The following is a 57671-nucleotide window of genomic DNA, read 5'->3' on the forward strand; positions in this document are numbered from 1 at the left end:
TTTTTTCATTTATTTGATGCGTAACAGATATTGTGAAATCGCTTGATGGATAAGCATTTTCCGTCTTATTAAGGATTTTCTATGAATAATCTAGGTTATAATAAATTATTTTCTCTTTCGGGGGGTGATATCATGAGAAAATTAAAAGATCAGGATTTGAGGAACTTGTTATTAAAAGATCTTCATAATATATATCGAGATGACAATTCAACAAAAATAATTAATGAAATGGGCGTCCTTCACGGCCAATCACGAATAGATGTTGCAGTTATTAATGGCATTTTGCATGGTTTTGAAATTAAGAGTGAAAGCGATAACTTGCTCAGGTTGCCTTCTCAAATGGAAGATTATAATAAGGTATTTGATAAAATGACTATTGTGATACAACGGAACCATTTGAAAGAAGTTAGGGAAGTGATACCTAAATGGTGGGGTATCTGGTTGGTCACCTACTATCAAGGCGATTATAGAATTAGGGAAATCCGGAAAGGCAAAACCAACAATAATGTAGATCCTTATTCATTAAGTCATTTGTTATGGAGGGATGAGGCACTAGAAGTTTTAAAAGAAAGAGGCTTACAAAAAGGACTTTTAAGCAAGCCTCGGGAAGAATTATACGCCAAAATTTGCAATTCAATAAGCCTTAGTGAAATACAGGGAGCTGTTAATCGTTGGTTGAAGGTTCGTGAAGGTTGGCGAGCTCATTAACCACAAGTGTTAGATGATGATTTGTACCAACTTTCCTCCAGGTTTCGGCATTACCTGTTCTTTCAAGGCCATTGGCGCAGTTAAATATATAATCATCACCATAAGAATAATCCCTGCCACAATATATAGGATGAGAAACGACCCTTTCACACAAACCCCTCATTTGACCCCATTTTCCATGTTTAAAGCTGTTAACGGAATACCCCCTGAATATAAGGTATTCATTCTCAGTAGTATACCTAATGTTAGCTGCCATTTTCATAAACCTAGGGTTTATTTGGGTATATTCTGGATTAGAGATAATATAATCTCCAAAAGAAGGATATCTAGAAATTTTAGATTGTATGATGGATTTATATAATTGCCATTCTGATCTTGGTATACTGCCGTCGGTTCCTGTTTTAATTAAGGATAAGCTTTCAGGAATTGTTGTACCAACGAAACTTAATGTTCTCCAAGATTCAAGTTGCGGAAATGTTAAGAGGGATCCTATGACTAATCGGGATAATCTTGAGGTATACTTTGGATCTAATTCTTTGTAATCAACTATTATATCAATTTCTTGCGGCGGTAAATCAAATTTGTTAAAAATCTTTTCAATAACGGTTTCAATGTCCTCTATCTCATTATCATATAAACGAAGGCAAAATCCAGATTCGTATTTTGAAACAATCGAATTCATTGCAGCATAATAATTTGGTCCGTTATTATATTGTAAAACTGGAACGGCCGAAATGCCATCGGAATCAAGCAAGTTAAAGATATATTCGAGAGGATGTTGCCCGTCTTCCATTATTTCATCATCTTCTGGGCAGACTTGGGAGGCATCGATAAAAACAAGCCCTGAATTATTCCAAGAATTTTTGATTTGTTTGTTAATGTCCCCTAAATGTTCATCTAACGTCTTTTTAGGCATTTCCTTATCGAAGTCCCATTCTATTGGGGGGATTTCGATCACAGGAGTCATAGATTCTTTGATTGAATCGGTTAATTTTTCTAGTGCACTTTGCTCACCTCTCTTCCACCTTACTATTGGAACATAATGGTTTGCATTGAACATGGTCATTCCTCCTTTTTTTCAATAAAATATACGGGGGAAATCCCTATTGGTTTCAAATATTCAGTAAATAATTTTAATTGGTTAACAATATAGTAGACCTTATACACCGATTCCTATGGTTCCCAATACTCCGCTTATTATCAATTGGCTTTTCCGTTGCAGGTTGGGTGACACCGGATTTATATTCGGTACGGTAGCCCGAGCCCACTTCAGTCCCTTGCGTGCTCGACCAAGACCATTCACTGCCGCCGTAACGAATAGCTCTCTCTACTTCTCCGGCTACTTCATTTTCCTTAATGCCCGGTTCTAAGATATTCATCGCCGCTTCCATACCCAAATCCGCAATTCTAGCAGCATGCCGAAGATATTTTATTTCCGCATCGTCTTTTATAGCTAGTATATTATCGAGCATAGGTACAGCATTCACCCATTTTGCGGCGGGCAATAATTCTTGAAGAACAATATATTCATTCGCTAACAACAGACCCGGTGCCAATTGCTGAAGGACACTGTAAGTCGCTAAATGCCATTCTGAATTCCCTGCCAGCTGAATTTGGTTAGATGCTATAAATTCTAGATATGGACACAAGGACCTAAGCATTTCCACCCCAGCCCCTCCCTTCTTACCATCCTTTGCCCTATGCGAACGAAAATGGCAATTTAACGTTCACAAAGCCCTGACACTTCTTTATAATAAAGGGTGGATATAAGTGTAAATTTATCCTTTTTATACTCGCAATAACACATACATATTAAGAGCAAAGTTTTTTGGGATCCGAATGATCATCTTAGATTAGGAGGTTTTCACTCTATGAAACATAAGAAAAAGGTAATTGTACTTGGAATAGGATTAACATTGCTATTAGGGGGGTGCGGGGGCATGGATGGATCAAAGCATAAAGCAGACGGCAACGGCGATACTTCTGAAAATAAGACTAACGATAATGAATACATCAGTGTTCAGGACTATACGGGCCAGGGTTACGAGCTCAAAAATGGTGAAGCAACTGACAAAATCGCTGAAGCTCACAAGGATGAGATTGATAAGGCTGTTAAAAACTTTTTCCTAGATAAATATAAAACAAAGGTGGAGGTTCATAACATTGTTGGCAATAAAGACGGTGCCACGGTGTTTGTGGAATCTGTTGGTGAACCGCATTTTTACACATATGCCATTGTTCCGATAGATCGTGAAACCAAGCAAGTTAAGTATGATGGGGTTTGGTCACAAGAGGGGCAAGTTGAGGATGCCATTATGGGCGGTATTTTTGCCTTAATATTTGATAAAGAGATAGTTAATCTGAATAATTATTTAGACAGTATCGTGAAAAAATACCCTGTTACAGGAAAGTCAAAAGAGGCTATTGCAAATGTGAGTGCTACGGGATATAGTACTTCCTATTATTATATTACCACCTATGGCGATGTGTTTAACAAACTTTTAGAAGCTTATTTAAAAAACCCCAATCTCAGTAAAAAAGAATGGAAAAGACAATTTAATAGAACTTCCTACAAACCCAAGGGAGTTTTAATAACAATACAAATGTTTATGAAGGAAAAGGGTGTTAAACCCGATAAAAAAATATTAAATCAATTAGTATCTGATATTGAAAATAAAGATGGATTACCACGCGGATCTTATTCCATTCTACTAAATGACAATCGCATAAATAGAAAAACTGGAGATGGGACAAAAGACAACACCCTTGAGCATTCATATCCAAACGATATTATTAAAAAATAGAAAGAGAGGTTACCCTCAATGCCCCAAGATAAGGTTGACCCTGTGCATAATATAGAACTTATTAATAATGATAAAGATTTAGTTGAATTAGCGGGCTATCATGCGTATAAAACCCCGGCTAGGGATAAAAAGATTGTTGTTAACGGCTATAATTATCGTGTAATTGATATAAATTACAACGGGCGGGGCGGGTTAGATGCTTTGACTGTTGTCAATACCTCAACTGATGATATATCCATTGTCTTTGTAGGAACGGCTGATAATAAGGATAAAATTACCGATGCACAGCTTTTAAGCGACGTCCCCCCTGCACAGATAAAAGCCGCTAAAAAATATTTCAATGACATGAAAAACAAGTATGAAAAAAACGGCCATAGAATTACCTCCGTCACGGGTAATTCCCTTGGTGGCGGACTGGCGAACGCGGTGGGTATCGAGCATTCTGATGTAAAGGTCGTCACACTTAACCCTGCCCTGCTCCCTGATAATATGATCGACCCGGACAAATCTTATGACAACATTACCAATTACTTCAGCCAATATGACCCCCTGACATTGGCGGAGAAATCCGCGGGGTTGGGTGAACGGATTCCGGGTAAACATTATATTATTAACAACGGGATTGCTAAGTTTAGCAAACTCGGTACAAACCACACAGGGTATATACGAGGGGAAGGTAAGACTGGAGAAAAGGGGCAGTTTTACACCATTGGAGTTGAAGGTGAGCCGGGCTTCGGGAGAATTTATATTGCTGCTGATGATAGTATTGTGACGAGCATCTGGACGGGCAAGTCGCTATACAGGGGCGGATCGGGCAGGATTGATATTAACTACGAAACTCTGAATACACTTTCCATCGCCTTGCATGGCAATGTGACAGACAGATTGAAGCTTGTCCAGGAATATTTGGGCCATTCGGTGGCAATCGTCGATGAAGAACAGAGTCAATATAGACATCGTGTCTCATCGCTTCAAGAGACTTTCTCTGAAGCGATTGAAAGCTCTTTTGGCTATGGCATCGCGGTGTCGGAAAGCATGCTCAGGATGGCTGTTGATAAACTTATTTCTTTACTTAATGTTGCAGAAGGACACTGTAAGTCGCTAAATGCCATTCTGAATTCTCCGCCAGCTGAGTTAATTGAAAAGTTAACATCAACGGACATTAGTGTTGAAAGTATTTTTAGAGAATTAAAGGGGCATTTCTACAATCTCAAAGATCATATTGATGACTTTGCAGGCGCCATTAAACACACCATCCACGAAAAGGTCCCTGCCTTATTTGAAAATGAAAAATTTACAGATGCCATAGTTGGCGAATTAAAAGCTCACTATGACATCATTGCCAAGAATAAGGATGCTGTATTACATCAATTAACTGAATTTCAGGGCCAAGTCAAAGAAACAGCTGATGCGTTTAAAGACCGTGACGAAGGCCTAGCGGGTGCCATTAAAACGAATGCCTCTCCGGGAGAAACTAAAACCGTCCAGCGAGCAAATATTTATAAGATCGAAGAGTCTCCTTATATGCTGGAACATATGCGAATAAAGCAGCTATTCGTAGACTTCTCCTTCTCGAGATTTAAAAACGACACGCACGTGTTATTAATTCCGTTATTAAACATATTGGAAACCACACTTTTTACGATCGAAAACGGACTGGAAATATTGTCCGCAACGATTAAAGGAGCAGCCAAGATCGCTTTTCATGGTAATTTGGTAGGCTCACTGATAAGCAAATTTACTAGCTTTGATGACAAAATTAAAGGCGTTGTTAATAAGGCTTTAGAGCCGCTTGATGAAATTGCCGCTGATGTTGAAGGGATTAGAAATGCCGTCGGCAGCTTAATCACCGACTACCCCACTTTGCTCGCTAATTTCAAACCATACTTTGATAATGCCGCCTTTCAAATATCAAACTACCACAATGTCTATTTGTACAACCAGGCAGCTTTATCTATTCTGGAAGAGATGGCATTGCTCTTCAGTGATATCGTTAGTCAGCTTTCACATCATGAAGCGAAAGCGATCGACACACTGTGTGACATATCCAAGAGTGTTAAAGGAAATATGCAGCTTCTAGATGAGCAGATAGCGCGCGGGACACTCATTTAATTCTGACTGGGTTGTTCCGCGCAAGCTACCTTAGCTACGCCATAAAGGCCAACTTAGATAAATGGCATACCGCTTTCAAATTTACAAAGTTAACGATACTGCCAGTCCATAAATCAAAAAGTCTTTCGGTTGACGCTAACGCAACAGAGTTATAGTTTCCTTAAAAATTATTGCCTCTTTTATAACCCGCTTTTTTGAACAATAAATTCCCCGACACGGACCATTTGATCAGCATCATAAATTTCATCGAACTCTAATTTTTTCACGCCATATTGGATCTTCAGTTCCCTTTCTAACAGCCCATCCTTTTCCCAATTGACGGCTTTAATCGTCTGGTATCGGAATTTTTGCTGAAAGTCCAAATCCTTATTCGTAAACCACACTCTTTTATTTGTTACAATGAGATAGCCTTTGATTTCCTTTTTGCTGGACTTATCAAATTCACAGTTTAAGAAGGTTATCCCTTGTTCGTCTTCTTCAAAAACCTTATTAATAAGGTTCCGGAAAAATGGTTTGTTTGCCTTTACCTCATCATACTCGTACTTTGTGTAATCCAGGCTTTCGACAGCTACAACCTTTGAAAGAAGCGCTAAAACGTCATTGTGTTGCCTTTCTTTCTTTATCTCTCGCTGCCTCGCTTGTTCAGCAGCACGTTCTTTGGCCAAATTCTTTTTGGCTGCCTTTTCTTCTTCCTTCTTCAGTCTGTAGGTTGCTACCTTTTCCCGAACCTCTTCCGGATCTTGTTTTCTTGCCAGGACTTTGACGAACGCGTCCTCAACCTTATAACACACTTTTCTATAAACGCCCAATTGCCTTCCTCCCTACGAAACCATTTTTCTTGCGACATAGAGCCGGCGCGCCAGCCAGCTGGCTATAACAACAACAATCCCCAGCGAGGTTTGTACATTTTCTTTTTGCTGTTCCGATTCATATTCTTTAGCGCCTAACTTATAATAGTGTTTGTAAATCACTTTAGACGCTATGTATTTCTTAGGGACGTGAAGGGTTTCTCCGCTTGCTCCCATGTCATAAGCGGGCTGCCCAATTTTATCAACCCCGGTATTTGAATCAAAGCCTTCTTTATACCATTTAATGTATTTATCCTTCGGCAGATTAGGCTTCTTATATTCAAGCCTTTTAAAGGCGGCGTTATACCCTTTATCATAATAAATCTTTTTTAATTCCGTCTGACCTTTCTCGAAACCCTTATTATAAGCCTCAAGGTAACTTCCCTTTAAGTCATCCGTGACTTGGGTTTTATCATTTTGTCCCGCTTTATAGCCGAGAGCAAAGAGGCTATCTTTCTTTTTCTCATCCTTTTCTTTTATAGCCCTTTCAAATCCGGCAGCAAACGCCGATTCCAATGGCTCATTTCCTTTATACTTTGCCGGAATTTCCTTTTTGTCTTGTTTTCTGCCTAACGCATACCCGTCTTTTTCAGCCTTATCTTTCTCAGAACCTATCTTTTCGCTTCCTTCTTCATAACCTTTGTCGTAGCCCGTTTCATAGCCCTCTTTATAAGCCGCTGAACCCTTTGATATCACCGGATTCTTTTCATTTTGTTTATAACCGTCTCTTTTGCCTGCAGCGTAACCCGCGTTCTCACCATTTTCCTTGTCCCGGTCCGCATTTTGTTGTGCGATTTGTTCTGGGCTTCCATTAATTTTTGACGTGTCATAACCATCAGGTGCTTCACACGGAATACCATCGTCAACACTATTGCCCCAACCGTCCAGCCTTTCCGGATCGTTTGTTTTCGAATAACCTTTGGCGTTCCAGTATTCGACCACTGCGTCATAACTTGAGAAATCAGAGCAGTCTTTATCTGATGATTGTTGTGACGATGATGGTGTTGATGTTGTTGAAGATGATGGCGAACTTGGCGTAGAATTGCCGTCGGACGATGACTCCCCTCCGCCTTTGTGGTAATGGTATCCCGTACACAGTCCCTTCGCCTTCGACTTTTCAGAGCAATTATGTCCCCCATTGCTGTCTAACCTGCCCGGATGCCCCTCTGCCATTTCCTGAAATGAAAAGAACACTAAAAATAAAACCAGCAAAGCAAAAATCCCTTTCACTTTACATCCCCTTTCTCTACAGAGTTTATTGAATAGTCATAATTTTATTTTATCTGACCTATGACTATTGATATAGTGAATTTTTACCTATTTATTAAAACTTTTAACAGATTTGAAAAAGGGGAGATATAGTAACCCATTGTTCAGAACCTTTAGTTTAATTCAACTTAACCCACCTTCACCAGCCCTGACTGAATAATATACCGATATGGCGCATCACCGACAAATTTAAAAGGATAACAGGTCGAGATCGTTAATGAAGGTTTATCTTTTTTTACAACTACGGTTTTATCATCGGCCTTTGTGATAAATATTTTTTGGATTTGATAGACGTATTCCCGGCCTTTGTAGTCCAAATAAATAAGATCACCAATCCTTGAATCTCCCATCTCAGTAAAAACGGTATCTCTGTGACCGGCCAATAATATATGCCCGGTTTTATCCGGAGTAACCGTCCATTGGCTATCATGCATACCCACGCCCTGTTTTAATGTGTCAGGTCCTGTTCCCCAATAGACGGGATATTTCTGCTTAATTGAAGGAACTTTTAATATCCCTATTTTCTCGCCTTTTGTTAAATGTTCCGCGTGGCTTTCTCCTGGTACCTCAGTTAATCTCTTTTTAACCGTTCTATCATACTTTAAATAGTGATTTAATTCGTCATGGCTCATGGACTGGATCGCCTGTCTTTGCTCCCACCAATTATAACCACTTATTAAAACGACTGCGATCCCTATTATAAGTAACAGTAATCCTATAAATTTAACTTTTGTCATAGATTTCTCCCCCAAAGTTAATAGGCAGGCTATGTCTATAACCTGCCTATCATGGAATGGAAAAGCTACTCTTTTTTTAATTCACAGCCCTTTTTCGGAAAAATAATAAAGCACCTAAGAATGCAATTATCGCACCAACCAGAATCATGGTCGGATAATGAGTAGCTGTATTAGGCAGACTGCCTCCTTCATCGTTATCGGAGGAAGTGCTTGAGCTATCTGTGTTACTTTTATCATCGCTTGTGTTTGCTGCAGTTTTATCTGATGTGTTGTCTTTTGAAGTTGTTGCCTTGTCGTCGGAAGTTGATGCTTTATCATCCTTATCAGACTTATCAGCCTTTTTAGATGCTAGGAATGCATTATACTCATCTTTTGACACTTCACAAGGAATGCCATCGTCTACTTTGTTTCCCCAGCCATCAAGTCTCTCAGGATCATTTTCAGCAGTATAATGATGTGAATACCAATATTCCATAACTGCCTTGTGGTCACCAGAAAAATCTTTACAATCTTTGTCCCCTGCAGCATCAGCTGTATTGATATTATTAAACATAACGAATGTCAAAAAGGCAAGGCTTAATAGACTGGTTAAAAACTTTTTAGCCATTTCGTCAAATCTCCCCTATTATCTTCACATTTCCATTCCATATTACAAATATTACGTATTAATTACAATTACAACAACATACTTTTTTCCTATTTTTTCTTGTTTCTTGAAATTAATATAGAATTTTGTGAATATGGCATAAAAAGATTGCCCTATTTTCCTGTGCAAGGATAGTCATAACATTTGATGGTGTTAATCCGCTTAATTACACCACTAACGCTGTTTGATCAATGACTAAAATCGTCTAAGATAATACTTCTATAAATCCTAGTCTTTCGCCCTTAGATCAGTACGCAAAAAATAAATTTTCGCAATATGTAAATATATACCTCTTTATGGTCTGTAGACTGTGTTCAGTTCCTTTCAGAAAATGGATAATGTTGCTAAAAAGGAGCAGGACTTTGGACACAGGAGAGCAACGATTAAGACAAGCTATTGGAAAAACGATTAGGGCAAGGCGATTAATGAAGAACTTAACAATAGAAAGACTTGCAGACCGCTCAAACGTGGATGATAAATATTTAAGCGAGCTTGAGCGAGGCAAGAAGAACATCACTCTGAAAACCCTTTTCAAACTTGCCGCCGGTCTCGATTTGGATAATCCTAGTGAACTTCTGGACGATGCCAAACGGGAAGCTTATCCCCACATGAGGAATGAGAGGAACTAAAGCCTTTCCTCTTCTTCCCTTTCCCAACATCACGCCGATGCAAGAAACCAATAGCCATCACAATCCCAAGCGTGTCAATACCCATGTCAAGTATTCGCCCATTTCGGTAAACACGGCGAATAGGATGGAAATTCCGACCTTTTGGTTTGTTGAAAAGTGTTTTTTAATATGACCTTGGTAACAGAGTTCTTAGTGTCAGGCAATACAATTTCATCAAAAATATAACCCCCAGCTAGGACAATTGTGACAACGGCATTGCCCTCATAATTCGGGTAGCCACAACCTGCAAAGGCGGAAACAACAACCACAATCACCTCAACACCAATATTCACTTGAAAACTCAACAGTATTAAAAAAACCCACTAAGCCGGATATAGTCCGGCTCAATAGGTTTACTTCGGGTGGCCTTATACTTTGAAAGTCATTAACAAATCAGACATTAAATTGATCTTCCGAGTTGTATGCCGAAGGAGCAGTGGGGACTCCTCTATTTAACTCTATTCTATTAACTATTACGAAGGTTACAAGACTGGCAATACATCCGGCAATTACTGCCATGATTCCGAATGGTTCTTTAGCTAATTGCCATCCAAGCCCCACGATCGTTCCGAAAACAATAGAGTACAAACCCGCTTTTGGCGTAACCTTATCCCATAGCAGCCCCAGTAGATAAGCAGCAAATGGGCCAGTCGAACGAAGCGTAAACGCAAAAACAAGTAATGGAATAATTTGTTGACTAAATAATGAAATTCCGATTGCCAATATACCAGATAACACAACTATTAATTTACTTAATTTAAGCTCTTTATCAGGATTAACCGGCCTCTTTAAAACTGTACTATGAATATCTTTGACATAGACACTTGCAACAGCAAGTAAATTTCCTGAAGCACTGGACAATGTAGCTGAAATAACTCCGGAAAGAAGAATACCGGAAATAAGTGGTGGTAATAGTTTGACAGAAACAGTAGCTAAGGCATCATTTGCGTTTATAGCGGGGAACACTGATAAAGCAATTAAACCTAAAACAGCAGGGATGAATGCATATAATGTCATAAGGATGCCGCATAATAGGGAACCTGCAACAGCCACCTTCTGATTCTTAGCAGAATAATAACGCTGTACCGCTTCCTGTCCTGTTGAAAAGGTCATAAAATACATTAATGTCAACCCAATAATGGTCCCCCATCCAATCTTTGTGAAGCCCAACTGTTCTTTAGGAATATTCGAAAATACAGTATCAACTCCTCCCGCATTGTGGAAGGCAAACGGGACCGCAATAGCAAAGCCAATAACGATGATAAAAAATTGAACAAAGTCAGTAAGGGTGACACTCCACATTCCGCCCAGATAGGTGTAAAATACAACGCCCAAACCAACTATTAAAATAGCCCAAGTTAAATCAAAGCCCGTTAAAATATGAACAATGGAGGCGGTTGCAGTAATTTGGACAGCAGCTAGAGCAATAGATGCTATGAAAGATAAGAAACTAGAAATGGCATAACTGCCTTTACCATATCTCCTTCCAATTATTTCTGGCACTGTTGTAGCCATTGCTTTACGCATATACGGAGCAACAAAGGCTACTAGCAAAATACCAACTCCAGCCGCTACAACATACCAGCCAGCGGAAAGGCCCCAATCTCCGTATGCTTTAGACGCAACGCCGACTGAGCTACCGCCTCCAATCTCAGTGGCTGCCAGTGTCCCCGCTAGCATTATTGGACCTAAGCGACGGCCAGCGAGATGATAATCATTGCTATCTTTGATCTTAGTTTTTGCATATAAACCAATTCCAATCATGGCAGCCATATAAACAATAATAATTGTCCAAATAATCCCCATAAATCATCCTCCTTATTAAGCCAAATAATTGGCTTAAATGGTTAGAGACCAATTGATAGCTTACTCCCTTGTTAGAGAACCTAATGTTACAATATCCCCTCTTTGTCTTTGATCTTTACCCATAATCCCCTCCCAATTCGTTTTAAATTAATTTTATACTTTCAGTGGCTCAACTTGATAACTTCTTCGGATAACTTCTCCTGCTGGTTTTCTATAGGCTTCTTTTCCTTGTATAACCACTTCCCCATTCACAATTACCGTATCAATTCCAGCATTAAACTGACGTGGATTTTCAAACGTTGCGTGATCAATAATTTGATCCGGATCGAATATAACAATATCAGCTGCCAATCCTTCTCTCAAAATCCCTCTATCTTGTAAACCAATAATTCTAGCAGGCTGAGAGGTCATCCGGCGAATCATACCTTCTAATGGAAGAACTTTTTCCTCTCTTACGTATTTTCCTAGAATACGAGGGAAAGAGCCGTATGCCCTTGGATGTGGCTCACCACCTAATAAGCCGTCACTTCCGATTGTTCCTGCTGGATGGGCAAGAATGTCTTTGACAGACTTTTCATTCATAACAAAGTCAATCATCCCAACGCCATTTTTCTCATGGAGAATTAAATCAAGTGCAACCTCTACACAATTGTCACGTTGATCTAATTCAGCAATTTGTTTAACTGATTTCCCTACACAATATTGCTTTGTTTCAGACTCTACCGAAGTAATAATAATTCCATCCCAGCCGGCCCATTTCGACATGCTGTCCCATCCCTTGAATCCAGTTGCCATCTCTCGCATCATTTTTTCCTTAAGTTCACTGTCCTCCAAACGTTGCAACAGCTGATCCGTACCGCCAGCATGCACCCAAGGAGGAAGAATAGCACTCAACATCGTACTTCCAGCAGTATATGGGTACTGGTCAAACGTAATTTCAAGCCCTTCTTCACGGGCCTGGTCAATCTTCTTTAATACATCCGGTGTCTTATGCCAGTTATCTTTTCCACAGTTTTTTAGATGTGAAAAATGGAGATGGGCACCTACCCTTTTCATCATGTCAACAAGTTCTTGCATAGATTCTAAAATCTCATCGCCTTCACTTCTTTGATGGATAACAAGAGGTACCCCATACTCCGCGATGACTTCACATAAGGCTTCCAATTCTTTCATTTCAGCAAAACAGCACGGCGGGTAAATTAATCCCGTCGATAAACCAACGGCTCCCTCGTCAAGTGAACGGCGGAGAACATGCTGCATTTGCTTAATTTCCTCATCGGTAGCAGGTCTGTTATCGAGACCCATCACTTCCATTCTGATATTCCCATGCGGCGCAAGAACAGCTAAGTTATAACTTGGTTTATTTTCTTCAATTTTATTTAAGTAATCCGAAACGGTTACCCAATCCCATTCAATTGGAGGGCTTCCGTCTAATCCTGCTAAATTCTTTCTCCAAGTGGACACAAAGTCTTTTGGCAGCGGTGCGGCAGCAATACCATCTTGACCAAGCAAGTCAGTTGTAATACCCTGACGCACCTTTGCTTCAATCAACGGCTCATCCAGAATCACCAAATCTGAATGGGTATGCATATCAATAAAACCAGGAGTTACGACTTGATGTTGCACATCAACCTCCTTTTTTGCTTGGCAATTTGTTAATTTGCCTATCTTAGCTATTTTTCCACCTTTTATAGCAAGGTCCCCGTAATACCATGGAGATCCAGTACCATCAATAATTTTCCCATTCCGAATGATAAGGTCATACATTTTTAATCGTCTCCTCTTTTTTTGATTGAATAGATGTTAACGCTCTCATAATTCCCGTATATCCTTCTGTTGCTTTCACTATTTGTTCGATCTCGATGTACTCATCATCCACATGGGCTTGAGATTCTAACGAAGGGCCAAATCCAATTGTTGGAATGTTGGCTTCACCAGCAAAATGGCTTCCATTTGTACAGAAGGAATAATGGGATAGCTCTGTTTGAAGTCCAATAGCAGACAATTCCTTTAATGGAAGCTGAACGAAATCCTTTTCATCCTCATATAACCAGCCTGGGAAAAATCGTTCGCCACTGATCAGAGCTCCTGTATAACAGTGTTCCTCACCGTAAGCATATTTAACAGTTGCTTTAAAACTAGGGTCCTCAGATTGAAGCTTGTCAATTAATTGCTGAATTGTCGCTAATACAGATTCTTTGGTTTCTCCAACTAACAAACGGCGGTCAAAAGTAGCCGTACATAATGACGGAACAACGGAAGCACCAGGATAAGGTGATGATTTAATATCTGTTAACTCAAGAATTCCTTTTCCCAAAGTCTCATCTTCTGCTACAGGTAATTCTCGAATTTTTGCAATCAGTTTCACCATCTGATAAACAGCATTATTTCCTTTTTCGGGATTAGAGGAATGAGCTGGTTTTCCAATCGTTTCAACGACGATTTCCGCACGGCCTCGTTGGCCGCGATTTAATTTTAAATGGGTTGCTTCACCAATCACGACATAATCCGGATGAATAATTTCGCTTATTCTTCTTGTAGAAACGCCTTCAAAGCACTCTTCATGAACACTGCATGAAACAATCACTTTACCAGGAAACGATTTGTCAGTATCCTCCGCAAAATTCACTGCGGCAGCAATCATAGCACTGACTGCGCCCTTCATATCAGAGGTTCCACGCCCATATATTTTTCCATCCTTGATTTCCCCTGAATATGGATCTACAGTCCACCGCTCCTCAGTAACCGGAACTGTATCAATATGACCGTCAAGCAATACAGTCGGCCCTTCATTCTTCCCTTTCATCACCAGCATCACATTTCCAAGTTCATCCACAATAACATCATCAAAGCCGTTTTGCTCTGCATGGCTTTTAATTTCCTTTGCCACTAAATTTTCTTCACCTGAATAGCTTTTCAATCTTACTAATGTCTGACAAAGATTAACCACTTTTTGTTTTCTTTCTTCTGACAACATCATTTCTTCCCCCTTGCCATTATGATTAATTTAAAGAAAAGAGCAGTTCTTTGCTTTCAACTTTCTAATAGAAAGAAGCAGAAGAGCCGCCCCGCACCACTCCTTATTTAAGTGGGCAGCTTCCCTCCCAAACCACCTTTCTGTAATGCACCGGATCAGTATCTCCTTCTGTACTTATGAGCAGGATTCGGGATTCGGAATCCAGTGATAACTCCACACATACTTTCTGATTTTCTTTAAACTTTCGTAAATAATAGAGTAAGCCAAGTGGTGCTGAACCTGATTCACCCGAGACTACATGAGGGTCATCCTTCATTGGACTTCCATAAATTCTCATCCCTAAAGCTGCTATGCTGTCATCGCATGAAAAGGCGGCTTTTGCATATTGCTTTAAAATCCGAAAAGCTCTAGTATTTGGTTCGCCGCACGCAAGACCTGCCATAATCGTATCCATCATTCCTGTAACAGTTTCCCGTTTACCTTCTTTATTAGCAAATGACTTATAGTAGCAATCAGCTTGATCAGGCTCGACAACCACTACAATAGGAGGATTCCCTTGATAATGTTGTACCATATATGCAGTAATTGCAGCTGCGAACGAACCAACTCCGGCCTGAAGAAAGATGTGCGTCGGCTGTTCCCCTCCATCTCTCAGGAGCTGCTCAACAATTTCTTTCCCCATGGAGGCATATCCCTGCATAATCCAAAGCGGAATATGATCATAACCTTTCCAAGCCGTATCTTGAACCATAATCCAGCCGTTTTCGGTTGCGACGTCCGCGCACATTCTGACAGCATCGTCATAATTTAATTCAGTAATATGAGCTACGGCACCTTCATTTCGAATGGCTTCAAGGCGAACCCTTGCGGAGCCCTTTGGCATATAGATAACCGACCGATGACCAAGTTCTCTTGCTGCCCAGGCTACTCCTCTGCCATGATTTCCATCCGTCGCGGAAATAAAGGTCAATTCACCTAACTCTTCTTTTACTCTTGGAGATTGTAATTCTTGAAATGAAAGCTCCTCTATTTTCTTGCCTAATCTGTCAGCAAGGTATTTACCGACTGCATAGATTCCACCCATCACCTTAAAGGCATTAAGCCCAAATCGGTATGATTCATCCTTCACTCTTATATCAGCAACATCTAAATACTCAGCAAGATTCTTCAGGTGGGATAATGGTGTTTCGGAGTAGTCATTATGCGTTTTTTGGAAATCATAAACACCTTTAATCTTCTTTTCTTGAAAAAAATGCAATTCCTGATCGTTATATACAGGGTCATAAAATACATTTTTGACCCATTTAATATCCGACTTAATAGTATTCTGCATGATTGGCCCCCTATTTTTTTATAGCTATTACCTCTATTTCTATTAGCGCACCTTTCGGTATCGCTGCTACCTCAACACAGCTTCTTGCCGGTTTATGAGTTGTAAAATACGAACCATATACTTCGTTTACACTTTGAAAGGTTTCAATTGAATCAAGGAAAATGGTCGTCTTTACAACATCCTCCAACCTAAGATGTAATTCAGATAATAAGCCGGAAATATTCTTCATAATCTGGTTTGTTTGCTCCGCGGCATTAAGACCTACGATTTCTTCTGTTTCACGATCTAATGGCAGCATCCCTGATAAAAAAACGAATTCGTTTGCAATAACAACTTGAGAATAGGGGCCAACTGCAGCTGGTGCTTTATTTGATTGGATTTGCTGTATCATTTCGTCATTCCTCCCTTTGGCTTATACATATAAATAATGCAATATTCATGCCAAAGTGATGAACCTTAAATTAGAGCGTTTTTTTAAAACAAGGAGAGACCATTTTTGTATCAATTTGATACTTAACCAGCACAATAATTTAAATAATCAGATCAATGCTGATAAAAAATCAAAAAGTATCAAATTGAGATTAAGTCTCAATTTGATACTTTTTGATTTTCCTAAATAAAGTTGCTCTTCCTATTCCCAACAATTTGCTAGCTTCCTCAATATTGAGATCTTGACTTTGTACATACTGAAGTGCTTTTTTAATTAGCTCTTCCTCCATGTCAACTAAAGAAAAAGATGGGGAAGCAAGCGGAAGACTCTTTTTGTCAATTTCTAATTTCCTATGGATTAGTTCTGCCGCAACTTCCATGGTAACCCATCCGTTAGAGATAAAGTTAAATAAATATTCTATGAAATTTTTTAGTTCTCGGACATTACCCTTCCAAGGATATTTTACAATTAAATTTTTCACATCCCTTCCAAGCCCTAATACATTTGCATGGAAATAATCATTAAAATAGGAAACATAGTATTCACTAAGTGCAAGAATATCTTCTTTTCTGCTTCTAAGTGGCGGTATCACGATAGGAATGACATTTAAGCGAAAAAATAAATCCTCTCTGAAAGTTTTGTTGTTGACCATCTCCTGAAGATCCTTATTAGTTGCAGCAATCACACGTACATCCACAGGTATAGGAAGGGTTCCACCAAGACGTTCAATTTCCCTCTGCTGAAGAACGCGTAATAATTTCACCTGCAACAGCTGGGGCATTTCTCCAATTTCATCCAAAAATATTGTACCATTTTGAGCTAATTCAAACTTACCTACTTTACCCTTATTATTTGCTCCTGTAAATGCCCCTCTGTCATATCCGAATAATTCACTCTCTAACAGATTTTCTGGAATTGCACCACAATTGACAGTAATAAAAGGATTTTCTTTCCTCATACTAGAAAAGTGAATAGCTTTAGCAAACTCTTCCTTACCAGTTCCGCTTTCCCCTTGAATTAAAATGGTAGAATCTGATTGAGAAACTCTGTAGGCATATTCTTTTACCTCTATAATTTGTGCGCTGACTCCGATAATTCGATTAAACGGTTTTCTTTGTTCTTCTGTTGCCATTTCTGCCAGATTTCGAATATCATTGACATCCTGAAGACTAATAAGATACTCAGGCTCCCCAACAGAAGACAGCATTTGTTTTGTTAAATATAAAGATTTTTCGCCCTCGTTCGTGATAAGAGTGACCGTTTGTTTGGAAAGCGCTTCATCCCAAACAAATTCTCTGAGTAACTTTTGTACCTTTTGCGGGGCAAATTTGTCCTCTATTTCCAATAGTAGCTCCGCTTTCAGATTCATTTCACTTATCTTCCCTTTATCATTAATTACAATCATTCCCTCATTTACAAGGTTCATCAACTTGACCATTTTTTCTGAAGTCCTTGTAAGCTGCTCAAGTGAGTAGTGTACATGTAATTTACTTGAAAGAAGATCGGCCATTTTTCCTAAAAAGGTTAAGATCCCTTCCTTATTTTCAAAAAGGCGCTTCCTTTGTTCTTCATTAAACGCTAGTAGCCCGATTACACCAATTGCTCTATTTTTATATGTAATAGGCGTACTGATCTCTCCTGTTTCAGAACAATTTTGATAGAATCTACACCGTTCACAAACTGCGTCGAACCCCGGATTGGTTACGATAACTGCCTGCCCCGTTCGTATAGCGGATTGATAGGCCAAGTCCCCTTCCATTTTGTGAAGAACACTCACCTTTTGTTCCCCAGTCCCTGCCACCCTTATAAAACGGTGATTAGCAATTTCGACCTCAATCTTTAATACAGCTGCTATTGCATCAGCAATACTTTGGACGATAGGTTGAATATCCATCAAATCCATATTCACACCTCCAAATGTAGTTTGCATAATTTTATTAGACTTCGGATCATACTCGGAATTCTAGCATAATAGAGTATTTTGATACATACCCAAAGCTTCTATGTTTATAAGACTTAACTATATTTTCAGTTAACTTGGTTCGGAAAGATTGCCCTCAAATAGAGCAAATCAATCAAGCACCTTCTTTAATCTCAAACTTCGTACTCGCGAGTCCAATGACTTCTTTCGTTGGATCATTATCCTTAAACTGAACTGCTGTTACCGTGTATATCCCCGGCTTTAGCAAATCACCTTCTAGATCAAGTGTTGTTGCTGTCTCTTCACCGACTTGCTCAGCCTGGACAAACTTTTTATTTACATAGATATAGGTTTGTTTATCCCCTTCGAAGTTGGACAAATCAATATCAGTCTGGGTAAAGGATGTATTCTTGTCCACAAACAATACCGGCACATTGCCATTTTCCGATGACCCCGCCGGTGTTTCAATGACAACCTTCCCATTTCCTTTTGCTGTGGTATCGGATGGGAAAGGATACTTGCTTTTCTTTTCCGAAGCCGCTTGTTCCTTCATCTGCTTTTTAACTGCCTCCGGAACGGGCGTTTTAAAATTTGACCTAAGATCTTTAAATGCCTTCCTCATCTCTTGGTCACTCGATTCCGGTGAATAGCTGAACAGAACCTTATGATTCATCACCGCAAAAATAGATTCATGCAACTCCTTGTTGTCATCCAGGCTATGCAATAAAACAAGAGTTGCCTCCTTGCCGTCTTCTTTCTGTTTAATGGATTCAATCACTTTATAATCTGATTTTTTATCCTCCGGTGGCGCAGCAGCACCTAATTTATAAATATCCTTCGTTTCATCCGCTACATAATCATCCACTGCCTTAACGCGGGTATCCTCATCCTCGCTGTCGTAGCCAGCGATAAACTTCAACACCATCTTCTCATCGGCATTTAAATGCTTTTTACCTTTTGAAGCCTCAGCCTTCTTCTCTTCCGTCTCATTCTTCTTGTTATTACTTGATGTCTTATCTGAACCACAGCCAGCTAAGACTACACCAAATAACAAAACTGCAGCTAATGCAAAAATTAACTTTTTCAATTCTCTTTCTCTCGCTTCCCTAATTTCTTTTATCTGAATACCCCTCTGGATGCCCCTGATGCCATCCCCAAGCCGACTCAATAATATCCTCCAACTTATATTGCGGCATCCAGCCTATATCCGCTTTTGCCTTATCCGATGATGCAACAAACTTAGCCGGATCTCCCCGCGCGCCGATCGGCATACTCAATCGTTGTCTTAATGCCCGTGACCTTTTCGCAGGCTGCTATAATTTCCTTAACAGAATAACCTTCACCGATTCCTAGGTTATAAATTTCATTCTTATGTGTACCATTTAACAGAGCTTCGAGCCCTAATATATGAGCCTGCGCAAGATCAGTCACGTGGATATAATCGCGGATACAAGAGCCATCCGGTGCATCATAATCAGTTCCAAATATCGATATCTTTTCACGCTTGCCTTGCAAATGCTGAAGAACCAATGGAATCAAATGTGTTTCCGGGTGGTGATCCTCGCCTATCAAACCACTATCATTAGCCCCGCTGCATTAAAATAGCGGAAAACCACATAGGAAAGATCATAGGCAGTAGAAAAGTCAGCCAAACATTGCTCCACCATTAACTTTGACTTTCCATATGGATTGATTGGCTGAGTTGGGCTGGCCTCCGTAATAACGTCCACTTTCGGAACCCCGTAGGTCGCTGCTGTTGATGAAAACCTTTTCTTCTCTAATACTCGAGTAATTTATATACCGAATTTTAACAGTATCAAAGATACGCTTCAAACATCCAATTAAATGGAAATCTACACATCCTGATCCCATTTAGTTTTTACCTGGTTATTCCTTAAATCGTTCTGCCGTAACATTTTACCTATAAAGAAGCCCGTTAATATCCAATAAAGTGACCCTTGAATAGCAACCAAATATGCTTCTTGAGTCATACCGAATATTATAAAACCAAAGGTAAAGAGCAATAGAAATAGTGCATCAGTATAGTTTCTTTTAAAGTTAACAAAGCAAAAAAGGATAATTGACCCAATTAGGATGATCCACAATATAAGTCCTACGACTCCGACTTCCACTAATAAACGTACATATTGGTTATCTGCTTGCAACGTAAACGATCCTACAATAACCTGCATAAAACCCTTGCCATTACCGAAAATATATCCTATTGTGTCGCTATGAGAAAGGTAATTACCCCAATGGTTTAATCTTGTGTCAGTGCCTTCCTCAATACGAGAAAAACGATCAAATATTGAAGTCCCCAAAGTTGCAAATAGCTTATACCCTAGGGGAATAATAGCTGAAGATAAATAAATTGCAATAAATATCTTTTTATAATTCCATTTTTTCCTACATAAAGAAATAAACAGATAAAGTAAAAACGTTACTATCAAAACAAGGGTTGCTGTTCTTGAAATGGTTGCAACTGTAAGAATTGCTGATATACACGAACCAACTGAAAGAAAAAGTGAATGGCTTCGTTTTTCAGCTGTCGAACTCATGTACATAAGAAATATAGTTATGATAAAAAATACAACACCTGATTGACTTGGGTTTTGCACACTAATAATTCCAATCCCGTAATATCCTCGAATATTTCCGGTGACCAATTGGAATAATCCCCACAAGATTGTGATTAACGATGCTATGAAAAATGTCTTTCTAACTTTACTAGAGAATCCTTCCTTATTTCTGGCTAGGTAGTAAAAAGCTATGAAATAAATAAAATATTGTATTTCTTTAATAAAAAATAACAAATAGATTGACTGAAGATGATCAAATACAACTCTTACCAAGCTAATAAACAGGCTATATATTAAATAAGCAAACACCCATTTTATTATTGGCGGCGCATTTAACGCTCTTTTCCTTCCATATACAAATGTAAAGATCAAACCTAAAGTAAGAAAGATAACTATAAAATCGTCCAACCTAAAACCTATTCCAGAAAGTGATATCCCAGGAATAAGGATTAAGCTCAATATTAAAAACTGGCTAAAAAGAGATAACATTTTGTTCCTTTTTACCACCGTAAACACAAAAAATAGCACCGATATAAACAAAGAAATGCCTATTATAAAAAAATCCATTGTGCCATATACTGACAAAACACCTATCGATATAGACACAAATAAAGCTAGAAGCAGTGATAATATGTTGTTTTTTTCTAGAATCATTATTTAATTAGCCCCTTTTATCACCAGTTAATATTTTACTATGTTTTGCTTGTTAGCCACGCCATTATTAATTACCTCCTGGAAAGAAAATTTGCTTTTTATATTGGAACGTTCCCTATACCCGGTCAGAGGATTAATAGTAACCAAGTATCATGGCTTATTCCGTATTATTTGAACGGAGAATAAATACCTGGAAACTTCGGTAATAACAGAAACACTATAAGCTACATCGAGATAGACAAGGGGGTCCGCTCACGTAGGAATCCAAATGAATCAAGCTAGTTTCTAAAATCAGTGTCCAAGTTTGCTTCCAAAAAAAATTTCCACTTATTAATTATACCTATGATAACTGTAAAAATTTGATAGTAGAACTATATTAATTCATCATTCCTTTGAGTTTTAATCATTATAAATAACTATTTTTATTTTGTTGTTTAACCAACTTCCTTACATTAAAAAAAATTAAAAGTAAAAGCAAAATATATGATATTGACATAGCCAGTCCATATAAGGAAATTGCTATCTCTACACCCGCCCCAATATACTTTGGTAAAAAAAATGCAGAGAAAACTAGTGTTATCCTTATTATTTGCCAAATCAATTGTTGCACCTGACTCCCCAATAGTTCCAATGTCTGTGATACAGGCGAAACAATAAATTCCATTAAATACATTACACCTAAAAGTTGTACAAATACTCCTGTTTTATACCAAGAATCCCCAAAGATAAAAGCAAACATTTTGGGACCGAAAAATATTAAAAGCAAGGTTGGTAAAATTCCAATTAAAAATAATCTTTTAGTTGTAACTATTAAAAGCCCTTTTAATTTATCTGGTGAATTCTTTGCTAAGACAGGTACCTCACTAATATACACTTGGGTTACAGCTTTACCAAGCAAGGCTATAGGAGCCCCAACTACCCTACTTCCAAGAGAATACCATCCAACTACGCTTGAACCATATAAAGGTGCCAAAACAAGGGGGGGAAGTTGAAGACCGACAACATTAAAAAAACCTGACCAACTTGAAATTAAAGGGAAATTTTTATATTTTAAAGCTACATATATCCCTTTTTTAAATTTAAACTGTTTTAGGTAATCAAGACCGTCCTTCAAAACTGCCTTTCCTAAAGCACCACTCCCCGCAATTCTTCCAAATGCATCTCCAATCAATAATCCAATTGGCCCACTCGACATTACACCAATAAGCAATTGAGTTATAGACATCCCTAAGCTTTGACTAAACTTCGTCTTTGCTATTTTTCCATACTCTTTCTTTCTTATAGCCCAGTAACTTAAGACATTGTAAACCCCTAATCCAAAAACGCTTATTGGAAGGATATACATATATGGTATCAAGGATACAGCGTTTAAATAGGTAAATAGTGCATCTCCAAGGATAAATAAGAATACGAATAACAAAAGGGTTAATAGAAAGTTTAGAATTAACGCTAATACTACCACGTGTAATGCTTCTTTATCATCTTCAGGTAATAAAATTGCTAATTCATATCTAAATGAAGAATTGACGCCTATAATTGCAATAGCAGAGGTGAAAATTGCCATCACTCCAAAATCTATTGGTCCATAAATTCTTGATAGAACAGGGGAGATTATAAATAATATCAACTGACCCAAAGCAGTTCCACCAACCAATAGAATAATATTTTTAAGAAAATTATTTGATTTAAACTTCTTAATAATTTTGTGATGTAATTTCATTTTTAAATACCATATGACATTAGACCCAAACCAAACTATTGTTTTTTTCGTTCTTCACATGCCCTAATTTAAATTCTTTCGCTTGGTTTAAATCTTTATATGCATTCCTTGTTCTATAGTTATAAATCTTTTCATAGTTAAAATTACTATGAAAATTAATAATTAATCTCGATGAATCTCTATTTTATCTACTTACATTTGAAGGTATCTTAGTGTTGAATTGGATATATTCGGATTAAAAAGGTAAAAAATTATCTTATTTGAAACTTCCATTTTATAGGTAGTATTCTTGTTTTAAATCCACTAACTTAAAGTCTCCAATAACTATAACCACTCTTTTCAATCTCTTCCTTTTTAAGCATACTTTTCACGTCAATAATTACTTGCTCTTGACTATTAAAGTCCCCAAACATTCCATCTATCTGTTCTATACTCATATTCTTAAATTCCTCATGAGCTACGGCAAATACAATGCAATCAGCATCTTTTACATCTTTTAATCGAGCTAAGTCAATACCGTATTCGCACTTTGCATCATATGCATCAGCATGAGGATCAACAATTAAAGGCTCAATACTATACTCATTCAATCCTTTTATAATATCTACAACTTTTGAATTTCTTATATCAGGGCAATTCTCTTTAAAGGTAACTCCAAGAATAACCACATTAGCTTGTTTTACTACCTTATTAGCTAGAATTAACTTTTTAATAATTGAATCGACAATAAATTCTCCCATTCCATCATTAATCTTTCTTCCTGACAAAGTAATCTGACTGTGGTACCCTAATCTTTCAGCCTCATAAACAAAATAATAAGGGTCCACTCCTATACAATGACCCCCAACAAGTCCTGGATAGAATTTAAGTGCATTCCATTTTGTATTCATAGCTTCAATAACATCGATGGTGTCAATACCCATGCGATCGAACACCATGGCAAGTTCATTCATAAAGGCTATGTTAATATCGCGTTGGCTATTCTCAACAACTTTAGCAGCCTCGGCAACTTTTATAGAACTTGCTTTATGGACACCAGCTTCAATTACTAATTTATATATCTTAGCTATTTCTTCTAGGGTCTCACTATCCATACCCGAAACTATTTTAATAATCTTTTCAAGCGTATGAACTTTATCACCAGGGTTAATACGTTCTGGGGAATAACCAACTTTAAAATCAGTACCACATTTTAGTCCGGATTCCTTTTCAAGAATTGGAATACATATATCTTCTGTAACCCCAGGATAAACAGTAGATTCATAAACGACTATTGACCCCTTGGTAAGATTGCGACCAACAATAGTACTAGCTCCCTCTACTGGTGTAAGGTCTGGTGTCTTATCAGAGTTAATTGGGGTTGGAACAGCGACAACATGAAACTTTGCTTCTTTAAGTCTTGTTTCATCTGAGGTAAAATCTACCGTAGTCTGTTTGATTGACTCATTTCCTACCTCATTTGTAGGATCAATGCCTGAATTATATAGTTCTATCTTCTTTTCATTTAAGTCAAATCCAATAACATCAACTTTCTTTGCAAATGCAACAGCTAATGGCATTCCTACATAACCTAATCCGACCACTGAAATTCTTTCTTGATTATTAACTATTTTTTCGTACAAGTTCAATTGATGCTTCCCCTCTTTCATTTACACATTCGATAATATTAATCAGTTTCTTCGTTAATCTATTAAAATCAAATTCATAGGCAGCTTTACGAGCATTTTTCCCCATTAAATTATTCCTACTCTCATTACTACAAGCTGTAATTACAGCTTTAGCAATCTCTTCGGCATTTTGTACGGGAGCACTAATTCCGCAGTCAAATTTTTCACAAATACTATAACCAGTTGAATATGTTTGAACAATAGCTTTCCCAGCTGCTAAATACTCAAAAAATTTATTCTGACTTTGACCATATTTATCAAGTGAAGTACTTGAATTATGAAGTATATTTATATAAGCCCTTGTGAGTATGGAAGGCACATATTTTTTTTCAACGCGTCCCTTAAATATTATATTTTTAATATTCTCCTCTTCACAGCGCTTTTTAAGTACATTACTTTCATCACCATCTCCGTATATTAAAAATCTAATGTCTTTCCTTCCTTGATATTGAATTATTTTTGCAGCATCCAATAACAATCCAAGGTTGTTAACTTTCCTAATAGAACCGGTATACACAACATTTTTGTAACCTTTATTATCCAAATCCGAATCACTTATATTGTAATCTTCACTATTATTGTCGAATGTACTGATTACTACTCCATTGCTTATATGCTTAACCTTTGTTAAATCAATTTTTCTCTCCCAGCCTTGGTTGATAATATAATCTTTACCGCCTGCCCATGTCATGATGACAGAGTCGGCTTTCCTATATATCCATTTTTCGCCCTGGTATAAAACTTTTGCGATAACACTACTTCTTCTTAAAGCACCATACGCTACAATGCTCTCCGGCCATAAATCCCTTACTTCACAGATACATGGGATATTAAACTTCTTTGCTATTTTAATCCCTGCTACTAGGGTAAGGGGGTGAACACTTGAAGCTAAGATCACATCTGGTTTACCGTAAATTTCAGCGTAATCTTTAGCTACAGGAAAAAGTTTATTATAGAAGGTAATCATGTTCTTAACACGTTGTTTCCCGTTATTTAAATAACTAGGTGTTTCAACAAACACGAATGGTATGTTGTTTAAAGTATCTGTAATAAATTTGTTGTTTTTTGTATCTATATTTTCATTTGAATTATGAACAGTAGACGCACAAAAAATAGTTGGGCTATATCCTCTTTTAATTAAATTTTCCGCAAACCAATAATGCCTACCTGCTTGGTCTTTATACATATTTGTTGCATAATGATTCCATATCCAAATATTTTTTTGCATCTCTATACTCTCCTAACCGGAACACCAACATAGGTTCCAGGTTCAGTTATATCTTTAATTACCCTAGCACCTGCTCCAACCTTGCAAAGACTGGTAATGTTTACGTTATTACTTACCACAGTACCAATGCCCAACCATGTGCCTTGTCCAACTCTAACAGTACCAGCTAAATGTACACCTGGTGATATATGAGCATAATCTTCAATCAAATTGTCATGGTCAATAGTAGCGGCTGTATTAATAATGCAGCCTTTACCAATTTTAGAGCAGCAATTAATCACCACACCAGCCATTATTACTGTCCCAAAATTTATTTTAACCAGTTTACCAATAATTGCACTTGGGTGTATTAAAATGGGTATACTTGCACCTTTAGCTTCAAGTTTCCCTTGAATCTTCTCTCTTGTAGCATTGTTACCAACACCTACGAAGATATCGTGGTTCTGTAAATACTTGAATGCATCAGATGATTTACCAACTACTTTTATTCCCATTGATGATTTGATACTTTCATCATCATCTAGGAAAGCAATACTTTGCCATTTATTCATTTTCAATGCGATATCAGCAACAACTTTCCCGTGCCCGCTAGCACCAATTATGAGAAGTTTGTTTTTCATATCTCTATTCTTTCCTTTGTATTACCTTTAAAGGGTTCCATCGTCGCTGCAGTTTCCGAATTGATACCTTCTCTTACAAAGACTTTCTTTAAGGTTAGGAAAACGATCATACAATCTCCAGTAAAACTAATTTTATCTACATAATCTACATCAAGATTAAATTTATCTTTCCAGCTGATAGCATTTCTTCCGCTAACTTGTGCCAAACCAGATAAACCTGGTCTAACTTCATGACGTCTTTTTTGATGATCATTGTAGAGCGACAAATACTGTACCAATAATGGTCTTGGGCCTATAATTGACATATCGCCTTTTAAAATATTTAAAAGTTCCGGTAGCTCGTCAAGTGATGTAGAGCGAAGAAACATGCCAAACTTCGTTAACCTAACGCTATCGGGAAGTAGTTCTCCATTTTGATCCTTCTCGTCCGTCATCGTTCTAAACTTATACATCATGAAGATCTTCTCGTTCAACCCAGGCCGTTTTTGCTTAAATAGTACTGGACTACCTAGCTTTACTTTTACAAGGACAGCAACCACCAAAAGAACGGGACTAAGCACTATAGTAGCTATCAAAGATAATATGAAATCCATCGGTCTTTTTATAAATCTTCTATAAATACCATAAATACCATCTTTGGAATTTTCCATTACTCAAACCACAACCCTTTAATAATCTCAACAACTCTCGCTAAGTCCCCATCAGTCATCTTTGTATCGGATGGCAAACATACGCCATTCTCAAATAATTTTTTCGACACGCTGGTTCCAACAAAATCATATTTCTCAAAAAACGGCTGCATATGCATCGGCTTCCAAATTGGCCTTGATTCGATGTTCTTTTTTTCAAGAGCTTCCATAATATCAATGGGTTTAACCATGCCATTTAAAGTTATGGAGCTCAGCCAATAGTTTGGTTCGTTCCACTCATTACTAGGCATGAACTCAATGCCGTTCAGTCCATTAAGCTCTCTTTTATAAAAATTGAAAATGTATTTCTTCTTCTCAACTCTCTGATCTAACACCTTAAGCTGGCCTCTACCAATTCCAGCAACAACATTGCTCATACGGTAATTAAATCCTAATTCACTATGCTGATAATGCTTTGCTTGATCTCTAGATTGAGTCGCCCAAAATCTTGCCTTTGCTATTCTCTCCGTTTTATCAGAAACTAGCATGCCACCACCTGATGTAGTGATGATTTTGTTTCCATTAAAAGAGAAGATGCCATAATCCCCAAAAGTTCCAGTATGTTTACCTTTATAATATGTTCCAAGAGACTCAGCAGCATCTTCGATAACTGCTACATTATGTTTCTTACAAATCTCCATAATCTTATCCATATCTGCAGAAAGTCCATATAAATGTACTACTATTACTGCTTTTACTTCTGGATATTTTACAAAAGCTTCTTCTAAAGCTTTAGGACACATATTCCAAGTTTTACAATCACTATCTATGAAAACAGGAATTGCATTTTGATAAATGATCGGATTGGCTGTTGCTGAAAATGTAAGTGTCGGACAAAACACAATATCACCAGCTTCAACCCCAGCTGCTCTAAGAGCTAAATGAATCGCAGCTGTTCCAGAAGAGAGCGCTGCAGCGGCCTTAGAACCTACTTTATTAGCTAATTCTTTTTCAAATTCATTTACATTTTCCCCAAGGGGTGCAATCCAGTTTGTATCAAAAGCTTCCTTTATATATTGCATTTCATAACCTTCATCACTCATATGTGGTGAAGAGAGAAATATTCTTTCCCCCATTTCAAAACTCTCCCTCTTTGTAATAACTCTATATCTGGCTTGTTTAAGCGTTACGTTTAGTTGACTAGTACTTGATTGGAGTAATCTAACCTTCTCTTAATCCAATAAACTACTTACCTGCTAAACACTCATTCAATCTGCCCCAGATCCCCAAAAAATGATGCAACTCTGCTTTAACTAAAAAGCTAAAGCAAAGTCGCTCGATCTCAATAATCTTACTTACGAATGTAAATGCATCCGTTTAAGAAGACACAACCTCATGTTTCACCTTCACGTTATGATTGGCTATCCCTAAGAGGCTATCTCTTAACTGATCAGTTGGTAAACTAGCTAAATTCGAAATAACATCTTGTATCTCATTAATATATAAATTCGCTGTCTTTCCAATATAGATCTTTGGGTAAACCTGTTTGTCATGAACTTCATCACTATTTAGCAGCTCTTCAAATAATTTTTCCCCAGGTCTGATCCCAGTGTACTTTATCTCTATATCTTCCTCTGTATACCCTGAAAGCTTTATAACATTTTTAGCAAGGTCAACTATTTTTACTGGTTCGCCCATATCAAGGACAAAGATTTCTCCACCACGTGCTAAGGAACCAGCTTGGATGACTAACCTTGATGCTTCAGGGATCGTCATAAAATATCGGATCATATCAGGATGGGTTACGGTAACTGGTCCGCCTTGAGCAATTTGTTTTTTGAATAAAGGAATAACACTGCCCCGGCTACCTAGGACGTTCCCAAATCTTACGGCAACAAACTTTGTCTGGCTTATAGTACCCATATATTGAACAATCATTTCGGCAGCTTTTTTCGTCGCGCCCATGACATTCGTTGGATTAACTGCCTTATCTGAAGAAACCATGACAAATGTGTTTACGCCGGCTAGATCAGCCGCTTCTGCAACATTCTTTGTTCCAATGACATTGTTCTTAACAGCTTCTTCCGGATTCCTTTCCATTAACGGGACATGTTTATGTGCGGCCGCATGATAGACAACGTTTGGCTTATGCTTTCCGAATACAGAAACCATTTTGTCTTTATCCTGAATATCAGCGATTTCCGTTACAAATTCAGGTCCGTTTGGATATTTATTTCTTAGTTCCATTTCAATCGTATAAATGCTGTTTTCACCGTGTCCCAGTAGGACAAGTTTCTTTGGCGAAAATTTTGTGACTTGGCGGCAGATTTCTGAACCAATTGAACCTCCAGCTCCCGTAACTAATATTGTTTCGCCAGTAATGGATTCTGAAATACTCTCCATATCAAGCTCTATAGGATCGCGACCTAGCAGGTCTTCTACCTTTACATCTCTGACATGGTTAACTGACACTTTACCCATCATCAGGTCTTCAATTTTCGGGATCATTTGAGTCTTTATTTGTGTTGCGGAACATTCGAGATAGATTTCATTTAATCTTTTTGTACTCAAAGAAGGAATGGCAATGACGATGTGTTCAACTTTATAAGATGCTACACAACGATGAATGTCCTTAATCGTCCCAGCCACTGGAAGGCCCATCACCTGCAGATGATGTTTCTTGGTATCATCATCGATAAAAATAACAGGATTTAATTCCGAATCCCTGCTTTTTGATAGTTGCCTGGCTACCATCACACCGGCTGCACCCGCTCCGACTATTAACGTTCTCTTCTTATCCTTCTTGCCCTCAAAATAAGTATCCCTGAATAATCTCCAAGACAATCTTGATCCAATAATAAAGAATAAATGCAATAGCCATGTGACAAGGAGAATACGGATAAGGATATTATGGAAAACCACTTCTTGGACAATCGCAGTAGCGACAATAGATAGTGTGACAGATTTAAAAATAGCCAATAGCTCATTAACGCTGGCATATTCCCATGCTTTCATATAGAGCTTGTACCACGATGCAAACACATGATGGAAAACTAATAAAGTAATAGAGCTGGTTAAAATCGCGGTATCTTCAAATGTTATGTAAGTATCCAAGATGAATCTTCCAGCAAATATTGAACACACAACAATTAATGAATCAGCCAGTATCAGCAATGCGACACGGTTTCTATAGGACATTTGACCACCCCCTTAGTACGATTTTTATCTATCTTAATATCTCTTTTTCTTTCGATAAGATTTGTTCTAAGGATTTAATGACATCTAATCTTATTTCCGGGTTTTTGAGTGCCATCTCAATCGTCGTCAACACAAATCCAACCTTCTCCCCAACATCATAACGATCGCCTTCAAAGTTATAAGCTTGAACGCCCTTAACTTCATTTAACCTTTGAATAGCGTCCGTAAGCTGAATTTCGCCGCCTGCCCCAAGCTCTTGCTTTTCGAGGAAATCGAAGATTTCCGGTGTTAACACGTAACGCCCCATAATCGCAAGATTAGAAGGAGCATCTTCCTTTGGCTTTTCAACAAATTTGTTTACTTCATATAACCGGCCATCTTGCTTGTTAGGGTCAATAATGCCGTATCGATGTGTTTCCGTCTCCGCTACTTCTTGCACACCGATAACTGATCGGCCTGTCTTCTCGTATTGCTCCATAAGCTGTCCAATGCAAGGCTGGTCAGCTTGGACAATATCATCGCCCAATAAAACAGCAAATGGTTCATTGTCGATGAATTTCCTTGCACACCAGACAGCATGTCCTAATCCTTTAGGTTCCTTTTGCCGGATGTAATGAATATCTACCTTTGAGGATTGGCGCACCTTATCTAGTAAGTCGAACTTTTCCTTTTTGAGAAGATTTTCCTCTAGCTCAAATGCATTGTCGAAGTGGTCCTCAATTGCCCGCTTGCCTTTACCCGTTACAATAATAATGTCTTCAATACCAGCTTCAACGGCTTCTTCCACTATGTATTGAATAGTAGGTTTATCAACGATCGGCAGCATTTCTTTCGGCATTGCCTTAGTCGCAGGCAAGAAGCGTGTGCCAAGACCTGCTGCGGGTATAATTGCTTTTCTAACCTTTCCCATCTGACGTTCCCCCTTTAAAGAAAACTTGGTTTTCGTCACTTAAAACAACAAAATAAGCCTTTCTCCCTATTAACAAACACTCACACCCATCCGAAATATACGATAGAGGATAGGTGTACCTACTAGAACACCCCGAAAAATCTTTTCTCTTTAATTCTTTCCGGAACATCCCTGTTAACCATCCGCCCTTCAATCAAGAGCTCGGCGTTTTCTTTAAAAACAAATTCGACGCCTACGCCAAACCTGTCGCACAGCTCGTTATAGCCTTCCCTGAGCTTGAATGGTCTGGTTGTTGTGTTATGGGCGTCGGATGCGATGAAGTGTGTCAAGTTGTGTTCAACGATCTGTTGCGTGAATTTTTTGATTTTCTTCCCCATAACCCCAGTTAGACTGGCGGCGGTGATCTGAGCTAATGCGCCGTTTTTGACTAAGTTATATAGGATGTCCGGGTTCCGGGCGATGTCGCTGTTGCGCTCGGGATGGACAATCACCGGGGTGACGCCCGCCACCTGGAAATCATAGAAAAGCTGTTCAGCATACCTCGGCACATGGCCCGCTGGAAATTCCACAAACAAATAGCTCCCAGTCTGATTTTGCGTCAGCAGTTCACCTTGCTTGACACCCTCTACCATTTCCCCGTAGATCCGCGTCTCCTGGCCCGGCAGAATCTTGACCCCAATCTGTTCCCTTTCAAATAGCTTGTTCAGCAGATTAACGTAAGCCAGAATGGTGTCTTTGGAATTGTCGTATTTGCTCGTGCGATGGTGTGGTGTGGCAACGATATGTGTAATGCCTTCTTTATCTGCTGCACGCCCCATGGCGAGGGCTTCCTGCTCATGCTGGGGACCGTCGTCAAGGCCGGGCAAGATATGACAATGGATATCGATCAAATCTACCACCCTCCCATTGCTAGTTCTCCAAAGCTACGACATTATAACTAGGTTAAAAGCATAGAAGTCTAGCAAAAAACAGACTTCTAACTAGCTTTTCCCGTAATAATAGTAGTGCGGGCTTGCTTTGATCGGCTTGCGGTTCAAGACAACGCCAAGGATCTTGCTGTTGGCTTTATCCAACAGTTCTTTCGCCTTTACTGCAGCTTCATTTTCCGTTGCCCCGCTGCGAATGACCATCACCGTTCCGTCACATTGGTTCGCCATCACTTGTGCATCCGTCACAGCAAGGGCCGGCGGGGTGTCAAAGACAACCGCATCGAACATCGTTAATGCCTGCCGCATGAAGCCTTTCATTGCTGCAGATCCCAGTAATTCTGCCGGGTTTGGCGGAATCGGACCGCTTGGCAGGACAGAGAGATGATCTATATCTGTCTTTCTTATCGACTCCTCAAGAGTTTGCTGCTTAGTCAAGATAGTTGTTAAGCCAAGCGTGTTGTTCATCCTGAACGTATAATGAATCGTCGGCTTTCTCAAATCAGCATCGACGAGCAGCACTTTTTTCCCCTGCTGGGCCATAACGACAGCCAGGTTCGCCGCCGTTGTCGTCTTGCCTTCACCAGGACCCGGCGACGTGATCATGATCGTCTGCAAGTCCGTATCAACAAGCGAGAAATCAATGTTCGTTCTGATCGTCCGGAACTGCTCGGAAATGGTTGACTTCGGATTGTAGTGTGTGATCAGGCTGCGCTGCTTCATATTTTTTAACGCTTTATTTGTGCTACGCTTCAATCTGATCACTCCTTACCTGTTGCTGCATGGCATCCTGCTTAACAACCTTCTGCTCATTGCCGTTAATCTCAGTAATCGCCCCAAGGACCGGAAGTTCAAGAAGCTTTTCAATATCTTCTTCAGTCTTAACTGTGTTATCGAGGTATTCTAATAGGAAAGCGAGTCCTACCGAAACCATCAAACCGACAACAAAGGCAATGGCCATGTTAAGCAAAGGCTTCGGACTGACCGGTGCCGGGTTATCGGTCACTTGCGCTTTGGACAAGATGCTGACATTATCGACCTTCATAATCTTCTGGATCTTTTCTTTAAAGACGCTGGCAATACTATTGGCAATCGTTGCCGCTTCAGCTGGCTTTGTTGATTCCACCGTAACGGTAAACACTTGGGAATCTTGTTCACTGCTGACTGACAAAATGCCTTTCAACTGATCGGGTGTCATATCCAGGTTCAGATCACTGACGACTTTCTTCAGGACCGTTGGACTCTTAATAATGACACTATATGTATTGATCAATTGCACATTTGTTTGCACTGAATTGGTATCATAGACGGATTCCTTGCTGTCTGATTGATTGACTAGAATTTGAGTAGATGCATTATATTTTGGCGTCATGACAAAATAAGTGACAGCCGCACTGACAGCTGCAGCCAATATCGTAATCACTAAAATCATTGCCAGCCTTTTCCTCAACGTTTGGAATATTTCCTTGAGGCTGATCGTTTCTTCCATAAAGCCCTCCAAGTTTTACTAAAAGTTTGTCAAATTAGTACTATTATATCATGTAAAATGTAAAATCAAAGAAGTTTTTGACAGCTTTATAGTAAAAATGTCCCCGGAGGTCATCATTGCTGTTCATTGCTTCTTTTTCCATGAATCTAGGCATTGCATCACTGGCACATCAAATTATATCTCTATAATAGGAAGCTTTGCTGCTCTTGGGACGGCGTTCACCATCTATCGTGCTGACGATATAGGCCAATGCCGCCTTTGTTATCCATAAAAACAGGCCCTTTATAATCTGATTCTGAATCAGCACTTTCCAAAAGGAACTGGTACTTGGACATGACCATTCCTCCTGTCCGCTACCCCTCCCTGCGTTGATTTTTAACAATGTTACAGAGCCGTTTCATTTATTTTTGCAGGATATTTTGCTATGATAAAAAGATACACAAAATTGAAATATTCAATCGAATTCTTAATAAATATGTCACCAAAGGACCTAGTAATTGGCATAATAGCATCCGCTACATTACATTAACATTACAAAATTAACGCTTTAGGAACAGAAAATAGGGCTTTTGAAGTTATTTTTTGAATGCTCTTAGTGCTTTAAGACCATGATGGACATGCCATTGGTTATGACAAGGGGGGTTACATTTGGCTTTTCTAACGGTGGATGATTACAAGCTGCACTATAAAGTCAGACAGGGTAATCCTGATGCTGATACACTGATTTTCATCCATGGGCTTGGGCTCGACTTAACCACTTGGTCGAACTTTACCCCTTATTTGGATGAGTCTCACAATGTTGTGCTTTATGACTTTTGCGGGCACGGGCATACAGGAAGACCGGCAGCTGCGCTCTCATTCGACCAATTACACTATGAATTGCATGCGTTGTTGGAACATCTTTCGGCGGAGAGATGCCACATTATCGGCAACGGGTTTGGCGGTATTATTGGCCTCATCTATGCGAACCTTCACCCAGAAAATATTCAATCGCTAACTTTAGTGTCAACGCCATTCTATTTTCCAAATGAATTGTTTCAGCATGAATATCAAGACAGGTTTTCCCGGGTCAATCAGGAAAAGGACCTCTACGCTGATCAGCTCGTGCATAATATGGTCTATCCCGTAACGGATGAAAAGCAATCCATTATTAAGGAGGCATTCGAAAAGGCAGATTCTGAAACATATAAGAACATGATCAGAATGCTGACACCGACAAGCGAACAGAATTTCCTGTCTGAGCTCGGGAAGCTGGACGCCCGGACGATGATTATGCACGGTGAACTTGATCCTGTCTACCCTGCGAACTTATCCGTTCTTTATTCCGGCTATATTCGCAATAGCCGGCTGATTATTATTCCGAATGCATCAAATATGGCAACCATGGATCAGCCGGCATTTATCGCACAATGTCTTGAAGACTTTTTGGACAATCCGGCACCCGTTGAATTTTCCCAGAGCCATAACTTGCTCATCAAAAAATTCAATAACATTATTAAGAGCGGTTACGAGTCGGAAACGTCACATTCAATCTTGCAGGTTACGGCTTTGAAGACATTCAGCGTCAGATGGAAAGATAAAGAGGTAAAAGGGAAATGGAGGCAGAGGCGCGCCAAAGAGCTTCTCGTCTATTTGGCTTTGCATCAATCGGTAACGAGGAATAAAATCATCCAGGATTTTTATCCCGAGGCGAGCAGGAGTGATGGGAAAAATTATTTGCGTGTCCTATTAAATCATATCCGTTCCATTTTCAAGCAGCATCCTGATGAAGAATTGGTTAATACATTAGTCATCGACCGTGACCACGTGGCACTGACGACGTATGTGCAATGCGACCTTCTTGATTACACCGAAGCGATCGACCGTCTTCATCATAAGGATGTCCCTTTAAAGGCAAAAGTTGAGCTCTTTCGGAAACTGATACAGGAATATCATCCTGCTTTCCTTGCTGACTATCACGGTGAATGGGCGACTGACCTGGCTTTTAACATCGAATGGAAACTGTCCGATGTTCTGTTGAAGCTGACGGAAGACTTGGTAACTGAAGGCAGCTATCATGAGGCGCTGGAGATCCTCGGCCTTGGCAAGCATATCGAGCCTTATGAAGGCTTTTGTGAGGAATGGGCGAAGGATCTGGTGAAGAGGGTATGAATGGTGTTCCGGTGTGAATGGTGCCTGGCACCATTCACCGTCAGCCGTCACTCATCACTTTCCACGTAATAGATGACTTCTTTCGATTTTCCGAACATCTTCTTCGCTTTATAAAACACACGGTAACCGCTGTCAGCCAAACGATCATAGTCCGACGGCTTTAATCCTCTTCCTTTAGCGAAGCTCTTTGCCGCTTGGGAGATCCCGCCGGCAGGTATAGTACCCTCTGGTCTGCTCCTCTCCCCCGAAACGGTCCGCTTCCCGTCATATTCGAGATAAAACGTGTACTTTCCCATTTGGCTCCCCCTTTATTTCATTTCTGGCGTAATTGTCTATTATTCCCCATATCATTCTCAAATCAGGCCGTTTATCCATTCTATTGATGGCCGGAAAAGCCTTTTTTATGAAATATAGCACTAAGGGGCGGGCCTGAAAATGGTTTCGCCTAAAGTTATCATAATGTTACAAAAGATCCGGTTATCCGCGGAATTTCGCCAGTTGGCGATGGTTGGGGGTGAGAATATTGGCGGCATTTTCTGTGGTATACTTATTGAAAATGGAAACGAAAAAAGATAGGAAATGGAGGGCAGCGCTGACATGGAGGAAAATCGCGAGCGGATTTTAATGGCGTTAAAAGGAATCATAACCGATACGTTGCATGATACAGATGCAAAAGTCTATTTGTTCGGCTCTTGGGCGAGAGAAGAAGAAAAGCAAAGCTCAGACATCGATATTGCCGTCGAATCCAACAGCCGGATTTCCTCTTCAAAATGGTTTGAGCTTCATGACATCATTGAGGAGTCTACTATTCCCTATCGTGTCGATATCGTCAATCTGGAACACGCAAGTTCTGCCCTTATTAAAAATGTGAAAAAGGAAGGGATATTATGGAGCGGCTTCGGGAACGATTAAAATCAGCCTTAAGGGCATTAAAATCTTTTGAACAGCTTGTGGCGATCGAGGAGCCAAATGATATCGAACGTGATGCGGCTATTCAACGTTTCGAATTTACATTTGAAGCATGCTGGAAGGCTGCAAAACAGTACTTGTATGATGTGGAAGGCGTCGATGTCGGATCACCAAAGGGTGTCATAAGAAGGTGCCGAGATGTTGGTTTATTGGATAGTGGCGAAACAACTCTAGCCCTAAAAATGGTAAATGACAGAAACCTTACAGTACACACATACAATGAAGAAGTGGCCAGGAAAATACATACAAATTTAAAAGACTATTTCCCCCTGCTGGCTCATTGGGTCCAAAGGATGGAAAAGGAGTTATAACCGTATAAGAACGACAAAACCGATTCCCTAAAATAGAGAATCGGTTTTCTTTAGTTAACCAGCGTAGATGTGCTCCTCCACTTCGCTTCGTCGCAAGGCAGCGTAGACGAGGTGGCAGGCAGCAGCCTTTCCATATTATATTTAATCATTCGGATTACGCAGCGGCAGCGGCGGTGAAATACGGCGTGTAAAATATGAAACGACTAGAATGGTTACGAATCCCATAATCATTGAAAAGGTATGGAATGGGAATAGAACCGTGCCATGTTCAACCATAGGATAAGGAAGGAACGGCGGTATATTAAATGCCGGTTCGCCTCCGCCAAGCCGCAAAAATAATGCAACGATAAAGCCGGCTAATGACCCGTACCAGTTAGCCCATTTATAATAAAGGGCACAGGTAAGCTGCGGAAACAAAATACTGTATACTAAGTCACTGGATAAATTCCAAAGTGTGTAGACGCTCTCAACATTTAAGGAGATTAATGAAGCCGCCACACCTATAATTACAATAGAGCGTCTAATTATTTTTTGAAGTTGTTTGGGGCTTGCTTTTGGTTTAACTAGAGGGCGGTAGACATTCCAAGACGTCATCCCGGATGCAGACAGAAGTGATGCTGCTACTGCTGCCATTACAGCTGCAGCTAATCCGCCTAGCGCAATAGCACCGATAAAGTCAGGTGTCATATATTTAAAAACATAAGGAAGTATCATCGATGGATTGTCTGGAGCTGATGTTCCTAAAGCGCCCCAATCAGCATGCGCCCCAGCTATAGCGGCCAATGCAGGAGGAACGGCAGCTATCAGACAGATAAATCCGGCCAGGATAGATAACCACATCGCAACCTTGGCGCTTCTGGCGGAAAGGACACGTTGAAAGTAAATTTGCCAAGTAATACCGCCGAAAATAAGCAAGAAAGCATTATCCCACCAATGCCAATACATATTGCCCCAATGAGGATCTTTCCAACCCATTAATGGCGGAAAAAGATGCATAGACTTATGCATGCCTGAAGTATAATGGCTGAATGACGCCTCAAGTCCTCCAGCGTGATTGAAAGCAAAAGGCAAAACAATAAGCAATCCTATAAACATGATAGTGATTTGGAGCACATCAGTCTGTGCCACGGCCCAAAGACCGCCGACAACAGTATAAGCAACAGCCACTGCAGCCGAAATAATAATAGACATTGTAAAATCGAAACCGAGGATAACCCCGAAAGTTGTCCCAAGAGATGTTAAAATAGCCGCGCTCCAAAATAATTCACTGAATAAAGCCGGAAGATAAAGAAGGCCTGTCATCCTTTTCCCAAATCTCGCTTCCAATGGGTCCAGCATTGTTGTAAATTCCATTTTGCGCATTTTTCTGGCAAAGAAAATGCCGCCAATCATTAAACTTAGCGCATAGCACCAAGGGGCTTGGGTCCATATTAATCCCGAACTATAGATAGTTTCCGCCGTACCCACAATGTAGCCGCCTCCAAGCCACGTAGCTGCCATAGTGAACACAGAAATCCACAGAGGCATGGATCTTCCTGCCACCAGCATGTCATCCGCTTGTCCTTTTCTTTTATTTACGGATCTTGCACCAAGGTAATAGAACAGACAATATAATGCCAGCATTAAGATTAATCCCGGCCAATAAATCTTATTTTCTGAAAGAAATGAATAAATAATCGTGAGGATGGTAAATCCAATAAAGCCAATAATTGACGTTTTTAATGGTGTCCAAAAGGTCGTCTTGCTTGTGCTTGTTTCAACGGTAGGTTTCCTATTCAAATTACTCAATTTTAGGTCACATCCCTTAAAAAGTATTTTTTGAAATTTGCCCTAATGTTCTGGTGAATGGGAAAACGATAAAAGATAAGAAGAAAGTTTCTCCGTATTTTTTCCCTCTTATGGCTTGTCTAAGGCTCGACTTCGTCTGATTTAATGGGCAGAAAGTAAAAGATTTCCTATGACTCAATTGAACTGACAAGCCGCTGTTCAAGCCAGTGATAGTAAACTTTCAATTCTTCCAACTGGTTAAGATCCATATCTGCCTCTTTCCTAACGGTTTGGTCTGCCGTCACTTGCTTCCAATACTTCCGGCTGCCTGTCTCGTTTCTTTGCGCCCCCCCTTTTTTGCAGTTATTAAGTTCATTTCTACTATTTAATTCGTTAAATATGAACTTAACAGACATTAACACTATAACGTATAAAAAAATAATGTCAAATGCCTGTTTAACTACATTATTGGTGCGTTTTTAAAAAGGAGCATCACTTTTTACTAGCCCATTTGAGTTTTCCGTGGGGTTTACAACAAAAAATGTCTATGTTACATTTAATTTGTTCAATACGTTAAATAAATTTTTAATAAATAAAACAATACTTTATTAATTGAGGAGGGGGAGACAACCAATATGAAAAAAATGTACATTAACGGCGAATGGGTTGAAGCCGGTTCTGGACAAACCCGAGAGATCATTAACCCCTATAACCAAGAGGTGATTGCGATTGCGGCAGAGGGTAATGAATCAGACGCAAAACTGGCGATTTCATCAGCCCGTCAAGCATTTGATCAAGGAGAGTGGCGAAAAACGCCCGCATATGAACGAGGTAAATATGTCAACAAAATCGCTGAACTGATTGAGCGTGATAAAGACGAGCTGGCTGAATTAGAAACGCTTGATACCGGAAAAACATTTGTTGAAAGCCAAGCTGACATGGATGATATTGCTGAGGTATTCCGATATTTTGCCGGGCTTGCTGATAAAGACAGCGGCGAAGTCATCGCCTCACCAATTGCTGACAGTTCCAGCAAAGTCGTTCGTGAACCCGTTGGCGTCTGCGGTCAAATTACACCATGGAACTATCCATTGCTTCAAGCAGCATGGAAAATCGCCCCAGCCCTTGCCGCAGGAAATACAATTATTATTAAACCAAGTGAGATCACACCTCTTACAACAGTTAAAGTCACTGAATTAATGGAGGAAGCGGGCTTTCCAAAAGGCGTTGTCAATCTTGTGCTCGGTGCAGGGAATACCGTCGGCCATGAGCTCGCAAAGAATGAGGATGTTGATCTCATTTCATTTACCGGCGGAATGGCTACCGGTAAAAACATCATGTGTGCTGCTTCGGGGAATGTCAAAAAGGTTGCCCTTGAACTAGGCGGCAAAAATCCGAATATCGTTTTTGCGGATGCTGACTTTGAAACAGCGGTCGATCAAGCATTAAATGCTGTTTTTTTCCATGCTGGCCAAGTTTGTTCCGCCGGTGCCCGACTGCTCTTGGAAGATGACATTCACGATAAATTTGTTGATGCACTCATCAAACGTGTTCAAAGGATTAAGCTTGGCAATGGCTTTGATGAAGATACCCAATCCGGCCCGCTGATTTCCGCGGAACACCGTGCCAAGGTTGAAAAATATGTTGATATTGGCATTAAGGAAGGCGCCAAACTTGTCATTGGCGGAAAGCGTCCGGATCATCCGGTACTGCAAAAGGGATTCTTTTATTTACCAACAATCTTCACGGACTGTTCATCGGATATGAGAATTGTTCAGGAGGAAGTGTTTGGGCCCGTCCTTACGATTGAACGGTTCAAGGATGAGGAGGAAGCTGTTCGTCTTGCCAATGATACAATTTATGGACTTGCCGGCGCAGTCTGGACAAATGACGCTGCAAAGGGCGAAAGGGTTTCCAGTAGTCTAAGAATGGGAACTGTCTGGATTAATGATTTCCATCCTTATTTTGCTCAAGCCCCATGGGGCGGCTATAAACAGTCCGGAATTGGACGTGAGCTTGGAAAAGCAGGATTGGAAGAATACACAGAGACGAAACATATTTACCGAAATCTTAAGCCTGAGCCACTGAATTGGTTTAAGTGAATTTTATAAAAGAACCCATCGACGGGGTTCAATAACTGAAGGAGGTCTGGCAAATGAACGAAACATATGACATTGTGATCGTTGGCGGCGGCAGTGCAGGTTCTGTACTCGGTGACCGTCTAAGTGAAGATGGAACACGTAATGTTCTTGTCCTTGAGGCGGGACGCAGTGATTATCCATGGGATCTGCTGATCCAAATGCCAGCAGCTTTGGCTTTTCCTGCAGGGAAACGCCTTTATGACTGGATCTATCAATCTGATCCTGAACCTTATATGAATGGGCGCCGGATATCGCATGCACGGGGAAAGGTGCTTGGAGGTTCAAGCTCCATCAATGGGATGATCTACCAACGCGGCAACCCGCTTGACTATGAACGCTGGGGGGCTGATCCCGGTATGGAAAGTTGGGACTTTGCTCACTGTCTTCCCTATTTCAAACGGATGGAAAATGCATTAGGTTCGGAACCAGATGATGAGCTTCGCGGCCATGACGGTCCAATCAAATTGACGCGCGGGCCTGCGACCAATCCTCTGTTCCAAGCTTTCTTTGACTCAGCGGTTGAAGCGGGCTACTCGCGAACACCTGATGTCAACGGTTATCGTCAGGAGGGATTCGGACCGTTCGACCGACATGTATACAAAGGTCAACGGCTGTCCGCCTCACGTGCGTATTTGCGTCCATCTATGCGGCGTCAAAACCTCACGGTGAAGACCCGTGCTTTTGTTTCAAGTATCGATTTCAATGGTACGCGTGCCAATGGTGTGACCTATAAACGAAACGGGAAGATTCATCATGTGAATGCAGGTGAAGTCATCCTTGCGGGCGGCGCCATCAATACTCCGCAGCTGCTTCAATTATCCGGTGTGGGTGAGGCTGACTATTTGCGTTCGCTTGGCATCGATCCGATCGTAGACTTGCCAGGTGTAGGCGAGAACCTTCAGGATCATCTTGAAGTCTATATTCAACACGCTTGTTCACAACCCGTTTCCGAACAGCCTAATTTGAATAAAATGCGGATGCCTTGGGTTGGCTTGCAATGGCTATTAGGACGCACCGGCCCCGCCGCGACCAACCATTTCGAAGGCGGAGGATTCGTGCGTTCGAATGAGGATTACGAGTATCCGAATCTTATGTACCACTTTCTTCCATTAGCCGTCCGCTACGACGGACAGAAAGCGGACACGCCACACGGATTTCAGGTACACGTCGGACCAATGTATTCCGATGCTCGCGGAAAGTTGAAGATCCGTTCAACGGATCCCACCCAGCACCCAAGTATGATCTTCAACTATCTTTCTACCGAACAGGACCGCCGTGAATGGGTTGAAGCCGTACGAATTACAAGGGAAATCATGTCGCAGTCAGCGATGTCATCCTACAACGCGGGAGAAATCTCACCCGGTCCTTCCGTGCGCACAGACGAGGAGATTTTGAAATGGGTGGCGAATGACGCTGAGACCGCACTCCATCCGTCTTGCACAGCAAAAATGGGCCCCGATTCAGATCCCATGTCTGTCGTTGATCCGCATACCATGAAGGTCCACGGACTCGACAATGTACGAGTGGTTGATGCTTCTGCGATGCCTTATGTCACAAATGGCAATATCCATGCACCTGTGTTGATGTTGGCGGAGAAAGCAGCGGACCTGATCCTTGAACGCAAACCGCTCGAGCCTTTGAATCTCGACTACTACCGTCATAGTGCGAGCCCGGCTGATGCAAGCACAATAACCAGTTAAACCAAATCGTTTCGAGGTGATCTTTGACAAAGTCACGAACAAGGACGTCCAGTTGATTCATCAAGCTTTTATTCGTTATACTTTGATACACGGTAGGGTTTCTCCTCTCTATGTTTCTGCCGATTCTGAGGATACCCTGCCTCATTTTTTATCTTAAATGATTTATACAAACTATCATGGCTACATAATAGAAGGTCAATAGATCGGGCTAAAAATCAAAAAAAGCATGATAAGGAAAAAATAGGCATACCAAATAAGCTTCAAAAGCGTTGACTTGAAGTAATTGCAATAAGAGTATTTTATTGGGTGTTTTTAGAAAGCCTTTTTAGGGGTATCGCCAATGGTGGTACCCCTGGTTGGACTTTTTTTTATGGGTTATGATTTAGGTAGTCGGGGCAGGACAATCGGCGCGTGGAGTTTAATCGCGACCGAAATCAAGTCTTAAGGTCGTGAACGTCCTGCCCTGCGAAATATATTGAAAGGGTGGTTACCCATGGACGAAAACAAACAACCGTCTGCTGAATTAGAAATCAACCAAGCCGAAGAAATAGTCATTCATTCCATTGCTGAAACGATGGATTTGTACGGCATCACCTCGTCAATTGGCCGACTCTATGCCATCATGTACTTTAAACAGCATCCGATGACTCTTGATGAAATGAAAGATGAAGTCGGCATGAGTAAACCCAGTATGAGTACAGCGGTTCGCCAATTACAGGAAATCAACATCGTCAAGAAGATATGGCAAAAAGGCTCTAGGAAGGACCATTTTGTGGCTGAGAAGAATTTCTTTAATTATTTCAGTCAATTTTTTGGAACCAAATGGAAAAGAGAGGCTGAGTTGAACCTTTTCGCCATTGAACAAGCGGAACATCGACTTCAAGCAGTCATGGAAGATGAAAAAAATGAAGAAAGCTTAAAAGAAAGAGCTGAGCAAGACTTGCAACAGTTAGACGGATATAGGAAATATTGTTATTGGCTCCAAAAGTTAGTCAATTCAATGGAGTCCGGTGAAATTTTTGACCTTTTGCCTATGGACAATTCAAATTCAAAGAAATAAGGGAAGTAGATAAATTTCCGCACAAACTCGGATTAACTCGAATCACAAAGGAGCTCGGAAAAGCAACGGAGGAGAATGCAAAGCATAGACGGTATATCTCGGAGCAACTCGACAGGAATGATCAGGAGTATGAAGAGCTTAAACGGAAGACATCGGATGAACATCGAGAGGTCACAGCTAGCGGCTTGATCAACACAACGGGCATCATTCGGCTGTTTTGGTGCCCGCGGAAGCAACTTTTTCGGGTTTACGGGCACGATTCGGCGCTTTGCGCACCCGTGTGACCCCATTTCCCCGGTTCGGGGGCACGATTCGATCCCTTTCCGATGGTTCTGGCCACTTTCTGCCGAGCTCGTGCCATTTTCAGCTGAGCTCTATGAAACCCTTTTCGCCAATCCCAATTAGCTGATTTCGGCTTCATCACCTTTATGAAGCCGGTTTCGACGCTTCCGATTGACCGACTTCGGGCTTTCATCGACCTTATGAACGACCTCGGGCACGATTTTTCACCGGCTTTGGGCTTTCATCGACCTTATGAACGACCTCGGGCACGATTTTTTACCGGCTTTGGGCTTTCATCGACCTTATGAACGACCTCAGGCACGATTTTTTACCGGCTTCGGGCTTTCATCGACCTTATGAACGACCTCAAGCACGATTTTTTACCGGCTTCGGGCTTTCATCGACCTTATGAACGACCTCAAGCACGATTTTTTACCAACTTCGGGCTTTCATCGACACTATGAACGACCTCAAGCACGATTTTTTACCGACTTCGAGCTTTCATCCCCACTATGAACGACCTCGGGCACGGTTTTTTACCGGCTTTGGGCGTTCATCCCCACTATGAACGACCTCAGGCACGATTTTTTGTCGCCTTCGGGCTTTCATCGACCTTATGAACGACCTCGGGCACGATTTTTTACCGGCTTCGGGCTTTCATCGACCTTATGAACGACCTCAGGCACGATTTTTTATCGCCTTTGGGCTTTCATCGATACTATGAACGACCTCAGGCACGATTTTTTACCGCCTTTGGGCTTTCATCGCCACTTTGAACGACCTCGTTCCGGCGCTCCCGATTGCCCGATTTCGGCTTCATCACCCGTTCCCGTTCCAATTTCGCCAACCCCCCGTGCTTTGCTTCTATCCATATAACTATTGTAAAATTCAATTAGGTATATGCCCTTTTGGACCGGGGCCAAAAGCAGTGTGCTTTCCTGCTGCCGCTAAGTCTAGATTTTCATCATGGAGGTTATGGCATGTTTGAACTGCTTTTTACGATGCTTGAGAGGCTCGGCATCATTGTGACGGTCGCCTTCGTCATCACCCGCTTCCGCTTTTTCAAGCAAATGATCCAAGAGGAGAAAATCAGCTATAAGCAGCAGTTGTTTGCTATTATATTTTTCGGGATCTTTGGGATCATCGGGACTTATACGGGGGTTTCTTTCAACAGCCAGACGGCGGAATACAACCGCTGGGTGTTTGATTTAGGCGATACAGAGGCGATTGCCAATTCTAGAGTGATCGGTATTATCATTGCCGGATTGCTTGGCGGGTTCCGGATTGGCATCGGCGCGGGTCTCATTGCCGGCGTCCAGCGCTATACTTTAGGCGGCTATACGGCCTTTTCATGCGGGGCAGCCTCTGTTGTGGCGGGGATTTTGTCGGGCTTTTTTTATAAAAAAAGGCGCAAGCCAATTAAATTATCGACAGCTTTTATTGTCGGGGCGCTGGCTGAAGCGGTGCAAATGATGATGATCTTGGTGCTTGCGAAGCCTTTTGACCAAGCCCTAGTATTGGTCAAGCAAATCGCGCTGCCAATGATATTCGCTAATGGCCTGGGGTCGGCCCTATTCCTGCTTATCATCCAAAATGTTTTAAAAGAAGAGGAAAAGGCCGGCGCTTTGCAAGCCCAAAAGGCTCTGCGGCTGGCGGAGAATACTGTCCGTTATTTGCGAAAGGGCTTAAATTTTGATACCGCCCGGGCTGTGTGTGACATCATTTTCCGTGAAGTCGATGCCTCCGCTGTCTCCATTACGAACCATGAGCGGATCTTAGCCTATGCCGGCCTCGGCGATGATCACCACCATCCCAATTCATTAATTAAAACGGATATTGCCAGAAAGGTGATTCAAGAAGGTCAGATGGTGATTGCCGGACATGATGATATTCATTGTACGGCGGCGGGTTGTCCCTTAGGGGCGGCGGTGGTTGCCCCTCTCAAAAGCCGGGGCGAAACGGTCGGCACGCTGAAGTTTTATTTTCAATCAGAGCGGGATATCTCAAATGTTAACCTGGAGCTTGTAAGAGGCCTCAGCTCGCTCTTGAGTCAGCAATTAGAAATATCCGAGACGGAAAAAGCTTACCAACTGGCAAAAGAAGCGGAAATTAAAGCGCTTCAGGCTCAAATCAGCCCACACTTTTTATTCAATTCATTAAATGTGATTATCTCATTAATCCGGTCCCAGCCGGATCATGCCCGTAAGCTTTTAATTTCATTATCCCGCTTTTTCAGGCAAAATCTTAGCGGCACGACCAAGCAATGGGCAACCTTGGAAGATGAATTGAAGCATGTCAGGGCCTACCTCTCTATTGAAGAAGCTCGGTTCGTCGACAAATTAACGATTGTCTATGACATCGACGATGCTGTCCTAGGACGCCAGATCCCCCCATTGACCTTGCAGCCGATCGTGGAAAATGCCTTGAAACACGGGTTAAAAGATAAAGAAAGGGACTGCAAAGTGATCATCGAAATGAAGGAATGTGACGGGAGCACAAGGATAGCCATCAAAGATAACGGCAAAGGGATCGCGAACGAAATGCTTCAAGAAATCGGCATACGCCACATGGATTCAACACAAGGGACTGGGCTCGGCTTGTATAATGTCAACCGCCGGCTTGAAATGATGCTCGGTGATGAAGCGGCGCTCAAGATTGATAGCAAACCGGATGGAGGCACGACAATTTCCTTTTTATTACCCGCTGAGAAAGAAGGCAATGGCAAATGACAAAGACGATCGAAGTCCTCATAGTGGATGATGAACGTTACAGCCGGGAAGAACTGAAGCATCTGCTGGGTGAGCACCAACAAATTAAAATAATCGGCGAGGCTGACTCAGGTGAAGCCGCCGTGATGCGGACGATCCAATTGCAGCCTGATGTCGTCTTTTTGGACATTGACATGCCGAAGATGAATGGCATTCAGGCAGCAAAATCAATGAAAGAGTTGAAAAAAGTCCCTTTGTTCGTTTTCGCAACCGCCTATCCTGACTTTGCCGCCGATGCTTTTCGCATCGAAGCCGTCGATTATTTATTAAAGCCATTTGAGGAAGACCAGCTGAAGGACACCATTAAAAGATTGGAGAAAGTGATGTCCTTGGGGTCGGAGAGCGAAGAGCGTGTCGCGAGCCCATCGTCGCCCCATAAATTAGCGATCGAAGGCGAAGATGCAATCACTTATCTGAATCCCAATGATATTTTGTACATTTATCGTGAGGAAAAATGGACACAGGTCGTAGGCAAAGAGCGGGAATATCAGCTTAGAATCCCGCTTAAGGATTTAGAGGCCCGGCTTAAGCCCTTTTCATTTTTCCGGATTCACAAAAGTTATTTGGTCAACCTCGACTATGTGTCGCGATTAATCCCGTGGTTCAACGGCGCCTATCATCTAGAGATCAAAGGCCGCAAAGAAACCCTAACCGTCAGCCGCAATTATATCAAGGGGCTCAGGTCGAAGTTGGAATTGTAAATGGCGCCTGGCACCATTACAATCCCCCGCCCCCGGACGCATCAACAAGTTGGCCGGTCACCCAGCGGCTATCAGGAGAAGCGAAAAAGGCTGCAACATCAGCAATATCCTCCACCTGTCCAAGCCGATCAAAAACTGACGATTGTGCCGCACGTTTTTTTGACTCCGGGCGTTTTAGCAGTTCAGCATTTACCTCTGTTTCAACAACGCCCGGCATGAGTGCATTGACTGTGATGCTGCGGCTGCCGAGCTGTTTAGCCAAGGTTTGGGTCAGCGTATTTAGCCCCGCTTTACTTAAATTGTAAGCAATCGTCCCCGGAAAATGATTCTGAGCCGCAAGAGAAGAAATATTGATGATACGCCCGCCATCCCGCAAACGCTGGAGAGCTTGCTGAACCAAGAAAAATGGTGTTTTAAGATTAACAGCCATAACCTTATCAAATGCTTCTTCGGAAATTTCTTCAATAGTGCCCATTTGGGCGATCCCGGCGTTATTTACCAAAATATCAAACTGTGATTGACCCGTGTATTTTTCCACCTTAGAATCCAAGTCCGCGAAGAAGGCGTCCATGTTCATCGATAACCCGAACTCCGCTTGAATGCCGAAAGCTTTGCCGCCGATTGATGCAATGTCATGGATCGTTTGCTTTGCGGCCTCTTCATTCTTGGCATAGTGGACAGCCACCAGCGCCCCGTCACCCGCTAACCGGAAGGCGATGGCCCGGCCTATCCCCCTGCTTGCTCCAGTAACTAAAGCAATCTTTCCTTCTAAAGGTTTCATTTTATGTTCCTCCTTTTTTATTTTTCGCGGACTTTGCAACTTTACGGGCGACTGCGCCCTCTTCGGGGAGTTCTGCGTCCTTTTCCCGGGTCATTGCGTCTTGGAAGGCGGGTTTGCGTCTTCATGAGCGGCAACCGCGTCCTCTTCGGGGAGTTCTGCGTCCTTTTCCCGGGTCATTGCGTCTTGGAAGGCGGGTCTGCGTCTTCACGAGCGGCGACCGCGTCCTCTTCGGGGAGTTCTGCGTCCTTTTCCCGGTTCATTGCGTCTTGGGAGGCGGGTCTGCGTCTTCATGAGCGGTGACCGCGTCCTCCTCGGCGAGGTCTGCGTCCTTTTCCCGGCTCATTGCGTCTTGGGAGGCGGGTCTGCGTCTTCATGAGCGGCGACCGCGTCCTCCTCGGCGAGGTCTGCGTCCTTTTCCCGGCTCATTGCGTCTTGGGAGGCGGGTTTGCGTCTTCATGAGCGGCGACCGCGTCCTCTTCGGGGAGTTCTGCGTCCTTTTCCCGGCTCATTGCGTCTTGGGAGGCGGGTCTGCGTCTTCATGAGCGGCGACCGCGTCCTCTTCGGGGAGTTCTGCGTCCTTTTCCCGGCTCATTGCGTCTTGGGAGGCGGGTCTGCGTCTTCACGAGCGGCGACCGCGTCCTCTTCGGGGAGGTCTGCGTCCTTTTCCCGGCTCATTGCGTCTTGGAAGGCGGGTTTGTGTCTTCAGGAGCGGCAACCGCGTCCTCTTCGGGGAGTTCTGCGTCCTTTTCCCGGCTCATTGCGTCTTGGAAGGCGGGTCTGCGTCTTCAGGAGCGGCAACCGCGTCCTCTTCAGCGATTTCTGCGTCCTTTTCCCGGCTCATTGCGTCTTGGGAGGCGGGTCTGCGTCTTTACGGGGGAACCGCACTCCCCTTATTGTTGACTACGCCCGTAATCCACCCTCCTTCTCCATATCAAAATTTAGCCTAACTATTACTTTCCCCTCGCCTGCTTAACAGCAACAATCGCGCCCCAGAATAGAAGCAAAGCAACCACCGGGTGGAGTGCCGCAAGCACCCATACCGAGGAGAAGAGTTCTACGCTCATGAACTGGAAGACGATTAAAGCAAACAGGCCAAGACTAAGCCAGATCCGAATTCTTCCGATAATACTTAACAGAATCATGATAATGGGAACTGGCGCGAAAAATTTCACGAAGGCCATATGCAGTCCCCAATCAGCCTGGCCTGTAAAAGTGGCCATGCCCGCGATAAATACTTGAGCGATGATGCAGATAAGGAAAACCCAAGCAAGAAGGCGATACGCCATCCGTCCAAACCGGGCAACCGCCGAAACCCCTTTTGTTTCTGCGCCTTTTTTATACTCCGTGTCGACATTCATCCTTCATTCTCCTTTCATTTTCCTTTATTTTAATTAAGCAAGCCGGTACAAAACCGGCATCGCGCCTACCCGATTGGCTTCCAGATTTGCCTGCACATATTTCCAAAAGCTCCTCTTGGTCATTTGCCGTGCGATAAACTGCTTTGGCCCCCATTTTAACCTGGCATGATTGATGGCGAGATAGTCCGATTGCTCGCCTTCGACCGGAACGAGCAGCGTCGAATTATCGACCGCCATTTCTGATCCATACCAGCCGGCAAGATAGTCCCAAAGCTTTAACATGACATCCCGGTCCTCGGCGACGAAATAGTTGAAAAGGAATGTTCCGCCCGTTTTTTTATCAACATCGTTCACCCTTTTGGCGTTCGAAGCGGCGATCACATGCATCTGTTTGGACTCATCCCTCAGCGCTTCCATCATCTCTTGATATGGGGCCGTCTTTTGTACTTCAGTGATGGCTGCCGGGGATTTGGTTTCGATCAGGACGGCAATATCGAACCTCGCAGCACGAATCGAATCGCGATGATCTTTGATATACGGAAGCCGCTCCATTGGCGGAACCGCAACCGCCTCGTACACGGTGGCGCTCTCGACAAAATCCTGTTGTTCAAGCGCCTTTGCCGATTGCTTCAGTTTTTTTAACAACTTGGAAGCTGAACCGATTTTAAATGGCAATGATGATGACCTTACCTGTGCCGCGATGTGAGTGTAGCCGAGCGGCGCCGGCTCAATCAATTCCGCTGCCTGATACTTGCTGCCCGGGTTAACAATTTGAATGTCCATCAGTCAATCTCCCTTCTCAATTTGTATATTTATACTGTAGCCATTAATCATCACAAAAGATTGAGGTAAGGAGTCACAAAACAATCACAAGTGGTAACAGTTTGATTAATTGGATAAAGCAAGCCCCTTGATGTGCTAAAATAAATTTAAAATTATTCAATTTTTGAAAATTGGAGGTATCCTATGCATGGCGAACCAAACCATTTTAATCGTTGACGATGACAAGGAAATTGTGGAGTTGATGCGGGACTTCCTTGAAGACGAGGGCTTTGGCGTGAGTGAAGCATTTAATGCCACTGAGGCGCTGGACGTGTTAAGTCGAACACGCGCAGACTGCATTCTTCTTGATGTGATGATGCCTGGCCAGAACGGCTTTGACCTATGCCGGCAAATAAGGCGGACGAGCGACACCCCGATCCTGTTCCTTAGCGCTCGTGATGAGGATCTACACAAAATACGGGGCTTGAGCTTAGGCGGAGATGATTATATTGTAAAATCCGCCACTCCAGAAGAAGTCGTCGCACGAATAAAGGCGGTATTGCGCCGTTATGGAAAAAAAGAAACAAACGAGAGCAGCCAGCTTAATTTTGGAAATCTGGTGCTTGACTTAAAGGCGTATGAAGCGACGGTCAACGGCAAGCTCGTGTCCTTTACGCCAAAAGAATTTGAGATCCTCTGTTTGTTCGCCGGGAACCCGCGTCAAGTCTTTACGTATGATCAACTGCTTGAGCGCTTTTGGGACGGCATCGGTGACAAACATACGGTGATCGTCCATATCGGCCGCATTCGCGAGAAGGTTGAGGCTGACTCAAAAAACCCCAAGCTCATCACAAATGTTTGGGGAATCGGGTACCGATTTGAGGGGGTGAGAAGGTGAAACCGCTGAAAATAAGGCAGTGGATGTTTGTCGGCTTGTTGATCATCCTCACTGTCCCCAGGTTATTTTACGAAATCCCCGGCTTGCTCGATCGCTATGTATTTGAACAACCATCCGAGCAACGTGCAGAATTGAAGGCAACACTGCGCGTGGCGACTGCCAACCCGGCAAAATGGCACAATAAGGCTTGGCAAGCCGATCTTCGGAAAAAGTCGGAAAAATCCGATGTCGGGATCTTGATTTTGGATTCATCCGACCGCGTGATTTTCCGTTCCGGTCCGATTGAATCTGAAAAAAAACCGAAGCGGCAAGCAACGGTCGTGGATGGCGATCACGTATTGGGCCGGGTCCTTTTGTTTGCGCCGGATAAAGGGAATGTTTTGCCGACTGTCATAGCCGCCATTGCGGCCATATGTGCCTTCCTTTTTATCGGTTTTAAGATGGGCCGGTATGTTGTAAAACCCCTCGAGGCCATGGGCAAAGCCGCTAGACGAATCGCTGGCGGTGATCTCGACTTTGATCTGCCCAAGTCTTCCGCCGCAGAGGTCGAGGATGTGCGGGCTGCCTTTCAAGCAATGGGTCAGGGACTTCGCGAATCGATTGCCAGGCAGTCAAAATTGGAGGAAGAACGGCGGCTTTTCATAGGTGCGATTGCCCATGATCTGCGCTCACCGTTATTTGTGCTGCGTGGTTTTTTGACGAGACTTGAAAAGGGACTTGCGAGCGACCCGGAAAAAATCGCGAGGTACGCAGCGATTTGCGGCCAAAAGGCCGAACAGCTCGATCGGCTTGTGTCTGATCTTTTTTCTTATACCAAAATGGATTATATGGAACAAACGCTGCGAAAAAAACAATTGGAAATGGGGCCTTTGATGGACGAGGTTGTGGATGACTTCCTGCCTCTTGCCCGTGCAAAAGATGTGGTGATCGCTTACGATTCCCCAAGTACTGTATGCACACTTCAGGGAGATGGCGATTTGCTTCGGCGTGTGTTTGCAAATCTTCTTGATAATGCGATCAGGTATACGCCAGCTGAAGGAAAGATTGACGTCGGGTGGCATATGGACAAGGATCAATTCGTCTTCACCGTCGAGGATACCGGACCGGGGATATCCGAGCATGATCTGCCCCATCTCTTTGAACCTTTTTACAGGGCAGAAGGATCGAGAAACCGCGAAACCGGCGGAACCGGGCTCGGCCTGACGATTGCGAAACGTATTCTAAGGGCACATGGAGGCGACCTCATTGCCGGGAACCGGACATCGGGAGGAGCCGTGTTTACAGGCTGGCTTGAACTGTGCCAGGCGCCACAGTGACAGGCACTATTCTTTCTTGCATCTTACCTCCCCTTTTTTGCACGTTATCTCAAAATTCATACACGTTGCGACTCATTTGCTCTTAAAGCTTGGTTTTCTTGATACAATTAATGTAAGCGTTAACATGCCTTTTTGGGAGGGAAGAGAATGTATACATTTATAGCTGGTATTATTTTACTTGTCTTAGGTTATTTTACGTACGGAAAAGTTGTTGAGAAGATTTTTGGTGTCAATCAATCAAGACAGACACCAGCATTTAGTCACAAGGATAACATCGATTATTTGCCAATGGGCAAAAAGAAGAACTCTCTCATTCAGCTTTTGAACATTGCGGGGGTAGGCCCAATCTTTGGCCCAATTCTGGGCGCCTTATATGGTCCTGTTGCCTTCATTTGGATTGTGATCGGCTGTATTTTTGCAGGTGCCGTTCACGATTATCTGACCGGCATGATTTCCATTCGCAACCACGGGGCACACTTGCCTGAACTTGCCGGAAAATTCCTGGGCAAAATCATGAGGCATGTCGTCAACGTTTTTACCGTCTTATTATTGCTTTTGACAGGTACGGTATTTGTCTCGGCCCCGGCTGATCTTATCCATAATATGACTAGCAGCTGGCTGCCGCTTGGGATTATTGTGGGCATCATCTTTTTATATTATATTTTGGCGACCTTATTGCCGATTGATAAAATTATCGGCAGGCTCTACCCATACTTTGGCGCTTTATTATTAATCAGTGCTATCGGCGTCGGCGGAACCCTTGTCATAACCGGTGCGCCAATTCCCGAGCTGTCGTTTACAAACATGCACCCAGACAATGCGCCGATCTTCCCGCTTTTATTCTTAACTATTTCTTGCGGGGCGCTTTCAGGGTTTCATGCGACACAGACGCCAATTATCTCGCGTACGACTGAAGGCGAGAAGCAAGGCCGTTTCATCTTTTACGGCATGATGATCGCTGAAGGCATCATTGCGATGATCTGGGCCGCAGCGGCCATGAGTCTCTTCCATGGTTCTGAAGGATTGAATCAAGTGTTGGCTGAAGCCGGACCTGCAGGTGTTGTCAGCGAGGTTTCAACCAAAATGTTAGGCGCCGTCGGCGGCACACTAGCTGTGCTTGGTGTCATTGTTTTGCCTATCACATCCGGAGATACAGCCTTCCGCTCAGCTCGGATGATTATCGCCGACTATTTAAAGATATCTCAAAAAAAGATTGGCTCACGTCTATGGATCGCGGTTCCGCTCTTTGTTATCTCGTTTGCTTTAACAAAAATTGACTTTACTATTCTCTGGCGCTATTTTTCATGGGCAAACCAATCAACAGCTGTCATTGCCCTATGGGTCGGTGCCATGTATCTCTTTATCGCTAAGAAAAACTACTGGATTGCCATGATTCCAGGCGTATTTATGACAATGACGACATTCACCTATATATTAAATGCTCAAATCGGATTTCGCCTGCCAATGCAGATCTCATACGTCTTTGCAGGTATCATAACAGCCGCCGCTTTGGTCGCCTTCTTTGTGGCCGGCAAAAGAGCGCAGAAAAGAAATCTGCAATTGGACGATGACATTTCCGGAGCCGCCTAATGGGCTGCTGCGATCCCAATTTCCGCAAGGACGTTGAACAGCAAGAGGAACATGTCAATCAGCATCAGCGGGAGTCCGTCCCGCTCGCGGTGAAATCTATTATTGTCGCCGTTGTTGCCGCCGTCATTGGATTACTGATCTACATGTCATGATTGCACCACCCGCAAGCCTAAGGCTAGCGGGTGGTTTTTTGATGCGGGGGATGAAGGCGGGGCTTGGGGACGCTTTTGAAATACTGAAGCAGAAATCCAGAAATGGACTCCGTCCTCTTGGCAGATTTCTGCGTCCTTTTCCCGATATATTGCGGCTTCGGACCGGGTTCTGCGTCCTCATAAGCGGTGTTTGCGTCCTCATCGGTGACTTCTGCGTCCTTTTCCCGATATATTGCGGCTTCGGACTGGGTTCCGCGTCCTCATGAGCAGTGTTTGCGTCCTCATCGGTGACTTCTGCGTCCTTTTCCCGATATATTGCGTCTTCGGACTGGGTTCCGCAGCCTCATGAGCGGTGTTTGCGTCCTCATCGGTGACTTCTGCGTCCTTTTCCCGATATATTGCGTCTTCGGACTGGGTTCCGCGTCCTCATGAGCAGTGATTGCGTCTTCATCGGTGACTTCTGCGTCCTTTTCCCGATATATTGCGTCTTCATCGGTGACTTCTGCGTCCTTTTCCCGATATATTGCGTCTTCGGACTGGGTTCTGCGTCCTCATAAGCGGTGTTTGCGTCCTCATCGGTGACTTCTGCGTCCTTTTCCTATTATATTACGTCTCGGGGCCGGGTTCCGCGGCCTCATGAGCGGGCTTGCTCCACTCTGATCGAGGCTCGCTCCACTTCCACTGAACCTCGCGCCACTTCCGCCTAGTCACAAACTACCCCTGTTGTAATACAGCTACAGACTTTAACCCTCCTCATTTTTTCCCGAAAGTTATAAATTCACCCTTGACGGAATTATTCAAATTAACATATAATTCACATATACTTAATTAAGTATTGCTTAACTATCCTTTGCTGAATTCACGCAACATCCCTTGGCAATATTCGTAGACACTCATTTCTGGGGGGAGAATGAATGAAAACATCATCGTTAATCATGTCCTATCTGCAGCAGCATCCTGGATCTGGTTACAAACAAATTCTGAAGCATTGCCGAAATAATATGGCATACGAGCAACATGACCATCACCTATTTAAATCACATATTGCATCAAATCTTAGGAAGCTTAGAAAGAAAAATAAGGCGATTAATAAAGGAAATGTATGGTATCTAAATGAAAAAGCCAGTTCCTAATCATTTTTAAAGGGGGAAACAGTCATGATGACGAAAGTCGATGGCCATGCGCTCAGGAATGCTTGCGGTAAATTTCTTACCGGGGTCACGGTCGTAACCGCTCAAGGAAAGGACGGGAACCAAGTCGGATTTACAGCTAATTCATTTTCATCCGTTTCGCTTGAACCGCCGATGGTTCTGATTTGCGTCGGGAAAAACATTACATCATATGATCAAATCCTTAGTGCCGATGGATTCGCCGTCCATGTCCTTTCGGTGGATCAAAAGGACCTTTCAACCCACTTTGCCAAAAAAGGAGGGGACAAATTTAAAGATTTGGTCAAGGCAACGGGGTTGTACGCTGCACCTATTCTTTCAGACTGCAGCGCTGTGTTTGAATGCCGTACTGCTAATCAGATTGATGCCGGCGACCACACGATCTTGCTTGGCGAAGTGGAACAACTTACATCACAGGAACCTGCAAAAGAACCGCTTGGCTTTTTCCAAGGCAAGTACACGTCAATTGGTATTGAAGCTTGAAACTTTAGGTGCGGGTGACCATAGTACCGGCGCTGCCCGCACCCTGCCTCTATTCAAAAGCTGAATTGGAAGCGCTTAAAAAGCGCCACCCAAAAAAATGTATTGGAGGAGTCCAATTTTGAAAATCGAGAAAAGAAGCATCGATTTTGTTCCCAAGGAAGAACGTCATGGTAAACCAACCCATCTCTTTCCTGTTTGGTTTGGTGCGAATATGCACATTACGACACTTGTTACTGGCGCCCTGGTCTTTTCTCTCGGTCAAAATTTTATATGGAGTATTGTTGCCATCGTGATCGGTAACCTGATTGGGGCCATTTTCATGGCGTCTCATTCCGCGCAAGGGCCGCAGTTGGGCATTCCCCAGATGATTCAAAGCCGGGCCCAATATGGCGTAATAGGTGCGATCGTCCCTTTGATCGTTGCCATGTGCATCTATTTTGGTTATCTGATAAGCAGCGGCCTGTTAGGGGCTCAAGCATTTGCAAGCGCCTTCTCGATCGGGCTGACCCCTTCTATCATTTTACTTAACCTGTTAACCTTTCTTGTTGCGCTGTTTGGGCACGATGTCATTCATAAAATGCAAAAGTATTTTTCATGGATATTCTTTATTGTCTTTTTTGTTGTGACGATCATGGCCCTTCGCATTCCCGTTCCTGCGGGCAGCTGGTCGGCGGGAGGCTTTGACCCGACAATATTTATGCTTAGCGTTGGCATTACGGCTTCATGGCAGCTTTCTTTTGCGCCGTATGTTGCGGATTATTCGAGGTATTTGCCAATAGATACCTCCCCGCATAAAACTTTTTGGTACACCTATGCCGGCACTGTTATAGGGGCCGCTTGGATGGAGATCATCGGGGTTATTTTTGCTCTGGCCGTTCCACATTTCTTGGATCATCCAGGCAGCAATCTGGCCCAGATTTTCAGCGGGCCGCTCGTTTTTATGATGTACATCATCATCGTGTTGGGTCAGCTCTCAATTAATACTTTTAATTTATACGGTGCATTCATGTCAACGACGACCGTCCTTGAACCGTTTACTAAACTAAAAATCACACCTAGGGTCAGAGGAACGTTTTTCTTCTGCATCACTTTAATTGGAACAGTTATAACCATTTGGGGACAAGAAAACTTTATGGCGTTTTTTCAAAACTTTTTAACTTTCCTAGGGTTCTCTTTAATTCCATGGACATCTATCAATCTGATCGACTATTACATGCTGCGGCGAGGAGAATATGTGATCAAAGATATCTTCGACCTAAATGGCCGCTATGGAAAAGTAAACTGGATCACGATTATTGCTTATGTGCTGTCTATTGGCCTGCAAATTCCTTTTATTAATACCTCATTCTATGTGGGGCCTGTCGCGAAAGCGCTGGACGGCGCGGATTTTGCCTGGGTCATTGGTCTTGTCGTGCCCTTGATTTTTTACTACT

Annotated in this window: 52 protein-coding genes and 1 pseudogene (1 of these 53 running past the window's edge); 19 read left to right on the forward strand and 34 right to left on the reverse strand. The window is 42.1% G+C overall.

The genetic code is table 11. From position 1 onward, the window contains the following. Window positions 1-132 precede the first annotated feature (132 nt). Complete coding sequence (locus tag EV207_RS14110; protein ID WP_132746801.1) at window positions 133-708, forward strand: sce7726 family protein; 576 nt, start codon at window positions 133-135, stop codon at window positions 706-708. Here EV207_RS14110 and EV207_RS14115 read toward each other — a convergent pair. Continuing rightward, on the reverse strand, window positions 665-1768 hold the full coding sequence (locus EV207_RS14115) for a beta family protein (protein ID WP_165886952.1): 1104 nt from the start codon (window positions 1766-1768) through the stop codon (window positions 665-667). The genes EV207_RS14110 and EV207_RS14115 overlap by 44 nt on opposite strands. A 73-nt stretch (window positions 1769-1841) precedes the next feature. Continuing rightward, complete coding sequence (locus tag EV207_RS14120) at window positions 1842-2369, reverse strand: M24 family metallopeptidase (RefSeq protein WP_243647089.1); 528 nt, start codon at window positions 2367-2369, stop codon at window positions 1842-1844. Window positions 2370-2579: 210 nt separating this feature from the next. Between EV207_RS14120 and EV207_RS14125 the strand changes: the two genes are divergently transcribed. Both EV207_RS14125 and EV207_RS14130 read left to right on the forward strand, forming a co-directional pair. Then, window positions 2580-3512, forward strand: a complete 933-nt coding sequence (locus tag EV207_RS14125; RefSeq protein WP_132746804.1) for a DUF1672 family protein — start codon at window positions 2580-2582, stop codon at window positions 3510-3512. Between the two features lie 18 nt (window positions 3513-3530). Further along, window positions 3531-5624 (forward strand): SA1320 family protein, encoded by a 2094-nt coding sequence (locus tag EV207_RS14130; RefSeq protein ID WP_132746805.1) that lies wholly within the window; start codon window positions 3531-3533, stop codon window positions 5622-5624. Between the two features lie 179 nt (window positions 5625-5803). Here the strand turns inward: EV207_RS14130 and EV207_RS14135 are convergent, their stop codons facing one another. From EV207_RS14135 to EV207_RS14150, 4 genes are all read right to left on the reverse strand, one after another. Next, complete coding sequence (locus EV207_RS14135) at window positions 5804-6433, reverse strand: WH2 domain-containing protein (protein WP_132746806.1); 630 nt, start codon at window positions 6431-6433, stop codon at window positions 5804-5806. A 12-nt stretch (window positions 6434-6445) separates the two neighbouring features. Continuing rightward, complete coding sequence (locus tag EV207_RS23490; RefSeq protein WP_243647084.1) at window positions 6446-7702, reverse strand: YHYH domain-containing protein; 1257 nt, start codon at window positions 7700-7702, stop codon at window positions 6446-6448. A gap of 167 nt (window positions 7703-7869) precedes the next feature. Then, window positions 7870-8478, reverse strand: coding sequence for a class D sortase (locus tag EV207_RS14145; protein ID WP_132746807.1), 609 nt, complete (start codon window positions 8476-8478; stop codon window positions 7870-7872). A 76-nt stretch (window positions 8479-8554) separates the two neighbouring features. After that, window positions 8555-9085, reverse strand: coding sequence for an LPXTG cell wall anchor domain-containing protein (locus tag EV207_RS14150; protein WP_132746808.1), 531 nt, complete (start codon window positions 9083-9085; stop codon window positions 8555-8557). 401 nt (window positions 9086-9486) lie between these two features. On the opposite strand from EV207_RS14150, the gene EV207_RS14155 reads away from it, so the two are divergent. Then, the gene (locus EV207_RS14155; RefSeq protein ID WP_165886953.1) at window positions 9487-9753 is read left to right on the forward strand and encodes a helix-turn-helix domain-containing protein; all 267 of its coding nucleotides are present in this window, start codon (window positions 9487-9489) and stop codon (window positions 9751-9753) included. An 86-nt stretch (window positions 9754-9839) separates the two neighbouring features. Here EV207_RS14155 and EV207_RS14160 read toward each other — a convergent pair whose 3' ends face one another. The 21 genes and pseudogenes from EV207_RS14160 to EV207_RS14260 all read right to left on the reverse strand — a co-directional run bounded on the left by EV207_RS14160 (window position 9840) and on the right by EV207_RS14260 (window position 33879). Further along, window positions 9840-10085 carry a hypothetical protein gene (locus EV207_RS14160; protein WP_132746810.1) on the reverse strand — a complete coding sequence of 82 codons (246 nt, stop codon included), beginning with the start codon at window positions 10083-10085 and terminating at the stop codon, window positions 9840-9842. A 100-nt stretch (window positions 10086-10185) separates the two neighbouring features. After that, entirely contained in the window at window positions 10186-11598 is a 1413-nt protein-coding gene (locus EV207_RS14165) for a sodium:solute symporter family protein (protein ID WP_132746811.1), read from the reverse strand. 153 nt (window positions 11599-11751) lie between these two features. Then, the gene (locus tag EV207_RS14170) at window positions 11752-13365 is read right to left on the reverse strand and encodes an N-acyl-D-amino-acid deacylase family protein (protein ID WP_132746812.1); all 1614 of its coding nucleotides are present in this window, start codon (window positions 13363-13365) and stop codon (window positions 11752-11754) included. After that, window positions 13358-14578 carry a YgeY family selenium metabolism-linked hydrolase gene (locus EV207_RS14175; RefSeq protein ID WP_207902958.1) on the reverse strand — a complete coding sequence of 407 codons (1221 nt, stop codon included), beginning with the start codon at window positions 14576-14578 and terminating at the stop codon, window positions 13358-13360. Before EV207_RS14175 ends, EV207_RS14170 begins: the two co-directional genes overlap by 8 nt. 100 nt (window positions 14579-14678) lie before the next feature. After that, the gene (dpaL, locus tag EV207_RS14180; protein ID WP_132746813.1) at window positions 14679-15908 is read right to left on the reverse strand and encodes a diaminopropionate ammonia-lyase; all 1230 of its coding nucleotides are present in this window, start codon (window positions 15906-15908) and stop codon (window positions 14679-14681) included. Between the two features lie 10 nt (window positions 15909-15918). Then, on the reverse strand, window positions 15919-16299 hold the full coding sequence (locus EV207_RS14185) for a RidA family protein (protein WP_132746814.1): 381 nt from the start codon (window positions 16297-16299) through the stop codon (window positions 15919-15921). A gap of 190 nt (window positions 16300-16489) precedes the next feature. Continuing rightward, window positions 16490-18241, reverse strand: coding sequence for a sigma-54-dependent Fis family transcriptional regulator (locus EV207_RS14190; protein WP_165886954.1), 1752 nt, complete (start codon window positions 18239-18241; stop codon window positions 16490-16492). A 172-nt stretch (window positions 18242-18413) separates the two neighbouring features. Next, window positions 18414-19427, reverse strand: coding sequence for a hypothetical protein (locus tag EV207_RS14195; RefSeq protein WP_132746816.1), 1014 nt, complete (start codon window positions 19425-19427; stop codon window positions 18414-18416). Next, window positions 19366-20025, reverse strand: a pseudogene (gene galE, locus EV207_RS14200) (UDP-glucose 4-epimerase GalE); the annotation flags it as partial. The gene EV207_RS14195 and the pseudogene galE, both read right to left, overlap by 62 nt. An 87-nt stretch (window positions 20026-20112) precedes the next feature. Then, complete coding sequence (locus EV207_RS14205) at window positions 20113-21492, reverse strand: O-antigen ligase family protein (protein WP_132746817.1); 1380 nt, start codon at window positions 21490-21492, stop codon at window positions 20113-20115. A gap of 406 nt (window positions 21493-21898) precedes the next feature. Further along, complete coding sequence (locus tag EV207_RS14210) at window positions 21899-23212, reverse strand: lipopolysaccharide biosynthesis protein (protein ID WP_132746818.1); 1314 nt, start codon at window positions 23210-23212, stop codon at window positions 21899-21901. 308 nt (window positions 23213-23520) lie between these two features. Then, window positions 23521-24840, reverse strand: coding sequence for a nucleotide sugar dehydrogenase (locus tag EV207_RS14215; RefSeq protein ID WP_132746819.1), 1320 nt, complete (start codon window positions 24838-24840; stop codon window positions 23521-23523). After that, a complete protein-coding gene (locus EV207_RS14220) occupies window positions 24815-26107 on the reverse strand; it encodes a glycosyltransferase family 4 protein (RefSeq protein ID WP_132746820.1) in 1293 nt (430 codons plus the stop codon). Before EV207_RS14220 ends, EV207_RS14215 begins: the two co-directional genes overlap by 26 nt. 2 nt (window positions 26108-26109) lie before the next feature. After that, the gene (locus tag EV207_RS14225) at window positions 26110-26727 is read right to left on the reverse strand and encodes an acetyltransferase (protein WP_132746821.1); all 618 of its coding nucleotides are present in this window, start codon (window positions 26725-26727) and stop codon (window positions 26110-26112) included. Further along, complete coding sequence (locus tag EV207_RS14230; protein ID WP_132746822.1) at window positions 26724-27377, reverse strand: sugar transferase; 654 nt, start codon at window positions 27375-27377, stop codon at window positions 26724-26726. The genes EV207_RS14225 and EV207_RS14230 overlap by 4 nt, the downstream gene beginning before the upstream one ends. After that, window positions 27377-28492, reverse strand: a complete 1116-nt coding sequence (locus EV207_RS14235; RefSeq protein WP_132746823.1) for a DegT/DnrJ/EryC1/StrS family aminotransferase — start codon at window positions 28490-28492, stop codon at window positions 27377-27379. The genes EV207_RS14230 and EV207_RS14235 overlap by 1 nt, the downstream gene beginning before the upstream one ends. 241 nt (window positions 28493-28733) lie before the next feature. Then, the gene (locus EV207_RS14240; protein ID WP_132746824.1) at window positions 28734-30554 is read right to left on the reverse strand and encodes a nucleoside-diphosphate sugar epimerase/dehydratase; all 1821 of its coding nucleotides are present in this window, start codon (window positions 30552-30554) and stop codon (window positions 28734-28736) included. A 28-nt stretch (window positions 30555-30582) separates the two neighbouring features. Continuing rightward, window positions 30583-31464: a UTP--glucose-1-phosphate uridylyltransferase GalU gene (gene galU / locus EV207_RS14245; RefSeq protein ID WP_132746825.1), complete on the reverse strand. Its 882-nt coding sequence runs from the start codon at window positions 31462-31464 to the stop codon at window positions 30583-30585. A gap of 122 nt (window positions 31465-31586) precedes the next feature. After that, complete coding sequence (locus tag EV207_RS14250; protein ID WP_132746826.1) at window positions 31587-32354, reverse strand: tyrosine-protein phosphatase; 768 nt, start codon at window positions 32352-32354, stop codon at window positions 31587-31589. A gap of 90 nt (window positions 32355-32444) precedes the next feature. After that, window positions 32445-33113, reverse strand: a complete 669-nt coding sequence (locus EV207_RS14255) for a CpsD/CapB family tyrosine-protein kinase (protein ID WP_165886959.1) — start codon at window positions 33111-33113, stop codon at window positions 32445-32447. A 22-nt stretch (window positions 33114-33135) separates the two neighbouring features. Continuing rightward, window positions 33136-33879 (reverse strand): YveK family protein, encoded by a 744-nt coding sequence (locus tag EV207_RS14260; protein WP_132746828.1) that lies wholly within the window; start codon window positions 33877-33879, stop codon window positions 33136-33138. 648 nt (window positions 33880-34527) lie between these two features. Between EV207_RS14260 and EV207_RS14265 the strand changes: the two genes are divergently transcribed. After that, on the forward strand, window positions 34528-36030 hold the full coding sequence (locus EV207_RS14265) for an alpha/beta hydrolase (protein ID WP_132746829.1): 1503 nt from the start codon (window positions 34528-34530) through the stop codon (window positions 36028-36030). Window positions 36031-36077: 47 nt separating this feature from the next. Here the strand turns inward: EV207_RS14265 and EV207_RS14270 are convergent, their stop codons facing one another. Next, the gene (locus tag EV207_RS14270) at window positions 36078-36326 is read right to left on the reverse strand and encodes a hypothetical protein (protein WP_132746830.1); all 249 of its coding nucleotides are present in this window, start codon (window positions 36324-36326) and stop codon (window positions 36078-36080) included. A gap of 301 nt (window positions 36327-36627) precedes the next feature. On the opposite strand from EV207_RS14270, the gene EV207_RS14275 reads away from it, so the two are divergent. Both EV207_RS14275 and EV207_RS14280 read left to right on the forward strand, forming a co-directional pair. Next, complete coding sequence (locus tag EV207_RS14275) at window positions 36628-36942, forward strand: nucleotidyltransferase family protein (protein WP_243647085.1); 315 nt, start codon at window positions 36628-36630, stop codon at window positions 36940-36942. Next, window positions 36918-37310, forward strand: a complete 393-nt coding sequence (locus EV207_RS14280; protein ID WP_132746831.1) for an HI0074 family nucleotidyltransferase substrate-binding subunit — start codon at window positions 36918-36920, stop codon at window positions 37308-37310. The genes EV207_RS14275 and EV207_RS14280 overlap by 25 nt, the downstream gene beginning before the upstream one ends. Window positions 37311-37451: 141 nt before the next feature. Here the strand turns inward: EV207_RS14280 and EV207_RS14285 are convergent, their stop codons facing one another. Together EV207_RS14285 and EV207_RS14290 are read right to left on the reverse strand one after the other, a co-directional pair. Next, window positions 37452-39089, reverse strand: coding sequence for a high affinity choline transporter 1 (locus EV207_RS14285; RefSeq protein ID WP_481405304.1), 1638 nt, complete (start codon window positions 39087-39089; stop codon window positions 37452-37454). Window positions 39090-39265: 176 nt separating this feature from the next. After that, window positions 39266-39493, reverse strand: coding sequence for a DUF1140 family protein (locus EV207_RS14290; protein ID WP_132746833.1), 228 nt, complete (start codon window positions 39491-39493; stop codon window positions 39266-39268). Between the two features lie 219 nt (window positions 39494-39712). On the opposite strand from EV207_RS14290, the gene betB reads away from it, so the two are divergent. The 3 genes from betB to cudC all read left to right on the forward strand — a co-directional run bounded on the left by betB (window position 39713) and on the right by cudC (window position 43978). After that, the gene (gene betB / locus EV207_RS14295; RefSeq protein ID WP_132746834.1) at window positions 39713-41179 is read left to right on the forward strand and encodes a betaine-aldehyde dehydrogenase; all 1467 of its coding nucleotides are present in this window, start codon (window positions 39713-39715) and stop codon (window positions 41177-41179) included. Between the two features lie 53 nt (window positions 41180-41232). Further along, window positions 41233-42918, forward strand: coding sequence for a choline dehydrogenase (gene betA / locus EV207_RS14300; protein ID WP_132746835.1), 1686 nt, complete (start codon window positions 41233-41235; stop codon window positions 42916-42918). Between the two features lie 493 nt (window positions 42919-43411). Further along, window positions 43412-43978 (forward strand): choline uptake/conversion transcriptional regulator CudC, encoded by a 567-nt coding sequence (gene cudC / locus EV207_RS14305; protein ID WP_132746836.1) that lies wholly within the window; start codon window positions 43412-43414, stop codon window positions 43976-43978. 1012 nt (window positions 43979-44990) lie between these two features. On the opposite strand, the gene EV207_RS23120 is transcribed toward cudC, so the two are convergent. Beyond that, a complete protein-coding gene (locus EV207_RS23120; protein WP_165886955.1) occupies window positions 44991-45152 on the reverse strand; it encodes a hypothetical protein in 162 nt (53 codons plus the stop codon). Window positions 45153-45240: 88 nt separating this feature from the next. On the opposite strand from EV207_RS23120, the gene EV207_RS14310 reads away from it, so the two are divergent. Then, a complete protein-coding gene (locus tag EV207_RS14310) occupies window positions 45241-46989 on the forward strand; it encodes a sensor histidine kinase (protein ID WP_132746837.1) in 1749 nt (582 codons plus the stop codon). Beyond that, a complete protein-coding gene (locus EV207_RS14315; protein ID WP_132746838.1) occupies window positions 46986-47729 on the forward strand; it encodes a LytR/AlgR family response regulator transcription factor in 744 nt (247 codons plus the stop codon). Before EV207_RS14310 ends, EV207_RS14315 begins: the two co-directional genes overlap by 4 nt. A gap of 16 nt (window positions 47730-47745) precedes the next feature. Here the strand turns inward: EV207_RS14315 and EV207_RS14320 are convergent, their stop codons facing one another. The 3 genes from EV207_RS14320 to EV207_RS14330 form a co-directional block, all read right to left on the reverse strand. Continuing rightward, window positions 47746-48510, reverse strand: coding sequence for an SDR family oxidoreductase (locus EV207_RS14320; RefSeq protein ID WP_132746839.1), 765 nt, complete (start codon window positions 48508-48510; stop codon window positions 47746-47748). A 950-nt stretch (window positions 48511-49460) separates the two neighbouring features. Continuing rightward, a complete protein-coding gene (locus EV207_RS14325; protein ID WP_132746840.1) occupies window positions 49461-49868 on the reverse strand; it encodes a DUF6220 domain-containing protein in 408 nt (135 codons plus the stop codon). Window positions 49869-49901: 33 nt separating this feature from the next. After that, window positions 49902-50651 carry a hypothetical protein gene (locus EV207_RS14330; protein ID WP_132746841.1) on the reverse strand — a complete coding sequence of 250 codons (750 nt, stop codon included), beginning with the start codon at window positions 50649-50651 and terminating at the stop codon, window positions 49902-49904. 187 nt (window positions 50652-50838) lie between these two features. On the opposite strand from EV207_RS14330, the gene EV207_RS14335 reads away from it, so the two are divergent. From EV207_RS14335 to EV207_RS14360, 7 genes are all read left to right on the forward strand, one after another. Next, entirely contained in the window at window positions 50839-51528 is a 690-nt protein-coding gene (locus EV207_RS14335) for a response regulator transcription factor (RefSeq protein ID WP_132746842.1), read from the forward strand. Continuing rightward, on the forward strand, window positions 51525-52844 hold the full coding sequence (locus tag EV207_RS14340; RefSeq protein WP_132746843.1) for a sensor histidine kinase: 1320 nt from the start codon (window positions 51525-51527) through the stop codon (window positions 52842-52844). The genes EV207_RS14335 and EV207_RS14340 overlap by 4 nt, the downstream gene beginning before the upstream one ends. Before the next feature lie 147 nt (window positions 52845-52991). Next, on the forward strand, window positions 52992-54434 hold the full coding sequence (locus tag EV207_RS14345; RefSeq protein WP_132746844.1) for a carbon starvation CstA family protein: 1443 nt from the start codon (window positions 52992-52994) through the stop codon (window positions 54432-54434). Then, a complete protein-coding gene (locus tag EV207_RS23125; RefSeq protein ID WP_165886956.1) occupies window positions 54434-54586 on the forward strand; it encodes a hypothetical protein in 153 nt (50 codons plus the stop codon). Before EV207_RS14345 ends, EV207_RS23125 begins: the two co-directional genes overlap by 1 nt. A 914-nt stretch (window positions 54587-55500) precedes the next feature. After that, entirely contained in the window at window positions 55501-55719 is a 219-nt protein-coding gene (locus EV207_RS14350) for a hypothetical protein (protein ID WP_132746845.1), read from the forward strand. Between the two features lie 24 nt (window positions 55720-55743). Continuing rightward, window positions 55744-56238: a flavin reductase family protein gene (locus EV207_RS14355; RefSeq protein WP_132746846.1), complete on the forward strand. Its 495-nt coding sequence runs from the start codon at window positions 55744-55746 to the stop codon at window positions 56236-56238. Window positions 56239-56356: 118 nt separating this feature from the next. Further along, window positions 56357-57671, forward strand: the 5' portion of a protein-coding gene (locus tag EV207_RS14360) for a purine-cytosine permease family protein (RefSeq protein ID WP_132746847.1). It continues 71 nt past the right edge of the window; 1315 of the gene's 1386 nt are visible here — the first part of the coding sequence; its start codon is at window positions 56357-56359; its stop codon lies off the right edge, out of view.

The organism is Scopulibacillus darangshiensis (assembly GCF_004341035.1).
Lineage (GTDB): Bacteria > Bacillota > Bacilli > Bacillales > Sporolactobacillaceae > Scopulibacillus > Scopulibacillus darangshiensis.

What these genes read in the sequence shown, in the direction of transcription:
- EV207_RS14345 (WP_132746844.1), top strand. Translation starts at nt 52,992, where the DNA reads ATGTATACATTTATAGCTGGTATTATTTTACTTGTCTTAGGTTATTTT.
- EV207_RS14335 (WP_132746842.1), top strand. Translation starts at nt 50,839, where the DNA reads ATGGCGAACCAAACCATTTTAATCGTTGACGATGACAAGGAAATTGTG.
- EV207_RS14150 (WP_132746808.1), bottom strand. Translation starts at nt 9,085, where the DNA reads ATGGCTAAAAAGTTTTTAACCAGTCTATTAAGCCTTGCCTTTTTGACA.
- EV207_RS14240 (WP_132746824.1), bottom strand. Translation starts at nt 30,554, where the DNA reads ATGTCCTATAGAAACCGTGTCGCATTGCTGATACTGGCTGATTCATTA.
- EV207_RS14185 (WP_132746814.1), bottom strand. Translation starts at nt 16,299, where the DNA reads ATGATACAGCAAATCCAATCAAATAAAGCACCAGCTGCAGTTGGCCCC.
- galU (WP_132746825.1), bottom strand. Translation starts at nt 31,464, where the DNA reads ATGGGAAAGGTTAGAAAAGCAATTATACCCGCAGCAGGTCTTGGCACA.
- EV207_RS14170 (WP_132746812.1), bottom strand. Translation starts at nt 13,365, where the DNA reads ATGTATGACCTTATCATTCGGAATGGGAAAATTATTGATGGTACTGGA.
- EV207_RS14255 (WP_165886959.1), bottom strand. Translation starts at nt 33,113, where the DNA reads ATGAAGCAGCGCAGCCTGATCACACACTACAATCCGAAGTCAACCATT.
- EV207_RS14125 (WP_132746804.1), top strand. Translation starts at nt 2,580, where the DNA reads ATGAAACATAAGAAAAAGGTAATTGTACTTGGAATAGGATTAACATTG.
- EV207_RS14350 (WP_132746845.1), top strand. Translation starts at nt 55,501, where the DNA reads ATGAAAACATCATCGTTAATCATGTCCTATCTGCAGCAGCATCCTGGA.
- EV207_RS14235 (WP_132746823.1), bottom strand. Translation starts at nt 28,492, where the DNA reads ATGGGGGAAAGAATATTTCTCTCTTCACCACATATGAGTGATGAAGGT.
- EV207_RS14230 (WP_132746822.1), bottom strand. Translation starts at nt 27,377, where the DNA reads ATGGAAAATTCCAAAGATGGTATTTATGGTATTTATAGAAGATTTATA.
- EV207_RS14115 (WP_165886952.1), bottom strand. Translation starts at nt 1,768, where the DNA reads ATGTTCAATGCAAACCATTATGTTCCAATAGTAAGGTGGAAGAGAGGT.
- EV207_RS14175 (WP_207902958.1), bottom strand. Translation starts at nt 14,578, where the DNA reads ATGATGTTGTCAGAAGAAAGAAAACAAAAAGTGGTTAATCTTTGTCAG.
- EV207_RS14320 (WP_132746839.1), bottom strand. Translation starts at nt 48,510, where the DNA reads ATGAAACCTTTAGAAGGAAAGATTGCTTTAGTTACTGGAGCAAGCAGG.
- EV207_RS14270 (WP_132746830.1), bottom strand. Translation starts at nt 36,326, where the DNA reads ATGGGAAAGTACACGTTTTATCTCGAATATGACGGGAAGCGGACCGTT.
- dpaL (WP_132746813.1), bottom strand. Translation starts at nt 15,908, where the DNA reads ATGCAGAATACTATTAAGTCGGATATTAAATGGGTCAAAAATGTATTT.
- EV207_RS14220 (WP_132746820.1), bottom strand. Translation starts at nt 26,107, where the DNA reads ATGCAAAAAAATATTTGGATATGGAATCATTATGCAACAAATATGTAT.
- EV207_RS14290 (WP_132746833.1), bottom strand. Translation starts at nt 39,493, where the DNA reads ATGTCTGTTAAGTTCATATTTAACGAATTAAATAGTAGAAATGAACTT.
- EV207_RS14145 (WP_132746807.1), bottom strand. Translation starts at nt 8,478, where the DNA reads ATGACAAAAGTTAAATTTATAGGATTACTGTTACTTATAATAGGGATC.
- EV207_RS14190 (WP_165886954.1), bottom strand. Translation starts at nt 18,241, where the DNA reads ATGGATTTGATGGATATTCAACCTATCGTCCAAAGTATTGCTGATGCA.
- EV207_RS14130 (WP_132746805.1), top strand. Translation starts at nt 3,531, where the DNA reads ATGCCCCAAGATAAGGTTGACCCTGTGCATAATATAGAACTTATTAAT.
- EV207_RS14165 (WP_132746811.1), bottom strand. Translation starts at nt 11,598, where the DNA reads ATGGGGATTATTTGGACAATTATTATTGTTTATATGGCTGCCATGATT.
- EV207_RS14120 (WP_243647089.1), bottom strand. Translation starts at nt 2,369, where the DNA reads ATGCTTAGGTCCTTGTGTCCATATCTAGAATTTATAGCATCTAACCAA.
- EV207_RS23125 (WP_165886956.1), top strand. Translation starts at nt 54,434, where the DNA reads ATGGGCTGCTGCGATCCCAATTTCCGCAAGGACGTTGAACAGCAAGAG.
- EV207_RS14325 (WP_132746840.1), bottom strand. Translation starts at nt 49,868, where the DNA reads ATGAATGTCGACACGGAGTATAAAAAAGGCGCAGAAACAAAAGGGGTT.
- EV207_RS14330 (WP_132746841.1), bottom strand. Translation starts at nt 50,651, where the DNA reads ATGGACATTCAAATTGTTAACCCGGGCAGCAAGTATCAGGCAGCGGAA.
- EV207_RS14315 (WP_132746838.1), top strand. Translation starts at nt 46,986, where the DNA reads ATGACAAAGACGATCGAAGTCCTCATAGTGGATGATGAACGTTACAGC.
- EV207_RS14225 (WP_132746821.1), bottom strand. Translation starts at nt 26,727, where the DNA reads ATGAAAAACAAACTTCTCATAATTGGTGCTAGCGGGCACGGGAAAGTT.
- betB (WP_132746834.1), top strand. Translation starts at nt 39,713, where the DNA reads ATGAAAAAAATGTACATTAACGGCGAATGGGTTGAAGCCGGTTCTGGA.
- EV207_RS14280 (WP_132746831.1), top strand. Translation starts at nt 36,918, where the DNA reads ATGGAGCGGCTTCGGGAACGATTAAAATCAGCCTTAAGGGCATTAAAA.
- EV207_RS14310 (WP_132746837.1), top strand. Translation starts at nt 45,241, where the DNA reads ATGTTTGAACTGCTTTTTACGATGCTTGAGAGGCTCGGCATCATTGTG.
- betA (WP_132746835.1), top strand. Translation starts at nt 41,233, where the DNA reads ATGAACGAAACATATGACATTGTGATCGTTGGCGGCGGCAGTGCAGGT.
- EV207_RS14275 (WP_243647085.1), top strand. Translation starts at nt 36,628, where the DNA reads ATGGAGGAAAATCGCGAGCGGATTTTAATGGCGTTAAAAGGAATCATA.
- cudC (WP_132746836.1), top strand. Translation starts at nt 43,412, where the DNA reads ATGGACGAAAACAAACAACCGTCTGCTGAATTAGAAATCAACCAAGCC.
- EV207_RS14110 (WP_132746801.1), top strand. Translation starts at nt 133, where the DNA reads ATGAGAAAATTAAAAGATCAGGATTTGAGGAACTTGTTATTAAAAGAT.
- EV207_RS14205 (WP_132746817.1), bottom strand. Translation starts at nt 21,492, where the DNA reads ATGATTCTAGAAAAAAACAACATATTATCACTGCTTCTAGCTTTATTT.
- EV207_RS14355 (WP_132746846.1), top strand. Translation starts at nt 55,744, where the DNA reads ATGATGACGAAAGTCGATGGCCATGCGCTCAGGAATGCTTGCGGTAAA.
- EV207_RS14210 (WP_132746818.1), bottom strand. Translation starts at nt 23,212, where the DNA reads ATGAAATTACATCACAAAATTATTAAGAAGTTTAAATCAAATAATTTT.
- EV207_RS14260 (WP_132746828.1), bottom strand. Translation starts at nt 33,879, where the DNA reads ATGGAAGAAACGATCAGCCTCAAGGAAATATTCCAAACGTTGAGGAAA.